The organism is Bacillus sp. 2205SS5-2, from assembly GCF_037024155.1.
In the GTDB taxonomy this organism is placed as follows: domain Bacteria; phylum Bacillota; class Bacilli; order Bacillales; family Bacillaceae_K; genus Bacillus_CI.
Genome location: NZ_JAYKTS010000001.1, coordinates 230,686 through 275,761 on the forward strand (window position 1 = coordinate 230,686; position 45,076 = coordinate 275,761).

Here is a 45,076-nt window from a genome sequence, read left to right on the forward strand (position 1 = left end):
GTTCAACACTCAACTTCGATTCTTCCATCGATAAAAAGCTTTTCGATCGTGTGATCCACGTTAATTTGTATTGATGCTCCATTCTTTCTTTTAATAATTCACGAAATGCTTCAGCCGCACTTTGGCCCGACCCAATAACTGTGATCGATTTTGCTTTTCGACACCGCTCTTGATTTTCAAGAAATTTAGACGTATGAAAAACATTTTCTTCTGGTAGACCTTGTAATGATTTCGGCAGCGCAGGAACACTTCCCGTTCCTAAGACGAGGTTTTTACTATGATAGGTAGCTTGTTCATTCGTTTCAATATTTTCAACTGTCACTAAAAAATATTCTTCACTTTGATTGTAATCTAGCTCCACGACCCTTTGCCCAAAACGGCAATTCTCTAATTCATTGGCCACCCACTGACAATAATCATTATATTCCCTTCTCGGAATATCCAATCTTTGTAAAAAATAAAATGGATACAAACGATTTTTTTCAGACAGATAATTTAAAAAACTATATCGGTTCGTTGGATCCGCTAAAGTCACTAGGTCCGCCATAAACGGGACCTGCAACCTCGTCCCAACAATCAACATCCCCTTATGCCAATCAAATTGAGGTTTCTGGTCAAAAAAGACCGCATCCACCTCTGAATTGCCCTCAAGTAAAGCGGCTAAGCTCAAATTAAAAGGACCTACCCCAACTCCAATTAAATCATATAATTTGTTAGACACTAGAATTTCCTCCTCATTATCTTTGTTCGTACTATAATCGGGAGAAGCGAAATTACAATCGCGAAATACTTTCTCCTATAGTAGATGGTATCGTAACGACAGAAACCTGTCACGTTCTGTTTTATTTTTCAAGGGTTGACACCGCTAAAAATAATGGTTTTCAGCGAAGCTAATATAACTTTGAAAAGATAAGCACCTGAGAATTTTCTCTTATTTATTGGAGCACGGTCCAGGTGAAGGGTAGGATATCATTCTAACGATAAAATGAATCCAATAAGTTAACTACAAAAATGCCTGCCCCCGATGCGTTAATTCATTAACTCATTCGGGGACAGACACCACTATGAATGCTTCTTCGTAATGACTAGACTATTTTATTCCAATTCCTCTGCATTTTTCACTTCCAAGACCACATTGTCAATGGTAATCTCATGTGCTTGGGCGAATTTTCCCAATAAAAACTTTAATGTAACGGTATCATCCCCCGTCATCACAAATTCAAAATTATAGGAATTCATTTCACTATGGAGTGAAACCAACTTCTCAAAATAGCGATGATACCCTGCATTTTCAACCGCTACTTCAATTTCTCTGTCTGCTGTAGAACTTGCATCAAAGGACAAAACATAGGTGACGCCTTTTGATAGTTTCATATTCTCTTGATATACTTGAATACTCCATGTTTCATTTCCAGCATTCTCAATGTTGGCTTGTAATTCTTCTTTTTGTTCATCGACTGACGCCAATGCATCAAAGTGAACATATGAGTCCCACGAATCTAGTCCTGATGAAAACTCTCCATTCTTTAATGGATAAAGATCTACTTGGCTATAATCTATATATTCGGATGTTTGAATCAGTTTAGCATTATCCAAATAGATGTCACCACTCTGGCCTCCTAGCCTAAAGAAAAGCTGACCATCTACATCGCTATAATCTTTCGTCATCGTAAATTCTACCGTATGAACGTCCATTTGGGTGGTTAAGACAATAGGTACAGATTCTGAATAACTTACAGTGCCATCTTCACTCAAAAATTCTACCTCAATCTCTCTTCCTTCGCTTGCACGGGCATCAAATGTTAATTCATACGAATTTCCTTTTAAAAATTGCAATCCCGTTTGTTTCAGTTGAACGGATTGAGAAGAATCTCCACCGTCTGTAATGGCTACTTTTAACTCCCTCGTACTCTCTGAAACTCTCATATCGGCAGTATACTTTGAATCTACTTCCAATTCCCAGAAATTCAATCTTGTCATATCCCCTTGGTCAAATGTTCCATTATATAGGTGGTTCCCATCTGCTAGAGGTGTTTTTGGCATATTGGCCGGATCTTCTGGGAAAAATTCTTCGACACGAACATTTCCAACCCACACAGGCGCATTACCATTACTACCGATATTAAATTCTAACCTCGCAGCTACATCGGTTTCTTGGTTTAATGTAAAGGTGTATTCATACGATTCAACGTGGTCTGTTAGGGAAATAGTTTGTTCACCTGAATAATTTGCATAGCCTCTTTCAGCACCACCGGATACCTTTGTCATGATATTCCGGTTTGAATCTGATTTTGCGTCAAAGCTTAATTTATACGTTCCGCCCTCGACAATGGCTATTTTTTGAATCAATTGAATAGCCCATAAAGCGTTGCCCGCATTGTTTACGTCCATTTTTGCAAAAGGGACCCCCTCGATTTCCTCGGTCACTATCCCTCCGTCTCCAGAAAAATCAGGTAAATAAACAAAATTCCAATATGTTGGGTCTAATAAATTATCATAATTATCGACGATTGTAAACGGGTTTTTAAAGTCATTATCATAGATTAGATTTCCATCTTCAAGTGGATGTTTTGCTTCATCTGGCAGCTCCTCTTTTTCCAAAATTGGTTCAATCGGCTCTTTGTAATCTCTTCCTGTAAGTTCATAGACGCGAACATAGTCCACTTCCATTTCACCTGGAAATTGCGTTGAATCGTCTGGATTCCCACCATACCAGCCACCAACACCGAGATTCATAATCATATAAAACTCTTGATCAAAAGGAGCTGGGAATGCATATTTACTGGCTTGATTCGTTCCTTGACTGAACCAATTATCTAATGTTTGATACAATTGACCATCGACATACCAACGAATTTCCCCTGGTTCCCATTCAATCCCGTAGGTGTGAAAGCCCGTAAAATCTTCTCCTTCAGGGAAATGATACTCTGTTCCTTTATACGTATTGTTCGGATATTGCTCCCCGTAATGAATAGTACCTCCAATTTTAGTCGTATCTTTACCAGCTGCTTCCATTATGTCAATTTCACCTGAAGTTGGCCAACCACCATAGACGTCATCTTCTGGCATCATCCAAAAGCCCGGCCAATACCCTTGTCCTTCAGGTAATTTAATATTAGCTTCAAATTTTCCGTACTTTTTGCTAAATAAACCTTTTGTCTTTAATTTTGCGGATGTATAGTCATAAGATCCAAATTTATCTTCAACAGGATTTTCTTCTTTTTGGGCTTTAATGACTAATTTCCCGGCTTCTATATAGGAGTTTTCCTGAGAATCGGTATAATATTCTAATTCATTATTCCCCCAACCTGATGCGATTCCATTTCCATTTTCGTCGACGATCCAATTTCCAATATCATATGTCCACTTCGTAGGGTCGATTTCATTTGAGATAAATTCGTCGGACCATACCAATGTCCAATCGGACTTCGTTTCTCCTGGTTCATAAATGACTACTTTATTTAGAATTGAATTCACAGACTGAACTTTATTCTGCTGGGCCTTCGTTATGTAAACCGTTCCACTTACTATCACATTTTCCAACGTGATATTCCCATCAATGGCCCCTGCAGTTACGAATAAGTCTCCTTTAATGGTCGTATTTTCTAGCGTAATATCAGACTGATTGATCAGTGCATTTCCTTTGATAGTTTGATCCGAATACGTTCCTTCTTTATTAAATAATCCATCAATTTGTTGATCAATTATTTGAATCGCTTGGATATGATTCATTGGTTTTTTTGAATTTAGTTCTTGATCATTAGCCCCAACAAAAGCATTGTCAGGGAATAAATAAGTGAGAATTTGGAGTGCATCCTCCGTTTTTATCGAGGAATTCCCCTGTTCATTTTCAGCAAAAATTTCGTCCCAATAGCCAGCTTTTTTCGCTACTTCAATCACGTCGCTTCCTTTTTTTGCATGGCCTTTCGATGAATCGCTCCATCCGTAACCAAATAGATTATTCATGAGAGCAGAAAACTCTATTTTTGACATGGAAGCGTTTGGATTCTTTTTTTCATTTTTCAACCCGGTAAATAATCCGTTTTCCTCCCATTGTTTAATCAGGGCATCATTACTGCTACTGGTTCCTTTCGCATGCACCGGGGTAATGACCGCGAGCGTCAACACCAAAACCAAAAAAATCATCATCATTCTTTTTGTCATTGCAATTCCTCCTTTAAATGTATGTGAAGAAGAGCGAACCCTTCCTATCACCCAAAATCTAAATCCTCTTTCGAAAGCGGTTTCGAAAAATAAAATACTGTTTGTTCATTCCTACAACTATGTAAAATAATCTTATTATTAGGTTGTTTTCGCAATGTTTGTTGCTTTTCGAAGCAGTCTATAAACGGTGAAATAGCTTTGTTTCGGACATCATTTACGAAAAGCGGAAGTGGCTGCCCTGAGGCGACAGGCAAATGAAGAACTCGGAGGTGATGCCTGCATCACTGGAGAGTTATTCATTTGACCCGAGCCTCAAGCCACTGCAGCTGGATCATGAAAAGCGGAAGTGGCTGCCCAGGGACGGCAGGCATCTGGCAGTACACGCAGTGAAGCCTGCTTCACGTAGTGGGCTGACAAATGCACGAGTCCCTAGCCACTGCAGCTGGATCCGTCTATTTTGATGAAAAATACGTGAAATGGGCGATTTAATCAAAATTCAGATGAAATAGCCACAATGTATATGAAAAGAGCCTACTGTTATGAGCGGTCAGTGGTATGTATGGAGATAGTATCCACTGATACCGAAACCGGTTTCGGAAATATCCCTAATTTCTATACTTTTCCACCAAAAAAAAAGAAACGTTAAAGGGTCTAATACCATGCGAATCTTCACTTAGGATAGAAAGCGCTTTCTTAAATATATAATTTTTTTTGTACCTGATCCTTAACCATAATACACCATATCAGTTTCTTTAACTTTAACATTCAACACTTTGTATTTATTTCCCTTCCCAATTCTATAAAAAAATATTCAATATTCAAGACTATTTTGCTAATGCAGACACAAAGTGGCCATAATACTAAAGAATGCCTGCACTTGTTTGTTCATACAGACACAACAAATAACAGACACTATTATTATCTTTTTTCAACAAAATACATCGAGACGGCTCCTAGACCCACATGAGTACCAACTGAAACGCCCATCTGCATAATATAAATGTCTCCAGAAAAATCGGTTTCTCTTTCAATTTTAGTTTTCAAGTTTTCAGCGATTTTACTATCGGAGGTGTACCCTATGATGATAAAATCGGTCATTTCTTTATCGATTCGTTTCATAAATTCTTGTGTGTAATATTTTAGAACGCGTTTCAGGCCTCTTTCCTTGGCTACAATCGCGCCCTTGCCATCTTTCATCGTCATAATCGGTTTAAGCATTAAAATCTTCCCAATAATCGCACTTGTATTCGTAAGTCTTCCACTCTTAATTAAATGATCCAAATCGTCAACAGATAGAAAATGCTTGACGTTTAATTTATAGGTTTCATTAAATTCAACAATTTCTTCGAATGAGGCTCCTTGTTCTCTCATCATCGCACTTTTGAGAAGTAACCATCCACTTCCATGACTCATGCATTTGGAATCAACTACATGTATTTTTACTTTCGAATCTGGGTTTTCCTCATGAAAATAACCTTTTGCTAAAACAGCTGATTGATAAGCTCCACTTGTGCCACTAGACATACAGATACATAAAATTTCCTTGTAGTTCGCTTTTACCGCCTCATTGATAATGTCTAAATAAGTTGCTGGACTTGGCATCCCTGTTGTGGGAAATTCAGACAGAGCTTCCATCATTCCGTAGAAATCATCAGGTTCAATATCAACCCTATCTTGGTACATCTTCCCCTCAATGTGGATGGTCAGTGGGGCTAAGCTTATATTGTATCGATCCAGCACTTCTTGTGATAAATCACAGGTTGAATCTGCCATAATTTTTATCATTTTGTCCTCCATTACATCGCTCTACTAAGATCATAACCAATTATTCCAAAATTCTGATAGTTTTTTCATTCCATTAGGCATCATTTTTGTGTTTTAACAGGCGTATTGTTTATGACTTGCTAATTCATTGTCACTTCACTCGCTTAATCATAAATTAGTACATAGAATATTATAGCATTCTTTTCAAGGCTATCACTTTCTAATTATTGTATTCTTTTCAATAACGCTATCGCTAACGTATCAAAAATAACTGAAATATCATTTTTCAATTCATTGATTTCATTTTTAGCACTTTGATAAGGTACAGAGAACACATAGCATATTATAGATAAAAAAACAAATTTGAAAGAAGAGGGGTGAATAAATCATCCAGAATTTTATCCCTTTCGACCATTGCACGGTGGTGGTCAAGCAAGTTGAGGACATAGGACGAGTTAGAGGCATGGTAGAAACTGGGGCTACTATCTTCAGGTTCAGGGTTAAAAATCAGAATATGCTGCTGGTGCGGTTACAGGAATAGTGGTTAGAACTTCAGTCAGCCCTGATCCTTCCCCATGTCGAGTTCCAATGTATCTGCATCCTTATCAAACACCATATTTTCCTTAGGGATAAAGGAAATATGAATATATACAAGGATGTTCGCGATGTGGAATTCCACGTCGCGAACATTAGGACCTCTTTTCAAAAGGATATTAACCAAATAAGATAGATTTATGGACATTAATCCGTATTTTTGAACAAGATTATTCGCTAAACGGATAGTCTATCACCAATTAAGGTTTTAAGCAGCAAGATATACAGAAAGAGTTTAAAGAAATGAACAGCTTCTCTGATTTTAACATCAACTACTTTCCTTCACTTTTACCAACATCGTACACAAAATAAGCTTTTCTTAAAAATTTATCAGACTTAAGCTCCACTAGAAAAAAATGTTTTTGCCTTCCAAGGTTCTGTTGATAATGCAGAAATGACAGCGACTCCATCCGCTCCTGCTCGAAGAACCTGTGATGCATTTGTTTCATTAATCCCTCCAATTCCTACAATGGGCATCACTACTCCTGCAGCACGAATCGTCTCGATGACACCTGTTCCTTTCACTTCACAGATATCAGACTTTGTTGAAGTTGGAAACATAGGTCCTATCCCTATGTAATCTGCACCAAGCTCCATCGCATGTTTCGCCTCACTTACATTATGAGTTGATACACCTAAAATTCTATTTCCTAACTTCCTTCTCACTTCAACAGCATTTCCATCTTCTTGTCCAATATGTACGCCATCTGCTTCAAGAAATAGTGCCAAATCTACGTCATCATTCACGATAAAAGGAACATCATATGCTTGACAGAGACTCTGAACTTCTTGAGCGAATTTGATCTTTTCCGTTCCCTTGAGACAAGCGTTCCCTTTTTCTCTCAACTGAAACATCGTCACTCCTCCATCCAGTGCTTGTTTGAGCACTTCGATGGGTTTCTGGTCTCCACAATTGGTACTACCCATGACGAAATAGAGGTGTAATTTTTCTCGGAGGTTCATAAAATCTCAACTCGTGAAGCTCGGTAAGCCCAATGATTAGTCGGACCATGACCGTGACCAAACCCTAATTCTTCAGATATGGCAGCATTGATAAACTCTTTTGCTATTTTAACAGCTTTATAGACAGAGCTATTTTTTGCTAGTTCAGCTGTAATGGCTGCCGCAAAAGTACAGCCTGTTCCATGCGTTTGAAAGGTTTGAATTCTCGGACTAATAAATTCATGAAAGTTCTTACCATCAAATAAAAGATCGATTGACTCCCTCATTTGGTTACTAATGTCATGCCCACCCTTGATCACAATATGTTTTGCCCCCATTTGAAAGAGGCGTTTTGCCGCTTCTCTTCGATCCTCAACCGAAAGGATGTCGATTCCTGTCAATATCTCTGCTTCTGGAATATTTGGCGTTATGACGTATGCGAGCGGAATTAATTCGGTTCGCAAGGCTTGAACAGCCTCTTTCTGTAATAATGGTGCTCCACCTTTAGCAATCATCACCGGGTCAACGACTAGCTTTCTCCAAGAATGGGCTGCGATGATTTTGGAGACCACCTTAATAATTTCAGCGCTAAATAGCATACCTGTTTTTACTGCTTGAGGAGGCAAGTCCTCACTAATCGCTGTTAGTTGCTCTTTGACCCCCTCAATCTTGACAGGATAAACGCCTAGAACACCTAATGTATTTTGTGCCGTTACGGCGGTAATAGCTGTCATCCCGTAAACACCCAGTTCTTGAAACGTTTTAAGGTCAGCTTGAATTCCAGCCCCCCCACCACTATCAGACCCTGCTATCGTTAATGCTTTATTGATCATACATCCTACTCCTTTCAAAGCCTGGGGCTCTTTTCGTATACATACATTATTGCTATTGAATCTATAATAGTGAGGAAACCTCCAGTTTTGCAGAGGTTTCCTTCAAATAATTACAAAAGGCTGTTTTCGCAAAGTTTGTTGCTTTTCGCACCGGTCTATAAACGGTAATATAGCTTTGTTTCGGGCATCATTTATGAAAAGCGGAAGTGGCTGTCCTGCGGCGTCAGGCAAATGAAGAACTCGGAGGTGATGCCTGCATCACTGGAGGGTTATTCATTTGACCCCGAGCCGCAAGCCACTGCAGCTGGATCCGTCAATTTTTGATTTACATCAACAGTGAAATAGGTGATTTAATCAAAAATCAGATGAAATAGCCACAATGTATACAATAAGATCCTTACAAAAAGATGACCGATATCAACTTAATTCAAACCTCGTATACTGGTAAACTTTTGGTAAATAACCTAGCCTAAATACCGATAATAAAGTGATCTAGCTTTTGCTATCTCTTTCGTACCATGAACAAGTACACGCCCATCCTGAAACAATACTAATCGATGAGTATTGACTGAAAAGGATAGTAAATACGGATTGATTTCTACTTGCTCCCCTTGTCCTTTAAGTGCGGCAGCTACTTGCTGTAAATCTCGCTTTTCATTTCTACTAGGACGAATTTGAACACACTCTCTTCCACATAAAACAGAAGTTTTCATTTGATGATTAAATTGAAGGGCTGGATGAGTCGCAGTTTCTCCACAAGAAAGACAATCCACTTTTTTCATGGCAGACACATCTAACTCGCTATTTTCATTCTTCCAAACATCAAAGAATACAAGCTTTTGCCTGAGAGATTTCTTGTCCTCAACGAGAATTTTGAGTGCTTCGGTAAGTTGATAAGAAACAACCATAGTCACCGCTGAACTAATTATTCCTGCGGTATCACATGTTGCCGATCCAAGTGGAATTTTTTCCAACATACAACGTAAACAAGGGGTCACTTTCGGAAGCACCGTAAAGAAAATGCCATAACTCCCCACACAAGCCCCATAAATCCAAGGAATGCTTTCCTTCTGCGAAATATCATTGATCATCATTCTCGCATCAAAATTATCTGTTGCATCGAGAATTAAATCAACTCCTTGTACAAGCTCCTTCAATTCTAGAGGGGTTACATCGACGATATGGGCTAAAATGTCTACCTCTGAATTAATCTCCTTTAAGCGTTTCTTCGCTGCGATGGCTTTAGGTATTGAATTTCTCGCATCTTCTTCAACATAAAGTTGCTGTCGTTGTAAATTACTCCACTCCACATAGTCGCGGTCAACTATGGTCAACTTTCCAACCCCTGCCCGAACGAGTCCTTCTGCCGTTCCTGTTCCTAAGGCTCCTGCTCCAATGATTAGGACATGTTTACTAGCGAGTTTTTTTTGTCCTTGTTCACCGATGGGAGAGAAAAGGCTTTGCCGGGAATATCGATCGTTCTTCAACGGCTTAATCCTTCGATTGGGCTACTCGCTGTTGCATAGCGTTTTTTCGGCATCCTTCCAGCAACATATCCTAATCTCCCAGATTGAACCGCTAGCTTCATAGCAGATGCCATTTTCACCGGATCGTTTGCAGCTGAAATTGCTGTATTGAGTAATACAGCGTCTGCACCTAACTCCATGGCCAAGGCTGCATCGGAAGGGGAACCTATTCCAGCGTCAACAATAACTGGTACCTCAGTTTGTTCAATAATAAACCCTAAATTGATAGGGTTGATGATTCCCTGTCCAGATCCAATCGGAGACGCACCCGGCATGATTGCGTGAGCCCCGATTTCAGCTAACCTTCTTGCCAACACCACGTCATCTGATGTATAGGGAAGAACTGTGAACCCTTCTTTAATGAGCTCTTCAGTGGCATTTAATGTTTCAATAGGATCAGGAAGAAGTGTTTTATTACAACCAATCACTTCTACTTTGATCATGTCACAAAGGCCTGATGAACGAGCCAATTGAGCATGTCTTACAGCTTCTTTTGCCGTTTTAGCTCCAGCGGTATTCGGAAGCAAGGTATAGGCATCTAAATCAAGTTGTTCTAGAAAATTAGGCTGTTGAGGTTCGAAGATATTAAGTCTACGAACGGTAAATGTTAGTATTTCAGCTCCCGATTCTGCAACAGCTTTCTTTTGTATCTCCAAACTTGGATACTTCCCAGTGCCTAATAATAATCTTGAATGAAACTCATGATTTCCAATGGTTAACATCTCATCCGCCTCCTACAAATTGAACTAATTCAATGGTATCCCCGTTTCTAATCTCCGCTTCAACATACTGCTCTTTTGCTAATATTTTGTCATTTAGCTCAATAATGATCATACTAGCTTGAAGTTCAAAATGACCAATCAAGTCAACAACCGTCTTCAGTTCATCTGGTACGGCTACCTTACTACCATTCAGACGTAATTCCACCTTTAATCACTCCTTAATTTTGATTCAGAAATCCTTTTTGCGGCTTGAAGATAATTAGGGACTGTCCCTCCTCACTTAGTTGAGTGATTAATTGTCTGGAATGAAAAAATCGAATCTGTCTCAATTCCCTCAAGCAGGTCTGCCACCATTACCCCTGTAATTGGTGCTAATAAAACCCCATTCCGGTAATGACCGGTTGCAATGATAAGCCCTTCCCAATCCTTGCATCGCCCAACTTGAGGAATACCCCTAGCCGTTTGTGGACGAATTCCAGCCCAAGCTTTTTCCCATATGGTGTCTGATAATCCCGGCAATAGTTTAGTAGCTCGTGAGATTAGACTAGAAATCCCATCTAGTGAGACCGTTTCATCGAAACTATGAGCGTGTTCCGTTGCGCCTATTAACAAACGATTACCGGTCTTCGGTACAATATAGCAATCTTCTGTAAAAATAGTATGAGCAATTAACTGTCTTTTTGTTTTCACAGAAAAGCACTCCCCTTTAACAGGGAAACTCTGTAGATCTATTCCTACTGAATCCAGTAATGTTTGACTCCAAGCCCCACCAGCGATTATTACTTCTTCACTAAAATAAGAGCCTCCGGTAGTAGACACACCGTTTACTTTGTTTTGACCGAGAATGAGGTGATTCACCTCTGTATATTCTTTAATTTCTGTGCCCAACAGTTGAGCAGAATGTGCAAATGCTTTAGTCAGCTGTAAAGAAGAAACATTCCCATCTTGCTCAATGGACATTCCGCCTTTTAGAACATTTGATAGCGCTGATTCTGTTCTAGATAAAACACTTGCAGTCATCCATTCCGCTTGTTCACCCATCTCCTGATGATGACGAACTAGTTCTTTTAAATGCAGAGCCTCGTCTTCTGTTCTAGCTACCTTAATCATTCCATTCCGAAAAAATTCAATATCGATTCCACTCACTTCTTTTAATTCATGAGCTAATGAGGGAAACTGAACTCGACTTTGTTTGGCCAATTGAAAGAATGGGCCATCCCGTTTAATCTCAGTCTGAGCACCTAGCATTCCAGCTGCGGCTTTTGAAGCTCTGCTTGCGATTTGATTTCTTTCTAGTAACAAGACCTTTCTGCCTCGTTTAGATAGGTTGTAGGCAATAGATGTTCCGATTACTCCCCCGCCAACAATAATCGCATCATAATGCTGGTTCATCTCTGTTCAACTCCTTTTCTTATCGCTTCTTGGAATAACTTAGCGGCGATACTAGGGGATTTAGCTTGATAGATTCCTGAGAGGACGGCTACCCCTTTAGCACCCGTACGCAGTACATCTTGGACGTGATCAGGCTGAATTCCCCCGATTGCCAAGACAGGGATGGGGACTGACTGAACGATACTTTTTAAGCTAATCAAGCCGACTCCTGGTTTACCAGGCTTTGACGCAGTCTTAAAAATATTTCCATACAGAAGGTAATCCGCTCCTTTTTGATACGAGTGTTTGGCGTCCTGAATTGAATGAACCGAACACCCTACCTCCATTTGTGGGAACCATTTTTTCACAAGCGAAACATCGACACTGTGGTGAGCAAGTTGAACACCCCCCAGTTTTTTCATATAACAAAGATCTACTCGGTCATTGAGTATAATCTTGTTAGCAGGGATTCCTTCTTCAAGTAGTAGGTCAATGACCGATAGCATTTCTTTGGCTGTCCAAGTTTTTTCACGAATGTGAATAGCCTCTACTTCATCATGTATCTCACTAGCGATAGCAATTAAGCTTTCTTTTGACTGCTGACCCGAAGAAATGACATGTAGCCCTGTCTTCACATTAATCCCTCCTCTATGACGTATACCTTACATCCTCAATTGGAAAAAAAGGTAGAGTTATTGACAAATAGTAGCTAGAGAGAATAATCAATGTGATTACTATCAAGAAGTAGCTATCATGTTTAGAGAATCCTATCTTATAAAAATAGGTACGTTCTTTTACTCCTACAAACCGTTTCGTTTCCATCGCCACTGCAATTCGATGAGCTCTTCGAATACTTTGTGCTAACAGCGGAATGGTATAGGATTTCACTTTATACCACACCCCTTTTAACCCTTTTTGCTCGACTACCCCTCTTACTTTCATGGCGTTTCTAATCGTAAAAAATTCCTCAATCATAATCGGTATTAGCCTTATTCCCGCCATAAAGCTGTAAGCATATTGTGGTCTAAGGTGCAATTGCTGCATCAAAGAGTAGAACAAGTTAACGGGTCTTGTAGTTAGGGCAAAAAGCAGACCTAAAATCGCAAACACGAAGGCTCTAACCCCTAAATGAACCCCTCTAAAAAAACTTTCTTCAGTAATATGAACGAGACCCCATTGAAACCATGTAGTATCCCCTTTTCCAAAGAACATCATTGATGTCGAAGTGGAAAAAAACACGAAAAGAAAGGGAAGAAATAATAAGAGCAATAATTTTTTGGAGAAGCCCGAAAAAATCCAAACTAATAAAAAGAACCCCAAAGTAATGAAAATAATCCAATTTAAATCATGTACGAATAAAAGAAAAATAAAGAGACTCATAATCGATACTAGTTTCAAGCTCGGATTAATGTGATAAAGCCACGTTTCACGAGTTTGAATTTCCTGTAAATTCATAACATTACCCTCTTTGGAGATTGAAGCTGATTCAAATCGTTATAGTTATCGCTAACTAACAAACCATCCTCAATTGTCCACACTCTAGTTGCAAAGAAATCCACAATATGCTGATCATGAGTCACCATGATGATGGTGACCCCTTCTCGTTGATAGTCTTGCAACATCTCTAAAAGTGCAAATGTGTTTTGAGCATCTTGTCCAAAGGTAGGTTCATCTAACAAAATGATTGATTTTTTATTCACAATAGATGCCGCAACACTTAATCTCCGTTTCTGCCCCATAGAAAGTTGGTAAGGATGCTGATTCCTTTGCTCACGTAATTTAAATCGCTGCAAAAGATCCTCTACCACTTCACCCACTTCTCTCTCTTCCGCCATTTTAAGTCGGAGACCATAAGCAATCTCATCCCAAACAGAATTTGTAACAAATTGAAATTCAGGATTTTGAAAAACAAAAGTTACACCTTCTGGTACCTTTTTTGCTGAAACAAGATCCCCGAAAAGAAAATATTCCCCATTTGTTTTAATGAGATGCATCAGACTATGTAGGAGCGTAGATTTTCCTGCTCCGTTATTTCCTACTACCGTAATCCACTCACCACGTCGGATTGTTGCTTCAGGAACTGATATTTTGGCTTTTTTTTGAAGATAACCTTTGAAGTCTTTTAATTCTATAACAACCTCATTTGAAGAGGAGATTTTCCCTGGTGGAGATTGATTGAGATAATCTCTCCAAATCTCTGGATACCAAACACCTTGTCGACGTAACGTATCTCGATATTGGCGGAGAATCATTTCCTTTGCACCATCTGCCAATATTTCTCCTTTTTCATTGAAAAGGACAATTCGGTTGACTAATTCAAGTACGTGATTGAGCTTGTGTTCCACAATCACTACGGTTTTGTCATGGCTGATTTGCTTTACGGTTTCCCAGACTGCCTTTGTTCCTTCATCATCCAAAAGTGCTGTTGGTTCATCAAGAAAGAGCGTATCTGGCTTAAGAGCAAGAACAGAGGCAATCGCAAGCCTCTGTTTCATCCCACCCGATAAAGTCGCAATATTTGTATGAACATCCTCAAAAGAAAGTCCCACATCTGCTAAAACCGCTTTAATTCTTGCCCCCATCTCTTTTTGTGGAACTTGTATATTCTCAAGAACGAAGGCGATTTCTTCGTCCACAAAAGGCATACAAAATTGTGTATCCGGGTCCTGAAAAACATACCCCCATGAAGGAGGATGTTCTATTTCAGCAGCCTTCATGGGTACGTCAACCGAGGTAGGGATCACTCCCGACAAGACTTGTAAAAGAGTCGACTTTCCACAACCTGATGGACCTAGTAATAATACTTTTTCATTCTTCTTAATGTTCAGGCTCAAATCCTTAAACAAAAGCTCTTCCTTGTCAGGAAACTTGAGGCGAAGGTCTTTAATCTTCATCCTTACCCCTCCTTATTATTGATCTAATGCATCAAAATCTTGTTGACTGGGAGGACGAACAATATTAGTAACCCCTGTGCGCTCTAAAGCTTTCACTAAAAAGTAAGACCCCATGCCCGCGATTAGGATAGATCCTACGATTCTTGCGGAAAGGAATAGTAGTAAATTCCATAATTCAAGATCTCCCATATAGCCTTTATAGTAGTCCATCACAATCGATCCTAGGGCAGACCCTACAGCCGCTAAGCAAACAATTATTAATCCAGACCGCTTATAACGCACCATCATAAAGACAAGTTCAGCACCTAATCCTTGAATCAATCCAAACAAGAGAACTTCAAGTCCCCATTCAGATCCCATTAACAATTCACCTGAAGAGGCTGCGATTTCCGCTAAAAGTGCAACTCCTGGTTTCTTAATTATTAAAAATGCAACGATAGCAGCCATAAACCACATTCCGTATATCAATTGCTCTGCATGAAACCCAAACGGCTTAAATACGTTATAAACTGGACCCCATAGTTTATATATAATTCCGAATCCAATGGATATCACAACAGTCACTAAAATATCAGTTAACTTTAATTTACCCACGTAAATCACCGACTTCACTCAACTTCTGTTGATTCAATTTCTCCTGAAATGGCCATTTTTCTAATGTGTATGCCATCTCCCAAAACTGCAACTCATATAAACTACTTAAAATAAAATGGTTTTTCATCCGGTCACGCTCTGCTTCTGTAACCGTTTCTGCTAATTCATCCAATCTTTGAATCTGCTCATCTACTAGCTCTTTAAACCAATCCCCTCCGTACGTGGCAATCCACTCTTGATAAATAGGCTCACCTGGCGTACAAGCTTGTAATCTTTCACCTATTTCGTAATAAAGCCAGTAACATGGCAGAATCACTGCAATAATTTCCGCCAATCCACCAAACTGAGCTACACGATACATATGAGAGGCATAGGCATAGGCTGTAGGTGCTGGTTGAAAGGCAAGGAGTTCATCCTCTGTAATACCCAGTTGCTTCGAAAATTTTTCATGAAGGGACATCTCTGCTTCATTTGTTCCCTGAGCATGAGCAGCCATTCTTGCTGTTGTTCGTAAATCCATTGCCTTTGCAGCCCCTAATGCTTGCACTCTGGAAAAATGAGTTAAATAATAGGCATCTTGTTGAACGTAAAAACGAAATTTATCTAGAGATAAAGTCCCGTCTCCAATCCCTTTTACAAAGGGATGATCAAAACTCGCTTCCCAAATTGGCGCTACAGCTTCTCTTAATTCCTGTGAAAATGTCATTCTTTTCCCTCTTTTCCGACGATCCACAGCAATTGGTTTTTTTCTAAGGCTCTTTTCGTATACATTGTGGCTATTTCATCTGATTTTTGATTTAATCATACATTTTGTTGATTTCCATTAAAAACAGACGAAATGATACTCGAATCAAAGCTTTATCCAGATAATAGACTGATATGAAAAGCCACAATCTTTGAGAAAACAGCCCTGTCTAAACAAAAAAGCCACTTCCTATCATGCATAGCGCATAAAGGAAGTGGCTTAAGTTTTGTACATAAAAGAAGAATCTATGTAACACTCAACCATCACTTCCCTACGCCGGTCTCAACCAGATCAGGTTCAAAGGGTCTTAAAGTCATACTTTAATCTCAGCCTTTAGAGAAGGCACCCCTAGTGGATCGTCATATTAAATTAGTTTTCGAAGTTATCGTATCATGCTATTTGGATTTGTCAATATTATTTTATTTTACTATGGCTCTTTTCATATACATTGTGGCTATTTCATCTGATTTTTGACTAAATCCTCCATTTCATTGTTGATTTCTATCAAAAACAGACGAAATGATGCCCGAAACAAAGCTATATCACAGATAATTAACTGATACAAAAAAACACAATCTTTGCGAAAACAGCCTTTACTATTGAAGAAATTTGATATATTTTGAATTGCCCTATTTCCATAAATAATTGTGAGATAAGGCGGACGAATAAGTATAATTAATCCTCTATATAAGCTTTTAATAAAATCGAATGAATCTACAGATGTAATTATATTAAAATAGTAAAATCTGAGAATCTTAACGAATTAGGATGATGAATATAAATAGACTAAATTTCTCTACTATATTTGGTATTTTTTTAATGGCTCTTTTCGTATACATTGTGGCTATTTCATCATATTTTTGATTAAATCTTTCATTTCACTGTTGAATTCTATCAAAAAATAGACGAATCTAAGCTAAATCATAGATAATAGACTGATACGAAAAGCAAAAAACTTTGCGAAAACAGCCTTTATAATAGAGAAATCCAGCTAGAACTCTTCTAATGAGAGCCTTCCTTTATGGTATGAAGGAGAATTCTCTTTTCCAAAGTCAAAAAATAAAACCGTTCTTATATACTTTCAATGTATCTCCCCATTCAAAAAGTTAATCTATCTATTAGAAATAGATCAATTCGTTTCTTCCAGACTAAAAAACGACTATATGCTACTAATATCTCACTTTTTAGTATTTATTTTGAGTTATGTTTTCCTTTTATCCTACCTTCTATGCTCACCCTCCATGAAGCTACAACCGATTTCATTAACATAGAAACCTTAAAATAAAAAGACAACATTAACTATCTTGATATAATTAATTACAGAATTCATCTTCTGTAATTATCTTTCTTATACTTCGTCTTCTTACTGAAAGGTTTTTTTCCAAACTAAATATACTCCAGAAAAAAGGTCATTTCCAAGACATCTTATCGCCAACAATTAAACAAAATCAGTAGTACAATGAAGAATTCTGTCGCTCAATAAAATCAATGGAAACAATGGATACGAAAAGAACCTATCAATTAATAGACTTAAATTCGAAAAATTGTAATAAGTATGAGTAGAAGATACAGTGAGAGGAGCAGTAAGATGCTTAAAAAATTTGTAGATCCACTGCCAGTCATGGATACCATCCACCCGCTCTTATTTATTCACGGGGAGCCATACTATGAGGTGACTATGAAACCATGCCAACAAAAGCTTCATCGCGATTTACCCTCTACAACTCTATGGGGCTATAACGGACTTTTCCCGGGGCCGACATTTAAAGTTTGGCGTAACCAGAAAATTCGCGTTTTATGGAAGAACGAACTACCACAAAAGCATTTTCTACCTATTGATACCACTGTACACGGAGCTGAGAAAAATCATCCGGAGGTTAGAACCGTCGTTCATCTTCATGGAAGTGTAACCCCTGACACAAGTGATGGCTATCCGGAAGCTTGGTTTACACGTGGATTTAAAGAAGTTGGACCTTTCTTTTCTACGAAAACTTATCATTATCCAAATCAACAACCGGCTACGACTCTTTGGTATCACGATCATGCCATGGGGATTACCCGCTTAAATATTTATGCAGGATTAGCTGGCCTTTATATCATCCAAGACAAGGAAGAACAATCACTACGCTTACCCAATGGTCCTTTTGAGATACCTTTGCTCCTCCAAGATCGCACTCTAAATTCAGATGGTTCCCTCTTTTATCCTGCTGAGCCAGATCCACCAGTCATTGGAGTAAATCCTTCTGTAATCCCTGATTTTTTCGGTGAAATGATTTTAGTTAACGGGAAAATTTGGCCTTATCTAGAAGTAGAGCCTAGACAGTATAGATTCCGATTATTAAATGGATCAAACGCAAGGTTTTATCGACTTTCCCTTGAAAATAGATTACCTTTTTTTCAAATTGGGACCGATCAAGGATTTCTTGCTCGTCCTGTTGAAATCTTTGAATTATTACTCGCTCCTGCTGAACGAGCTGATGTGATTATTGATTTTTCATCTTCAGTTGGAGAAACTTTTATCTTGAAAAATGATGCCGCTTCCCCTTTTCCACAAGGTGACTTACCTGACCCTGAATCAGATGGGGTCGTGATGAAAATTTCCGTTACTAAAACGATTTCTAGTCCAGTCGATAGCAAATTGCCTTGTACATTAGTTCCCTTCCCAAAGTTTGAAGAAAAATCATATTACAAGAGAAGACCCTTGCTGCTTAATATGAGACCCGATCAATACAATCGTTCCATTCATTTATTAAATAGTCGTTTATGGATGGATCCGATAACCGAAACCCCTCGCCTTTGGAGTATTGAGATATGGAGCTTTATTAATGTGTCAAAAGCAACTCATCCAATTCATCTACATCTTGTTCGCTTCCAAATTCTTGACCGACAGCCTTTTGATCAAGATATTTATCAAGAAGAGGAAAAAATCGTCCCATGCGGACAACGCATTTCTCCCGATCTCAACGAACAAGGATGGAAAGATACCGTTCGTGCAAACCCTGGAGAAATAACCCGGATTATTGTTCCGTTTGGTCCTTACACGGGGTTATTCGTTTGGCATTGTCATATTTTAGAACATGAAGATTATGAAATGATGCGCCCGTATGTAGTAATTCAATGATGCTTCGAATAATTCACTTAGTTAACTTTTATTTTGTCCCTTATCGTATACTTTGTTGCTATTTCATCTAAATTTAGATTTAATCCATCATTTTGTTTTTTTTTTGCAATAAAAATGATGAAATGATGCTCCGATGCAAAGCTATATCACAGTTTATAGACTGATACGAAAAGCCACAAACTTTGCGAAACCAGCCTACTTGAAAAAAGCAGGAACCAAGTTTGGCTCCTGCTCATTCCTTATGCTTTAACAGCATTCTTTAGGCTCTTGATACAGCCGATATGCTCACTTTCATGAAATAAAGCAAAAAGGAGAACCTCTCCAATCGTTTCAAGCTTCAAAGGACCTGCTTCAAACGTTTGTGAAAGTTTTTCGTCCATTCGATTACTAAATGTTTCTTTTACACGGCTTTGCTGTTCTTTTAATAGCGTAAACAACTCTTCAATTGCGGGAGGTTCTGAACTCCAAGAGGATGGTTTAGTTCCACGAGAAAACAATTCGCTATAATCTGCGGGAAGATTCATTTTCTCATTTGCAAAATAAAACAAGATTTCTTCAACTGTTACATAAACATGACCTAATTGCCAGCGAAGGGAATTTGGAAAGCCCTTAGGAATAATGTCAGCAATTTCCTCTGTCACTTCATTTCCAACGTTTAGGATAATCATACGAGCAAACTCAAATTGATTCATTAGCAAATTTTCATTCATCCTCAACATTCCTTCTATTTTTAATTTGTCTATTTGGTAAAATAGGAGTTCAAGTCACCTTCTAATGAGCTTGTCCATCCAAAATTATGATTGTTGGCAGCTTCTTCACTTGGTAGCTTTGTATGAGCTAACAACAGTTCTGTTGATTGCCCTTGTTCAAGAAAGTCGATGGTTACAAGTGTCGTTGGGAATTCCTGTCCATCATTCTCCCACTTCCAAGTAAAAACAAGTTTTTGATTTGGAACAATTTCTTTATACTCCCCTGTTAAAATATGAGTTTCCCCATCAGGTGAATGCATTTTATACTTATATGACCCACCAACGACAACATTCATTTCATCAATTGTAGTCGTAAATCCCTCTGGTCCCCACCATTTAGATAGCTCTTCTGGCATTGTCCAAGCCTGAAAAACTCTTTCTTGTTTTACTGGGTAAATTTTATTTAGTTGAAGCGTAAATTCTGTTGGATTATTCATCGTGATCATTCTTTATTCCTCCCTTTTCTTCTTCAGACTGTAATAAGTGCTTTTCTAGGCTTGTTAATTGACTTTCCCAGAAAGTACGTAAAAATGAAAGCCATTCCGAAGCGTCATCGATTGATTCAGGTTTTAGGCAGTAATATTTATATCTTCCCATTTTTCGATAGGACACCAATTCTGCTTTCTCTAATACACGCAAATGCTTTGAAATACCCGGTAATGAGATATCAAAGGGCTCTGCTAGCGCCTTAACCGTTTTCTCTCCTTTCGCTAATTCTTGAATAATGGATCTTCTAATAGGATCCGATAACACCGAAAAGACTTGGTCGAGATTTTCATTATTATAATTAACCATGTGGTTAATTATAGTTCACTAGACTCAAAAATGCAAACCCATTTCGTTACTCATGTTTGCACAGAGACGGATGCAAAAATAGATTACGTTTAGATCCCGTATGACTAAAGCATTTATATACTTCCCTCTATATCACGAGTTTTAGCAAAGCAAATCATTCTATTTTTTTGAATTTAACTGTTTTGTAAGATAGGATTGGCGAGTTTTTTTCCGCTGGGATATAGCCCTATCCCACGCATTAAGATGGAATCTTCTGCCAGAAAATAAAAAAAACTATGTTTGCGTGTATTTAATCCTTACAAAAACCCAAGTATCCTTCTTCAAGATACTTGGGTTTAATCGTCCTATTTACCAAATCATAATACTTAGATAAAGTTGATGTCGATTTAGTTATATTTTTCATTTAATCCTTTCAGCTCTGATGACAGTCTAACAAGCTCATTGACTAACTGATTCATTTCTTCAGTAGAACTACTCATCTGCTGTGTCGCGGCTGAAACCTGTTCAATTCCTACTGCACTTTCTTCAGATATCGATGCCATATCACCGATTGATTTTTCTATTATCGATTGTCTATTCGCGACCTTCTCCAAATGATTGCTCATAGATTCAACTATTTTATTCATTTCGGATACGGTATCCGAGATATCTTTAAACGCAACCCCTGTTTCATTTAAGTTTTCTCTGCCAGTCTCTACAACATTTAAGCCCTCATTTAGAATATGCACCATTTCATTTGAATTATTTTTTACATTATTGACGATAGAATGAATACTTTTTACAGAACTAGATACACTTTCTGCTAATTTCCTGACTTCATCAGCTACCACGGCAAATCCTTTTCCCTGTTCTCCAGCTCTTGCAGCCTCTATTGCTGCATTTAACGCCAATAAATTAGTCTGATCTGCGATTTGACTAATTAAAGTAATGAGAGAGGTTACTTCATTTGTTTGAGATTCTAACGTTTGCACTTTTTGTACGGATTGATTCACAATCTGATAAATGCTCTCCATTTTATTAATTGAATCATTCATTAAGCCTGTTCCAACCATTACATTTCTCTCAACATTAGATGAAGATTGATAAATCAGTTTTCCCTGTTCTTTTGACTGATTGATTAAAGTAGTGAATTCTTGGATGTTCTCAGCTAAGTTCGTAGATAAGGATGCTTGGGATTCTGAGCCAGTAGCCATTTCATCCATAGTAATAGCTATTTGTGAGGACCCCAGATACAATTCATTTGAAGCTCTTCCTAATACTTCACTTTGCTTTTCCACATTACCAGAAACACTACGAATACCTTGTATCATCTCGTCAAGAGACTCCGTCATTTTATTCATCGATTGATATAAGCCATAGATTTCATCTTTGTTTTTATTATTCACATCTTTTAATAAATGTTTAGCCTGATGAATTTTCCCCTCCGTGATAGAAGTTGCGACGTTATTTAATTGTGAAAGAGGCTTAAGTCGATTTCCTAAATAATAATAAATGAGTATTAACATTAACAATAATACTAATACAAAAATACCTAAATAAATCGGAATAGAAGAAAAAATGACATTTCTACTTAATGTTCCCACTTTTTCTGCGTCCATATCGACACCTACTATCCCAATAACTCGACCATTATCTTCAATCGGAACAAAGGTGGATATATAATCACCATACTCTGGATCATGTACAATATCCGTACTATTTACTCCTCCAGTGAGGACATCTGCAACATCTTTAAACGTTGTAGCGGTCGTCGGTTCTCCTACTGGAACGGCTTCATCATTTGAAGGCATCCCATCTATCATAATTACAACTTCTTGATCCTGGGTCTGAAGTGTATAAACATACATCGCCCCAATCTTTTCACGATAATCATTCAATTGCTCACGTAGTTCAGTATAGGATTCATTTTTCGTAGGATCATCTAAGAAACGACTATATGTATTTAAATCTATTGCTCCTGCAATCCTCTCTGCACTTTGAATATTACTCTCACTTATCGTTTTATAAATTGAATTATTAGTGGTAAAATACATTAGAATACCACTGATAGTAAATAAAAATCCAATTAAAACGATTAGTAATGTAGTTAAGGATTTCCTTAATGATTTTCTACCTTGAATCTTAGTTTTCACTATACTCTCTCCCCAAATTTAGTAAAAAAACATTTTAAACTAAGGATCTTTTCTAATAGTTTTTCCTCTTGAAACAAAAAATGATGGCGACAACTCTTTTCGCTAACGATTACATCTGAAATGATACGAAAAACAATATTCCTTGTGAAAACAACCCTATCAAACCATTTTAAAATGTTAAGAATCGTCCTAAATCATAAAGGATAATTTAGGATCCTAACCACAAAAACAATCGGAATTTATTATATCACTATATTTCTTCCGTTTTGTGAACTTTAAATAGAATCATACGATAAGAAAAACGTCTTTTTTTAGATGATTCAACCACCATGATTAAAGATCCAAAGTTTATATCGGCTAAAACTCCTAAATGTTAAATGTTCTGACCACCTCACCTCCTACTAATTACATCTAATCAACTGTTAGAATTGTTATTTCTTTCACTTTCTTGGAAAAACCTCTCTATCCATACCTATATGAATAGTAATTTTTGGTTCTTTAGTGATTTTTCCACCTCACATATGGTACAAGATTCTACTTTGCTATTGCTCAATTCATATTCACTGGTCTATTTAATTTACTATTCACTAGAATCTTCTGTTTTGGCAGTTATTCGCACGAAAAAACTAGAGAAGAAGCTCTTAAACCTATCATTCGAACGATATATACGCTGAAAAAACCCCTATCCTTTACGTGAAAATCAAGTCTATAAACGATAATATAGTTTTGTTTTGGGGCAATTCCACATTTGTTTTTGATGTGAATCACCAGCAAAATGAAGGTTCCTTCTAAAATTTGACTACATAACAATAATGTATACGAAAAGTCCATTAAATATAAAACGTCCTCATCTACAATAGGCAGTGAGGACAAAAATTTCAATTATTGTTTTATTTTTTCTTTCAAGGACTCTTCTTCAACGAGATCCATAAAATCGATCACAACTTTTTTATTATTTTTCTCGCCGCCAAGTTTTAACAACACTTTCCCTAAAAAATTCAAACCTTCGTTTTGACCTTTGTAAATAAATTTTGTATTCTCATCATCAATTTTTAATAAGGTAAAATCTGCTTCGATTTCAAACGCCTTTGCTAGAGTAAAACCGATTTTATTATACTTTTTCTCTGGAGTATTTTCGTAAGCTAAATCTTCAACAATATACGTTTCAATTCTCTTTCCTTCTTTATATTTTTGCTGGTATTTGGTGCCGACTACCCCTTCTTTTTTCTCTATCACCTTATTTTCAATTACATTAGGCATGATGCGTTGAATGTTTTCAATTTCAAACAAATGCCAGATAACTTCGATGTTTACCGGTATTATTCGCTCTTCGTGCCATTTAATCATTATTTTTCTCTCCTATTCCCATCTCAAAGAAATCATCCATTTCTTCGATAATCGTTTGTATTCGAATAATTTCAGACTCCAAACTCTTTTTCTTTTCCTGAATCAGCTGTTCCAGATTATTAAAGGATTCGTCACTAACAACCGTTAACATTTCTTGAATTGAAAAATTAAACCTTCGCAAGTATATCAATAATCTAGCTACTAAATAAGAGCCGTTATCGTAATATCGATATTTATTTTGCGGGTCAGTATAGACTGGCTCTAGCAACTTAATGTCAGCATAATACCTCAACGTTTCTTTACTTAGTCCGGTCATATTCGAAAATTCACTTACCTTATACATGACTGCCACCTCTTATTAAAATCATAAACCATGTTGTGCACCACAAGGTCAATAACTTTCACTAGATTCTTTCAAAAATCGATTTTCTATGAATAACTTTTACTTATTTTCTCTGCTCAATGACCTTTAGCTTGTGTCAGAGGTCATCTAATCATCTCTACTATAATCCAAGTTCAAATTACTATCAAAAGTTTTTCATTCCAGTATGGCTTTACTTGTCAGTAAACATATTCCATTGAATAATAAAAAAACAAGTATTTTTACTATACTTGTTTTTCTATTTTTATATGGGTTTTCATCCATTAATTGATTCGTTTAGGAACATTATTCATATTGAGAAGAGTCGATTAAAAAGACATAACCGAGATAAACAATCATCGGAATCGCCATTGTTAAAAATCCCCACCCTAATATGATTTGATCAATCACTAAATAGTTGTTACATAACTGTACGGGAGACTTAATATAAAGAAAGCCCATTCCAATAAAAAACAGTGTAAAACTTGCTATCGTCACATTTCTTTGGAGTGAACTTAGTTTCATCCAACTATCACGCAACGGTACACCCGCTAAAAAGGGTAAGCTGATGAACTTAAAGAATTCAACACTTTGAACGACCAACGCTTCATCCATTGTTCTTGGTATCATCCAATAAAGCATGATAATACAAAATAGTAATAGTCCCGGAATACCATTTTCATTCCACTTTTCAAAGAAGCGGGGAAATTTCTTTTGAAAAAAACAACCCATCAGAAACCCTGAGATAATGAGCATTGGCATCTGCATATGCATGTGGATAATCATTATCGATTCCATTAAAAAAGTGACTGGAGGAAGGATTAATCCAATGAATAGTAACAACCCAAATAATGACTGATTCATGGCAATTCTCCCTCTTCTTTATCAAGAATGTTCACAATTGTATTCGCCGCTTCCTCCACCTTCAGATAATCCAGCACATTGATTAAATGACCTTCTCTATTCACTAGATAAAAGGCTGAATTATGTGCGAAATTTCCATTATCATCAGGGATAACAATCACTCCGAATCTTTCTAATAACTGATCTAATTGTCCTTGATCTGGAATTCTCGCCATTCTCCAAGTTTCTCCGTCACTTTTAAAATAATCTTTGTATTTATTCAGAGTCGCTGGATCATCATTCGTTGGATCAAAACTAATACTTAGAAAAATGATATCCTCGCCAATATATTTACTAGGAAGTAAATCATATACTTGAGACATATTGTATTCTAGTTGTGGACATACCGATGTACAGGCTGTATATAGAAAAGTAATAAAAACGTACTTCCCTTCAAACTCCGAGATTGAATATTTTCGTTGATTGCTATCTTCTAATTGGACATCAGGAAATGTAGGTTGAACATCTATTAGACGATTCACTCTAGCTGATTCTGCCGTATAGGCTTGAAATCCATCTGTTCCGATATAAAACAGCGCAATTCCAAATAATAATACTAGACAACAGGCAAATATGTTGTAATGATTTTTGATCATCGTACTCACGTCCCAAATCAAATATTATCTCTTTCCATCGATTCCATTTCGCTAACCAAAAGAGACAACTATACCGCCAGTTATCACTTTTATGTCCATTCAATCACCACGTTTTAAAAGGTGGTGAACCCGGAGGAGCATTTATAATCATGTCTACTACAGGTAAAACGTAGGCCATGGAAACGAGGAGTAACATCACCACAATCCACACTCCCCAGCGCTCTGTCCAATAAGGAGTTTTACTTGCATTCTCTTCTTCTTCTGCAATTGGAAATTCCGTCTGTCCTTTTGGTGCAAAAAACATAAGGTGAAAGACCGCATAAACCTGAATGAGTACGCCAATCATTAACAGTGTTCCTCCGACCGCTAATAGGAGTAAATATGGATTCCAGCTTAATGCTACTGCATGGTCCCCGTAGGTGGTAAATGACGTTCTTCTCGGTGAGCCTAGTAAGCCTATATAGTGCATAGCTCCAGACATAAAGATCATCCCAACTGCCCAAATAAGAGCTTGAATTACCCCCAATTTATTGATTGCTGGGGTTAAGACTCTTCCTGAAATATAGGGTACTAACCAATAACAAATACCAAAGAAGGTTAAAATTGCCGTGGTTCCTAAAGTTAAATGAAAATGACCTACAATCCACATCGTGTTATGAACCACTTGATTTAATTGGTTTGTGCTTTGAACGATACCACCTGCTCCTCCAGGTATGAAGGAAACCATCGCTATAAATGGAGCGAGGAAGCGAACATCTCCCCATGGCATTTTTTTAAACCAGCCGATAACCCCTTTTCCTCCTTGCTTTCTTGCAGTACGTTCAAATACACGGAACATTGCATAAGCCGTCATTAATGAAGGAAATCCAATGGCTAAACTCATAAACACATGCATGAATTTCACCGTTAGCGAAATACCAGGGTCAATGATCTGATGGTGAAACCCACCAGTAATATTCATGACGACTAATCCGATAATGACGACACGCGTTAAGGTATCACTAAAACGTCTGCCACCAATAATTTTCGGAACGATGACATACCAAGCTGAAACAGCTGTTAAATACCAAATATTCACCAACGTATGCCCGAATGCCCAAAATAAGGTTCGTGAAACCATTACATTAATCGTCTCTACCCATCCAAATGCCCAAGGAATGATAGTCAAAACCTCAACCGTTACAGGAAGACTACCAAAAAATAATAGTACAAAGACTCCTGTGGCAAAAAAAGCAAGAATCGGTAAATGCTCACCTTTGTGGTTCTTTCTCCAATGTGCCACATTGATAAATGCTCCGAATGCAGTCATCCAAATTCCTAGGACGATAAAAACTAATCCGATATAGAAATAGGGAGAGGCTGCCATTGGTGGATAAAATGTATACATCACTGAAGCTTTATTTAGTAAAATCGGAATGACAGCAATGACAAACCCTAAAATTTTCAGCCAAAATCCGATCCACGCCATCTTTCTTACTTTAGGTAGAAGACCTCCTAAAGTATGTGAAAGTCCGGCATAGAAATAGCCGATTGTAAAGAAGGCAGATAAGACTACCACTAACAGTACTCCATGAGCTGTTAAGATTTGATAATAATTCAGCCAAGTTGGTAAAGTTAATAGACCTGCCCGGTTTAATCCCTGTAATAGTCCTAAAAGTCCACCTAATAATAAGGCTATAAAAGCAACTGACACATATGATTTTGTTAAGATTGCATCTCCTGTATTTATCCCTAAAACTCTATTTGTTTTCTGATCTACTTCTGTCGTTCGTACTGTTTCCATTTTGTCTTCCCCCCTTTATTTTACCGATATGGTGGTACTCATCGCTTGATGTCCAACACCACAATACTCATTACATAACACTAAATAGTCACCAGGCTCATCAAATGTTTGGGTAATCGTTTGAATATGCCCTGGCATAATCATCGCATTAATGTTCGTACCTGCTACTTGAAATCCATGGACAACATCTTTAGAGGTTAAGGTGAAATGTACCGTTGCCCCTGCGGGTACTTCAATATCCATCGGTGTAAAACTAAATATTTGCATAGTCATCACCACTTCATATTCATTTTCGCCAATTTTCTTCACTCCTGGTTGATCGAATGGGGCTGTTTCATCTACTTTTTGCGGATCAATAGTTTCCTTATGACTAGGTGGTCCCATTTCTAACGCTACTGCTTGATACCCGGTTATAACCATAAAAATCATAATCATGCCGAAACTAATAGTTAGCCAAATTTTTTCATCCATATGCATATTCATTCTTTCCCCTCCTAAATTCGGTCCATAAATATTCCGAAAAGCACAAAATAAGTAACAAGAATAACGATACCTACTATTCCTAAAGACAACCAGGTGCCTATTTTTGACTGGGTCTTCTCGGCAACCTTCCCTTGACTGCTAATCTTTTTTTGTTCCATTGAAACTCCTCCTCGTGTGAGTTGTTATCCTAATCATAATTGCGAATGATTATCATTGTAGTGAGCTACATCACGGAAACATAGTATTTTTTCGTTAAAAGAAAAAAAGTCTGCCCCCCAGTATATTCTGGGGGCAGACTTTTACACAATTTTATTTCTTTTTGCCTTCAGCGTTCTTCACACCGACACTTTTATAAGGCTTGTTACTCTTCTTTTTATTTGCTCCGGCTTGCCAGCGATTCCAGCCTTTCTTTCCTGTTCCGCTTCCGATGCCACTTTTCTTTTTAGGTTTACTCATTCGTTCACTCCGTTAATAGAAATAAAATACGCACTGAAATAGCGTCCTCTAATCATACCATTTTTTCAAACATGAAAATAGGGGAGGATTTCGAACTATTCCAAAGCTCTCTTATAAAAAGGCTGTTCTCGCAAAGTTTGTTGCTTTTCGAATTAGCTCTCAATTCGTGATGAAGATTGACTTTGGGCATCTTTTCGCATCATTTTTAATACGGAATGAGGAATGAAATTAGTGTTTTCATCCTTTTTTGTATGCTACAGCAACAAAGTATGCAAAAAGAACCATATAAAAAAACCTTTTGCAAAGAATCTTGCAATCGCTATAGAATAGACCATTTATACTATATAATAGGTTTCGGGGTTTCTTTTCGTATTTTCAAATGTAATCTCCGAAAAATGAAGAATTCCATCGAATAGTAAATTAACTAGCAATAAAGGTTACACTAAAGCTATTAATAATGGAGAATGAAGGAGAATTTTATGACACAATCATCAATTTGCTTTATCGGAGCAGGTTTTCACGCTACCACAAATATTTACCCTTCCGTTGTTGAGGCAGGAGCAAATATTCTGGCCATTGCTACTCGAAATCTTGATCGATCTAAGGAAGCATTGTTACGCTATGGGAGTAAAGGTACACCTTATGATAATTACATAAAAATGTTAGAAAATGAACCATGTGATGGGGTCATTGTTGTTGCCCAACCATCTGATCATCCTTCACTTGTTATGGATTGCATTAAAGCAGGAAAAAATGTTTATGTCGAAAAACCTCTCGGCATGACAGAAGAAGAAGCTCTTCAATTAGCAAGAGCTGCTGAAGAAGCAGATGTAGTGTTAATGGTCGGATTTATGAAACGTTATTCACCAATATACACAAAGTTAAAAACCATTATCGAAAGCTGTGAATTAGGGGAACCACGTTCATTTGAAGTAAGGTTCGCTGTAGATAGCACTCCGTTTTGTACAGATGATGAACAGTTTTTGAAATTTGCCGCCATTCATATGGTCGATCTTGTTCGTTATTTGTTTGGAGATGTTGCCAAGGTCACAGGCTTTAAAAATAATTCTGGCTCCCATATTTCTCAGAGTATTTCATTAAAGTTCCATAACGGTGTAGTGGGAAGTCTGTACTTTACAGGAATGACAGCATGGTCAAGAGAGAGTGAAAATCTGTTAGTAACCTTCGACAATGGATTCGCCTTTGCTGATGAAGTGAACTCCCTAAAAGTCCATCGTTCTCAATCTTTTGAGGAACTGCCTTGGAAAGCACTTAACGAAATGGACACGATTTATACCCCATCTGCTTCACCCATGTCTGGCACCATGAGAGACCTTTATTTACGGGGATTTGTCGGGGAAATCGAACATTTTCTTCATTGTTGTAGAGAGGGCGATACCCCACTTTCAAACGGTCATGACAATGTGAAAACGATGGCATTATGTGATGAAATTCTCTTGGCTTTGGAATAGTATAAAATGTTGATAGAAAAAAGGGAACTCCAATATTAATGGAGTCCCCTTTCTCTTTCTGACCAATCCTATTGTTCATTTACGAGGAGGTAAGAGCATATACAGAATCTCATGTAAAACCGCTATGACAGTTTCTAAATTTGTTTGATCAAACTAATCTAACTATCTTATATTCCGAATTTCTTTTTAATCTTAAACTGGTGAGGACTTATTCAAGTATCGGCCGGTCCATATTTTATTTAATGAGTATGCCGTTAGCTCAGAAAGACTCACTGTTTCAGTTGATATAAGATTCTCTTACTGACTTGCAATATCGTTGAACTTTCAATTTCAAACTAGGTTATAGATTTCCGCTCCAGGCACTCGCTTTCCGCGGGGCGGGCGGTGAGCCTCCATGGAAGGTTCCGTTCCAGTGGGTACGGCACCTGGGTCTCACCTGTCCCGCTAATCCCGCAGGACATTGAAAGAGCATCTAGAATTCACATCGCACGAAGGAAATGACACGTCATTTTCGAGGAGTCGAGTGCCTTCCGCTCCAATTTTTTAAGTATACAAATTAGTAAAGGCTTATATAAGGTCCTATTTCTCGTAGATTTTCATTCGCATTAAGCCCATAGGTTGAAAGAAATAGACTATCCATCGGTCTCTTAAAGGGGGGGGATGTACAATCAAAGTTTTACTTCTTTCAATTCATATTCAGAAGGATCATACTTTCCTTTCTCACAAGTAACTCAAACCTATCTTACTTGAGTCTTGGTAACATTGTCAGCAGTATCTATCAAAATAACGAATCGCTTCCTGAAGTAAATCATAGAAATAATTGAATTTGTCTTCTTTTTTGAACAAAGTTAATCCAATTGGAATCATGTACCATTTCTGTGAATGATGGTGCAGCTATCGGATTTCCATTTCGATTCCAAGTGTGACTTGATAAGTGTTTTTTAGCTGTGCTAACGGATTCACTACAAGTTCAATAAAATGAGAAACTTTTATTAAAGCGATTAAATAAACTTGTTCATAGTAAACTTCTTCAAGTACTAGACTAGCATTGCTTTCGTCAACAATCTGGACATCCTTACAAAATTCTGAGCAAAAGGGATACTCATTTTTTATTTTAATACTGCCAGGCGAGTCTCTATATGAAATACATCTCTAATTGCAGGGATAAATTACTTTTCCTCTGCTGAAACTAGACGGTTTCTACTAATTCAGCCACCCTGAATTTCCGCTCTATTCCTTCAACGTCCACTGTCCACCCTTTACTTCAGCCAACACCATACTATCGGCTTTTAGTCCATTATGATCGTCCGAGCTAAACGTAAAAATACCTGTAGCTCCAACAAAATCTTTTACCTGATTTTCTAAATAGTCACGAATGGACTCGTGATCCTCTGCACCTGATTTCAATGCTTCTACAATCAACTGGACGTTATCATATCCATACGAGCCAAAGTTAGTCGGTTCGTTGTCATGCTCGTCCATGTAGCTTTGGTAGAAACTCGAGATCACCTCATACTGGGGATCACTTTCTTGTATTTGGGATGGGAACAATAGTTTACCCGTTGGGATGACCACCCCTTGAGCCGCGTCACCTGCTAAGTCGATAAAAGATTGATTTGCAATACCATGACTTCCGATAAACGGAATGTCCATGCCCAATTCCTTCATATTTTTGGCGATGATTGCAGGTCCAGGGTTTGTTCCCCAAACGATTAATGCTCTCGCTCCAGAGCTATTAATTTTTGTTAATTGAGTTTTCATGTCTGTATCATCTGTGTTGTAGGATTCATTGGCCACTATGTTTATGTCGTATTCAGACTTTAGGGATTCTAATTGATCGACACCACTTGCCCCAAAAGCATTAGAATCGGCTAAAATGGCCACATCTTTTATACCCGATATATTCAAATACATATACACCCGCTCTGCAGCATGGGCATCGGAATGTGGTGTTTTAAACACCCAATTAGATTCTTCTACGGGTGCAATAATACCCACTGCTGCCCCTGCAGAAATCATAGGTACCTCAAGATCCATCGCAAGCCCTTTCATTGCTAGACTTGCACCACTTGTGGTGGAGCCAAGCACTGCTAAAACGTTTTCGTCATTGACAAGCCGGTTCATTTCTTCCATTGCTTTCTCTGGGGTGGACTCGTCGTCTGCCATAATAATTTCTACTGGTATACCGTTCACGCCACCATTATCATTAATTTGCTGTTCAAGTAATTTCGTAGCATTCCATTCTGGTTCACCGAGTGGACTCGCTGGACCGGTTTTGGAGTAAATTGCTCCGATTTTATACACTTCTTTTTCCCCATCTCCACTTGACTCCGAACTACAGGCGACCATCCACATTGAAAGAAAAGCAACTATTAATACGACTAAGCTCTTTTTCAAAAAAAATCCCCCCCCTTGATTTTAATGTAATATAGTTTTTTCCTGAACACACTATTTCAATTAACCTACCGAATGTCCTAAGAAGGCTTCTTTAATTTCTGAATCGTTAAGTAATTCGGATGATTGTCCCTCTTTGATAATTCTGCCATGTGACATCACATAGCCTCGGTCAGCAACCTTCAAAGAAGCATTCACATTTTGTTCAATGAGCAGTACCGTCACTCCAAATTCATCTCTTAATTGTTTTACATATTGAAGGACTTCTTTCACGATAAGTGGTGCTAATCCAAGTGAAGGCTCGTCAAGGAGTAATAAATCAGGTTTAGCCATAATAGCTCGGGCAATGGCAAGCATTTGCTGTTGCCCCCCTGAAAGAGTCCCCCCTAGTTGGTCTTTTCGTTCTTTTAATATAGGAAACAATGCAAAGACTTTTTCAATATCTTGATTCATTCCTCTTTTTCCAGTTTTTTTATAATGGTGAAATGCTCCTAAAGACAAATTGTCAACAACGCTTAATGTGCTGAAAATTTGTCGATGTTCAGGTACCAATATTAATCGTTTCTCAACCACCCTTTCTGCCTCTAAACTCGTAATATCTTCACCTTTAAAATTTATCTTTCCGCTAGCAGGTGTCAGAAGACCTGAGATATTGTTAAGAATCGTGGTTTTCCCTGCCCCATTTGCACCTAGTAATGCGACGATCTCCCCTTTCTCTACATAGAGGTCGATATCGGTTAATGCTTGAATCGGTCCGTAGTGATAAGAAACCCCAACCACATCCAAGATTTTTTCCCTCATGTGACGAATTCCTCCTCTTCGCTAGCACCAAGATAAGCTTCAATGACTTTTGGGCTAGTTTGGACTTCTCTTGGTGTTCCTTCTGCAATTTTCTCCCCTTGATCTAAAACGATAATTTTATCACAGATTTTCATGACTAAATCCATGTCGTGCTCGACGACAAAAATGGAAATATGACGATCTCTTATTTTTTGAATCAGCCCACTCATTTCAAGTGTTTCTTGGTGATTGAGTCCCGCGGCAATTTCATCTAATAATAATAGCTTTGGATCGGTGGCTAGAGCCCTCGCTAATTCAAGTAATCTCAATTTTCCTAGTGATAGATTTCCAGCCTCCACTGCGCAAATTTCCTCTATCCCAATGAACTTTAAGACTTCCATTGCTGTCTCCTCTATAAAATTTTCTTCATTTCTAGCCTTTGGAAGTCGAAACGCAGCTGAAAACATTCCGGCTGTTGTTCTCGTATGAATTCCTACCATTACATTTTCAAGAACAGTCATATTTTTAAAAACTTGTAGGTTTTGAAAGGTTCTAGAAATACCTAGAGCTGCAATTTTAAATGAAGGAGAGGAATCAATTCTTTGGTTACAAAACCAAATTTCACCGTCAGTTGGTGGAAATACTGCTGACACGATGTTAAACATGGTGCTTTTTCCGGCTCCATTAGGACCAATCAATCCAGTAATTTTTCCTTCTTCGATCGTGAATGAGACGTTCTTATTAGCAAAAACCCCACCAAATCTTTTAGTTACGTTTTTCACTTCCAGCAAGTTAGACAATTTGCTCCCCCTTTTTCTTCGAAAGGTTTTGATCCTTTTTCCCACTTCGAGGATGCTCTAACATCCGCTTTACTTTTGAAGTGAAAGTTGGAACCAATCCTTTTGGTAGAAATATAATGACTAGCATCATAATGAAGCCATAAAGAACTTGCTCAAAATCACTAGTTATAAACGCAATTTGTTCCCCCAAAGAATGAACAACCATACTCATTACTGTTATGAGTAGCGCACCCCAGACGCCACCCCAGACACTTGTTGCACCACCTAGTACAACCATTGTTAGAACCAGTATTGAGCCATTTAGCCCAAATGATCCAGGTGAAATGCTGTAAGACATATGAGCGAAGAGCCAACCTGCAAGCCCCGCAAACATACTACTAATAATAAACACCTGCATCTTGTATCGACCAGTATTAACACCTAATGAACTTGCAGCGATCTCACTATCGTGGATAGAACGAAGAGCTCGTCCGATTCTCGAGTGAATAAGGTTGAGCGAAATAAAGATCACGACTAATGCAAAAAACCAGACTAAATAGTAATAGGATAATCCTTGCCTGAAAGTAAAACCGAATAGTTCGATTTTCGGTATTCCAAAGAATCCAGAAGCTCCTTTTGTGACCGTTTTCCATTCAACTAATAGAACGTGTATAATGATGCCAAACGCGAGAGTCGCCATAGCTAAATAATAACCATGAAGCCTAGCCATTGTATGACCAAGGATATACGCAATAAGCGCGGGAGCACTTAGTGAAATGAATAAGGTCAACCAAGGACTCATCCCATACGTTGTTGAAAGTACTGCCGTAGAATAAGCCCCTATTCCATAAAAAGCAGCCTGACCGAGTGAAATTTGTCCGGCAAATCCCATTAATAAACCTAATCCAACAGCGATAATTGTGTAAATCCCAGCAAATGTTGCTTTCGTCAGATAAAAGGATGAGGAAAGTAGAAATGGGAGGACGATAATAAACACGGAAAACATGATCATCGCCTTCCAGCTGAAGCGTCGAACACCTAGCTGCCTCAATTAGAGCCCCCCTTTCCGAATATTTCTTTCTCCAAGTAATCCGTAAGGGCGAATGAGCAGAATCATCAACACTACACCAAAAGCGATAGCATCTTTCATTCCTGAACTTATATATCCTGCACCTAGTGATTCAATCAGTCCTAGTAAAAGTCCACCTACTACTGCTCCTGGTGCGCTGCCAAGTCCACCTAAAATACTTGCTGAGAATCCTTTAATTCCTAGCATCATCCCCATATCATAAGAAGGAAACATTATGGGAGCAATCACAAGACCTGCTAGTGCGCCGAGACCGGCACTCAGTGCAAAAGAAAAGGAAGACATTTTCTTCGGACTAATGGCCATTAGCCTGGCAGCAACTACATTCGTTGAACAGGCGCGAAAGGCTTTACCTAACATTGTTCTTTCTATTAAGAAATATAGTCCGGCAACTATCAACAGCATAAACACCATCACCCATATGCTTTGTGGTGTGATTGAAGCGCCCATAACATTAATGGGCTTATCTGAGGTAAATGACTCTACTTTCACCGAATTCTTCCCCCACACAATTCCCGCAATTCCTCGAATAAAAATGGCAGTTCCAATGGTTAGTATGATTAAACTTAAGGGATCTGCTCCTTTGGCTTTCCGAATGATGAGTAACTCCAGTAACCAACCGATCACCACAACAATGAGAATAGTTAGGAGGAATGAAAATAAATAGGGAATCCCAGCATTAAGTAAAGAAAACATCGTCATCCCACCTAACATGACGAATTCACCTTGTGCTAAATTAATGACCTTTGTCACGCTATATATCGTGACAAAGCCAAGTGCCACAATTGCGTAAATACTCCCGATCGTTAAACCAGAAATGAGAAATTGAATAGAATCATTCATCCTACCACCCTTATCAAGAAGAAATATTTTGGTTCCAAACCGAGCACTTTAACCTATACTTCCATTTTGTCTCCCATATGGCTCACGATCCTAACAGCCTTTCCTTCCGATCTAGGAATGGTTTTAGGCTGAAAGATATTAACTGAAACAGCAATTAAGCACTGACTTTTGATGACATGTTGAATTTGTTTTTTCAGTTGTTGGATTCGTTGGTCATTCATATCACCATGGACTTTTGTGAGAAATTCTTCTGTCACTTCTACCTGTAACTCCACTTGCTGCAAGCTTCCTTTTTTAAATAAATGGAGTTGATAATGAGGTTCGATATCTTTAATGGTTAATAGATATTGCTCTATTTCAGTAGGGAATACATTTACGCCACGAATAATCAGCATGTCGTCAATTCGTCCTTTTACACGGGACATTCGTATAGTCGTTCGCCCACATGGACATTTCTCTCTATGAAGGGAAGCAATATCCCCTGTACGATAGCGAATAATCGGAAACGCTTCTTTCGTCAAACTCGTGAAGACAAGTTCGCCATCTTCTCCATCTGGTACTGGCTCTAAAGTATTTGGGTCAATCACTTCCACAAGAAAGTGGTCCTCTGCGATATGTAAACCTTCTTGGGCTTCATGACATTCCATTGAAACTCCAGGTCCCATTACCTCACTTAATCCATAAATATCACAAGCTTTTATAGCAAACTTATTCTCAATCGCTCGTCGCATTTCCTCAGACCAAGGTTCAGCACCTAAGATTCCATATTTCAATGAAGTTTCTTTAGGGTTCTTCCCTAGTTCTTCCATCCTCTCGGCGATGTTTAACAGGTATGAAGGCGTACAACAAATGACAGTCGGTTTAAAATCCTCAATAATCATAATTTGCCGATCGGTGTTACCACCGGAAACAGGTACTGTTACCATTCCAAGCTTTTCTCCGCCATAATGAAGACCTAATCCACCTGTAAAAAGACCATATCCATAAGCATTATGAAGCACTTCACCTGGATTTCCTCCTGCTAGCGAAATCGCTCGTGCAACAATTTCAGACCAATGCTGAATATCATTTTGAGTGTACCCAACAACCGTCGGTTTTCCACTCGTTCCTGATGAAGCATGAATTCGAACTACCTCCTGTTGATTCACCGCAAATAAGTTAAATGGATAATGATCTCTTAGATCACTTTTTACAGTAAAAGGAAGTTTCACAATATCTCGAATAGAGATAATATCTTCAGGTTGGAGGGACAAATGATCAAATTTCTTCTGATAAAAGGGAACTTTCTCGTAAACTTTTTTCACTGTCTTTTGCAACCTACCTAATTGAAGAGCCTCTAACTCTTCCTTGGAAGCGTTTTCAATATTGTGCAATATCATTTCTCATCCCCCTTGTTTCTATAGATATATAATATAACGTTTTTTTCTCGACATATAATAAAACGCATTGTAAATTAACCATAATTTTACTTACTTATTCTATAATGTCAACAAGTTTTTATAATTTTTTGTATTTTCAGAATAAAATAATGATCCTTCAACAAAATACAACACTTATTGCGAAACTGACTATTTTAAAAGCGGTCCTTTTCAAATCGCTCTTTTCGAAAAGTCGGTACCGACAGCGAATTTGTTTTAAAATTGATTGGATGCCCTAAACCCATTTTTTGAACGGAATATATATAGTTGTGAAAAGCAATATTCTTTGCAAGAATGCAAAAAAAAAGCCCTTCTTTTCGAAGCGCTCTTTCAAACCCAATATTTAATTAACTACCCATTTTACGACGAGTATTACTTGGTTTTTTGGTTTGCTGACTTTGCATATGTTGATTAGAAGCTAAGCTATTATTAGCTTGTTTTCCATTTGTTTGTGCTTTTTTCTTTTTCGCAAGTTGTTGTTTCATCGCTTCTTGCAAACTAACCTTCTTTTTTTCTATCGGTTGTTCTGTTTGGTCACTATTGGACATGGTGATATCTCCTTTGAATACAGCTAAATTTTTATCATTCTACATTATTATAATACAAGTGTTGCCAGAAAACACATTTAGTTTACAGAGTTCCATCCTAATGGGTGCTATCGAAACCTAAAAAGGAAATAAATTTAGCTTGAAAATAGATTTTCTCAGGCTGGTTTCGCAAAGAGTTTTGCTTTTCGTAGTACTATATCCCGGAAACAGATTGGATTTCTGGCATCTTCCGTTTATTTTCGAACGAAATCCATGCGAAAATGGAAGAGGCCATCGTCATTATTTATACGGCCAAACACGGAGTCTCAACTAGATTTATTTACAGAAAAATCAGATATATCAAATTAATATTTAGTTGTTCTATACGAAAATAATCAACTTCTCAAAAACATTTTCGTTTTGTAAGTGTAAATTTTCACCTACCTACCAAAACCCAAAGACATATGTGCTTACCTCCTCAACTATTATTAAACGGAGGTTTTTAAGCTTATCTTCAGAGCTACAGGTGTAGTTAACTGAAATCTTCAACTTTAGTGGAGGTGAAATAAAACAACAAAGCAAACTAGATGCCTATCTAAAGGAGAGCACACACATTCTTTCAGCAAAATATTATTCTTGTTTTCTGAGACAATAAAGCAGTTTTTGATCGAAAATACTTTTCAAAAATCCGCTTCAACCTCCAAAATAAAAAGTCTCATAAAATTGTATAATTCGAAGCCACTTATCTAAAAAAATAACTTGAATATAGGAAGCTCCACAAGACTCTTTTTAGTACAACATTACTAAATGAAAAAACCTTCGTCCTATAAATTTTGGACGAAGGTTTTTTCATCTAATAGTTGATTATGATACTAAACGAACGAGCATATGAGAAAGCATATGTTTCTCATCGTCTGTACCGACTTTCCATAATTCTTGCAGAAGCTTTTCTTCACGATTTTGAGGATCTTCATACTTTGCTAAATAGTCGCCCACTTTTTGAGCTGCACGTGCTAATTGTTCCTCGTTTAGACCTAGTTTTTCAGCCGTGGAAACTTTCTTTCCTAAGTAACTTTTGAACCCATCAAAACTAGTTAAAATTTCTTCTTTTTTATCTGAACTCATGTCTTGTAAACGGTCTTCCACTTTTTTTTCAACTTTATGTTCCATGTTTTCTCACCCCATAAATTATTTGTATACTTATAGATTCCCAATACAAATAAAGATAAACATGCTATGGAGATTCTTATCAATGAGAAGCTGCAAGCATCACTTGGCGGACTTCTTCTAACAATAATTTACCATCGGTTTTAATAACATGTTCTTTCGAAAAGGCAGGTAATACCTCAATGGTTACTGTTGCTGGCTTAAGACCTTTAGCTCCATTTTCATATATTTCTGCAGTTCCTTTTATCACGATAGGCACGATTGGTACTTCACCGTCTTTTGCTAATCTCGTGCCACCTGCTTTAAATTCACCAATTGGACCACCCTTACTGCGAGTGCCTTCTGGAAAAATGAGGATTGAATGACCATTTTTCAATAATTGACCGCCTTCCCGCAAAGCTTTTACTGATTGGCGTCGATCATTGCGATCAATAAAAACACAATCCAACACATCCATCCAGTCACTGACAAGCGGTGCTTTTTTCATCTCTGTTTTGGAAATAAAGCCAAATGATTTAGGAATATACCCCATTAATGTTGGGATATCAAAATTCCCTACATGATTACTTACAAAAAGAACAGGTCCTTCAGGTAAATGTTCTATACCACTCACAGTTACCGTTGAACCTGTTGTGTCAAAGAAACCTTTTGCCCACTTTTTTGCGTAAAAATGAGCGAATTCGCTTTTTTCAGTGTCCGACATATTTGTTGAGTTCTTTGCTTTTTTTAATGCAGGTAAGCTTTTCAGTAAAGTGATACATAAATAGATTGATTGATAAATAATACGAATAAGTGCCATATCCAGTTCCTCCTAAGATGGTATCCTTCCATATTATATAGGAAGAAACGAGAACATTAAACAAAAACTATGTTTTCCTTCTACTTAATTACTCTATTACAATAATAATTAAACACAGGAACCGCAAATGGAAACTGCCCCTAGGATATATCATCATTAAGAGCTTCGAAAAGGCGTAAGCAACCGTTTCATGTGCCTTATAGAGTTTGTGCAGACTCTATATTTCAGAAAAAACAAGACTTAAAATGAAATTAATGAGCCTAATCAGCCAGTCTTTATAGTCCATTGAATAGGATAAAAGAACAGGCTAGCTTTTGCTAGCCTGTTCTTTTATCTATTATTTTGCTTGCTTTTTATCATAAATTGAAAACGTATGGGGATGTTTATTTTTCTCATTAACAAGGCCATCTGTAGAAGAACATAATCTCCAGTCCGACCAGTTCCATTCAGGAAAATAGGTGTCTCCTATAAAGGATTCATGGATATGAGTCACGTAGAGCTTCTCTACATGATCTCTAAATAAGGTATATAATTCCGCTCCACCCATGATAAACACTTCCTTATCGATTGAACGGATGTAGTCAAGGATGGCTTCTACAGAATGAAAAACGGTCACATCTTCGTGCTGAAAGGCCTCGTTTCTTGTCAATACAATATTTTCTCTACCTGGCAAGGGTCTCCCTATGGAGTCAAATGTTTTCCTTCCCATAACAATAGGATGATCCAAGGTTATTTTCTTAAAGTTGACAAGATCATTTGGTAAATGCCAAGGCATTGCATTTTGATAACCAATGACTTTTTGATCATCCATTGCCCAAATATACGAAATCATACACTCACCTTCCCTTTGATAAGAGGATGGGGATTGTATTCTGATAGTGTAAAATCGTCAAATGAAAATGAAAAAATGTCTTTAACATTTGGATTAATATGCATTTTTGGCAGCGGGAGAACATCTCGAGAAAGCTGTAGCTTGACTTGATCGAGGTGGTTTTGATAAATATGAACATCTCCAAACGTATGAACAAACTCACCCGGTTCTAAATCACACACTTGTGCGATCATCATGGTCAATAAAGCATAGGATGCAATATTAAATGGCACTCCAAGAAAAACATCAGCAGAGCGTTGATATAACTGACAAGAGAGCTTACCATCATTCACATAAAACTGAAATAAACAATGACAAGGTGGTAAAGCCATTTCCTTGATGTCTCCTACGTTCCACGCTGAAACCATTAGTCGTCTGGAATGTGGATTTTGTTTAATTTCCGTAATCAGGTTCATAATCTGATCAATCGTTTCACCAGATTCCGTGGTCCATGAGCGCCATTGATGACCATACACAGGACCTAGATTTCCATCCTCGTCTGCCCATTCATTCCAAATCCGAACACCATGATCTTGAAGATATTTCACATTCGTATCTCCTTTTAGAAACCACAGCAATTCATGAATAATTGATTTCACATGCAGTTTTTTCGTCGTTACTAAAGGAAATCCTTCCTGCAAATCAAAGCGCATTTGATATCCAAAAGTACTGATGGTTCCTGTATTGGTTCGATCATCTTTCCCTTTTCCCGTTGCTAACACATGTTCACATAGTTCTAAATATTGTTTCACCTTAGTCACTCCTTAATACATTTTTTCTAACTGAAGAAAAAAAGCATATGTTTGCGGTGCTCGTTTATAAAGCGTTTTACGTGTAGATTCATTCAAGTAGTACATTGCAAAAGCCTCCGCAAAAAATTCTTCTTTATAGGATATAAAATATGACTTACCTGGAAAAAGAAGCTCGCTTTCGGTTTCCCAAAGATCGAGTAACGTGATTTCCAAATAAAAGTCATTTAGTAAATAGCGCTGAATGGTATGAGCCAATTCGTGAAGTTCTAAATTAGAAGAACCGTGTCCTTGACCTGGATCACTATGTCCAATTTTAACTAAAACAAGTTTCGAGCCACCAATTCCAGGAACCTCATCCCAAGTAATATCGTCGCTTTCATATCCTCTGGGAATCACATCTTTAAGATGAGCAGTTGATGGGAAATCAGTTAATTTGTCTTGAAACAGACGAATTTGAATCTCTTCATTCTTTAGCCTTTGTAGGAGATTCATAGGCAGAGTATTTAATCGTCCAACAATTTTCAACACTTCATCTTCTTCGAATGGCTCTATAGGTAAGAGTACGATTTCCTCTAGTGGTGTAGATTGTGCTGACACTTGAGCAGCAAGAGGGGTTCTTCCTAAAGGTACACCAATCGGATGCTTTGGAAAGATAGTGGACCAACTTAGAGTCATAGCGACAGATAGGAAGACTATGAGGTACAGAAGTTTTTTCAAGATGTCACCTACTTCTCATAGAGTCTAATTCACCCTTTGATTTTATCCCTAGTTGATGCCATTATATCATAAGAAAAGTACAAGATTCCTAGAGATAGACACAAAAACTAATTTCCTATTTTTTTCTTTCTAAATGGTTGTTTTTCGTAGACGAAATATATTTCGATTTTAAGATTGATTTTCAGCATTTTGCTTGGTTTTTAACTAAATCAATACGAAAATAATACTTCGTTCATTAATAAAATAGCTACAATGTGGATGAATAGAGCAAAAAAAAGAACCGGCAACGGCTCTTTTCTAAATCTATGATAGGGTGGACCAATTTGGAGGTGTATTTTTCTCCCAATAAATATCACCTAACTCGTGGTGAGCTTGAAAACTATCATGATACGTATGATAGTGAAAATTAAAGTAGAAACCCTCGAGTGGCGGGTGATCTTTTCGGACATGGAAACGAATAATATCTTCACTTGTCTGGCTATGGTAAATATGAAATAGTTTTTCGCTTTTCGCTTTCACTGGCACTTCAGACACCATTAGCTGAGATAAATCCTCACCCGGATATTGATTTAAAACGTCTGAAATCGACTGCTGAATTTTCGGTAAAATCACTTGTTGAAATTCCCGGTCGATTTTGGGACCGATTTTGCTGCCAAACTTGTCATACGCTGTTTTTTCGCCTTCTTTTGTGAGAGAAGAAAGAATTTCTTCTCTTGTAACAATTTCATTCTCCACTTCTGCTGACGAGTCATAGGCAGACTTAAGTTTGTCATCACTATTGTCATATTTATGGCTTTCATTAATATATGTATGAGAAGGTGTAATTACACCAAAGGTTAAGATTGAAATCAGTACGAAGAAAAACTTTTTAATCCAATTAGACATTATTCTAGCTCCTTTCACATCTACTTTTCTATTATACTATGTTTGACGAATCGTAGGCAAAAAAGGTTTCAAAAACTAAAATTTAGGGTAAAGTAATTTTAGGGAGACTATTTTTTAAGGAGGGGTCTTGGTGGATTTTGATGTGTTTATCGGAATAGGATATTTACTCTTACTCGCTTATTTAACTTCATTAAATTTAACGGATTAATAAGAATTTCTCAAGGTGAATGGAAATAGATGCAAATAACATTTTTCAGCATTCTATTTTAATTCAAACAGCGCTTCAATTCTGAAGCGCTGTTTGAATTATTTATCATTTATTACCATCGAACATCATAGCTCGATATAACCATAATGAAACTTTGCGTTTTTACGTTGGATCACGTGAAAATCAAACTCTGCAAAGCTTTCTGAACGAAAATAATTTTTCATAACCACTCTTTTTTGGGCCACTCTTTTCGCTTCTGTTATTGCTTGTTGTGTGACTTTTTCATGTAGAGCAAATTGACGTAAAGATTGTATTCCATCGGATGTTAATATTCCTTCATCAAACATCGGATCGAAATAGACAATATCGACACTTTTATCAGGATAATTTTGCAGATGATCAAGATAATTCCCTACTTTAACGGATATATTCCTCATAGCTCTGTTCATTTCTTCAAGAGGACTGTCCCACTTCTTTAGTCCTTCTTCCACGATAAAGGCAATAGTAGGATTGCCTTCAATCCCGGTCACATGACCATTCTCTCCAGTAGCAAAACTAAAGACTATGCTGTCAGAAGCTAGCCCTAGTGTACAATCAAGAATAACATCCCCTGCTTGAATGTTGGCTGCTTGAAGTAAGGGATCTTCTTCCTTTCTTTGTAATCTTTTTACTCGAAAAGAAGCCGAATTTGGATGGAAGAAAAAAGGCTGTTTCTCTTCGATCATGTGCAATTCCAAGCGATTTTTGTTCACAACAAGGCTTGGTGATTGATAACCTGTCTGAATTTGGACCAACGATTTATTTTTACGTAATACAAACTCCACACCAAATTTTTGGGCAATGCTCTTCGCATAATGAATCGTATTCTCATCTGCTCGAGCAGATGTTGTGATAATCATATTTTTCACCTTTTCTTTGTTCTTAGCTGTTTTCACACCAGTATTCCTACCCATCAATAAGATTAGTTTGAGCACCACATGATTTATTTTGAAAGGAATCAGTACATTTGGGATGATTCCATCATTATTTGAGTTGAATTGCAACAAGGTGTACGAAATCAACCTAAAAAAAGACGCCCGAAGACGCCTCTTTTACCAAGGCTCAGATCGTAAACTATGTTTCTTCTTGCACAAAGAAAAAACAGGAAATTTGTTTTTTTTTGAGTAATTTCTTACCTTATATTTTTAATTCAATATTTTTTCGTTAGGAAAGGCTGTTTTAGCAAAGTTTGTTGCTTTTCGCACTAGCCTACACATGATGATATAGCTTTGTTTCGGGCATCATTTCGTCTATTTTTAATGGAAACCAACAGTGAAATGGGCGATTTAATCAAAAATCAGATGAAATAGCCACAATGCATACGAAACCCCATGTCCTGTCAGACACCGCAATGAATGAAAATGGGGTCTAGCGGTTTAATGATGCATTAAACCGTTCATCCTGTTAATGCAGGTCTGAGGTCGCCTCTTTTTTGGTGGATAAAACCCCGTTTACGAAACCGA

General features: G+C 37.7%; 42 protein-coding genes and 1 riboswitch (1 of these 43 cut by a window edge). Of the genes, 2 read left to right on the forward strand and 40 right to left on the reverse strand.

The window, feature by feature from the left end:
• The 14 genes from U8D43_RS01040 to tenA form a co-directional block, all read right to left on the reverse strand.
• Window positions 1–721 carry the 5' portion of a lysine N(6)-hydroxylase/L-ornithine N(5)-oxygenase family protein gene (locus U8D43_RS01040; RefSeq protein WP_335869088.1) on the reverse strand. The gene continues 584 nt to the left of window position 1, outside the view, so only the first 721 of its 1,305 coding nucleotides appear in the window; its start codon is at window positions 719–721; its stop codon lies beyond the left edge, outside the window.
• A 374-nt stretch (window positions 722–1,095) separates the two neighbouring features.
• Window positions 1,096–4,164 carry a carbohydrate binding domain-containing protein gene (locus U8D43_RS01045; protein ID WP_335869089.1) on the reverse strand — a complete coding sequence of 1,023 codons (3,069 nt, stop codon included), beginning with the start codon at window positions 4,162–4,164 and terminating at the stop codon, window positions 1,096–1,098.
• A 918-nt stretch (window positions 4,165–5,082) separates the two neighbouring features.
• On the reverse strand, window positions 5,083–5,949 hold the full coding sequence (locus tag U8D43_RS01050) for a DegV family protein (RefSeq protein WP_335869090.1): 867 nt from the start codon (window positions 5,947–5,949) through the stop codon (window positions 5,083–5,085).
• 909 nt (window positions 5,950–6,858) lie between these two features.
• The gene (gene thiE, locus U8D43_RS01055) at window positions 6,859–7,485 is read right to left on the reverse strand and encodes a thiamine phosphate synthase (RefSeq protein ID WP_335869091.1); all 627 of its coding nucleotides are present in this window, start codon (window positions 7,483–7,485) and stop codon (window positions 6,859–6,861) included.
• Window positions 7,482–8,297, reverse strand: a complete 816-nt coding sequence (gene thiD, locus U8D43_RS01060) for a bifunctional hydroxymethylpyrimidine kinase/phosphomethylpyrimidine kinase (RefSeq protein WP_335869092.1) — start codon at window positions 8,295–8,297, stop codon at window positions 7,482–7,484. Before thiD ends, thiE begins: the two co-directional genes overlap by 4 nt.
• Window positions 8,298–8,761: 464 nt before the next feature.
• Entirely contained in the window at window positions 8,762–9,784 is a 1,023-nt protein-coding gene (locus tag U8D43_RS01065) for a thiazole biosynthesis adenylyltransferase ThiF (protein ID WP_335869093.1), read from the reverse strand.
• The gene (locus U8D43_RS01070; protein ID WP_335869094.1) at window positions 9,781–10,545 is read right to left on the reverse strand and encodes a thiazole synthase; all 765 of its coding nucleotides are present in this window, start codon (window positions 10,543–10,545) and stop codon (window positions 9,781–9,783) included. The genes U8D43_RS01065 and U8D43_RS01070 overlap by 4 nt, the downstream gene beginning before the upstream one ends.
• Window position 10,546: 1 nt before the next feature.
• Entirely contained in the window at window positions 10,547–10,750 is a 204-nt protein-coding gene (thiS, locus tag U8D43_RS01075) for a sulfur carrier protein ThiS (protein WP_335869095.1), read from the reverse strand.
• Between the two features lie 71 nt (window positions 10,751–10,821).
• Window positions 10,822–11,937 carry a glycine oxidase ThiO gene (thiO, locus tag U8D43_RS01080; RefSeq protein WP_335869096.1) on the reverse strand — a complete coding sequence of 372 codons (1,116 nt, stop codon included), beginning with the start codon at window positions 11,935–11,937 and terminating at the stop codon, window positions 10,822–10,824.
• Window positions 11,934–12,551: a thiamine phosphate synthase gene (locus U8D43_RS01085; protein WP_335869097.1), complete on the reverse strand. Its 618-nt coding sequence runs from the start codon at window positions 12,549–12,551 to the stop codon at window positions 11,934–11,936. Before U8D43_RS01085 ends, thiO begins: the two co-directional genes overlap by 4 nt.
• A 13-nt stretch (window positions 12,552–12,564) precedes the next feature.
• The gene (locus U8D43_RS01090) at window positions 12,565–13,371 is read right to left on the reverse strand and encodes an energy-coupling factor transporter transmembrane component T family protein (protein ID WP_335869098.1); all 807 of its coding nucleotides are present in this window, start codon (window positions 13,369–13,371) and stop codon (window positions 12,565–12,567) included.
• Window positions 13,368–14,810, reverse strand: a complete 1,443-nt coding sequence (locus tag U8D43_RS01095; RefSeq protein WP_335869099.1) for an ABC transporter ATP-binding protein — start codon at window positions 14,808–14,810, stop codon at window positions 13,368–13,370. Before U8D43_RS01095 ends, U8D43_RS01090 begins: the two co-directional genes overlap by 4 nt.
• A gap of 15 nt (window positions 14,811–14,825) precedes the next feature.
• Window positions 14,826–15,404 (reverse strand): ECF transporter S component, encoded by a 579-nt coding sequence (locus tag U8D43_RS01100; RefSeq protein WP_335869100.1) that lies wholly within the window; start codon window positions 15,402–15,404, stop codon window positions 14,826–14,828.
• A complete protein-coding gene (gene tenA, locus U8D43_RS01105) occupies window positions 15,397–16,110 on the reverse strand; it encodes a thiaminase II (protein WP_335869101.1) in 714 nt (237 codons plus the stop codon). Before tenA ends, U8D43_RS01100 begins: the two co-directional genes overlap by 8 nt.
• A gap of 290 nt (window positions 16,111–16,400) precedes the next feature.
• A riboswitch (TPP riboswitch) is annotated at window positions 16,401–16,509 on the reverse strand.
• A gap of 1,228 nt (window positions 16,510–17,737) precedes the next feature.
• Between tenA and U8D43_RS01110 the strand changes: the two genes are divergently transcribed.
• Complete coding sequence (locus tag U8D43_RS01110) at window positions 17,738–19,270, forward strand: multicopper oxidase family protein (RefSeq protein WP_335869102.1); 1,533 nt, start codon at window positions 17,738–17,740, stop codon at window positions 19,268–19,270.
• Window positions 19,271–19,509: 239 nt separating this feature from the next.
• On the opposite strand, the gene U8D43_RS01115 is transcribed toward U8D43_RS01110, so the two are convergent.
• The 12 genes from U8D43_RS01115 to U8D43_RS01170 form a co-directional block, all read right to left on the reverse strand.
• Window positions 19,510–19,980 (reverse strand): DinB family protein, encoded by a 471-nt coding sequence (locus tag U8D43_RS01115; protein ID WP_335869103.1) that lies wholly within the window; start codon window positions 19,978–19,980, stop codon window positions 19,510–19,512.
• A gap of 29 nt (window positions 19,981–20,009) precedes the next feature.
• Window positions 20,010–20,465 carry an SRPBCC family protein gene (locus tag U8D43_RS01120; protein WP_335869104.1) on the reverse strand — a complete coding sequence of 152 codons (456 nt, stop codon included), beginning with the start codon at window positions 20,463–20,465 and terminating at the stop codon, window positions 20,010–20,012.
• Complete coding sequence (locus U8D43_RS01125) at window positions 20,449–20,814, reverse strand: ArsR/SmtB family transcription factor (RefSeq protein ID WP_335869105.1); 366 nt, start codon at window positions 20,812–20,814, stop codon at window positions 20,449–20,451. The genes U8D43_RS01120 and U8D43_RS01125 overlap by 17 nt, the downstream gene beginning before the upstream one ends.
• A 386-nt stretch (window positions 20,815–21,200) precedes the next feature.
• On the reverse strand, window positions 21,201–22,847 hold the full coding sequence (locus U8D43_RS01130; RefSeq protein ID WP_442893537.1) for a methyl-accepting chemotaxis protein: 1,647 nt from the start codon (window positions 22,845–22,847) through the stop codon (window positions 21,201–21,203).
• A gap of 981 nt (window positions 22,848–23,828) precedes the next feature.
• Window positions 23,829–24,293, reverse strand: coding sequence for an SRPBCC family protein (locus tag U8D43_RS01135; RefSeq protein WP_335869107.1), 465 nt, complete (start codon window positions 24,291–24,293; stop codon window positions 23,829–23,831).
• Entirely contained in the window at window positions 24,286–24,636 is a 351-nt protein-coding gene (locus U8D43_RS01140; protein ID WP_335869108.1) for a MerR family transcriptional regulator, read from the reverse strand. Before U8D43_RS01140 ends, U8D43_RS01135 begins: the two co-directional genes overlap by 8 nt.
• 324 nt (window positions 24,637–24,960) lie before the next feature.
• A complete protein-coding gene (locus tag U8D43_RS01145) occupies window positions 24,961–25,518 on the reverse strand; it encodes a hypothetical protein (RefSeq protein ID WP_335869109.1) in 558 nt (185 codons plus the stop codon).
• The gene (locus U8D43_RS01150; protein WP_335869110.1) at window positions 25,515–26,153 is read right to left on the reverse strand and encodes an SCO family protein; all 639 of its coding nucleotides are present in this window, start codon (window positions 26,151–26,153) and stop codon (window positions 25,515–25,517) included. The genes U8D43_RS01145 and U8D43_RS01150 overlap by 4 nt, the downstream gene beginning before the upstream one ends.
• 103 nt (window positions 26,154–26,256) lie before the next feature.
• On the reverse strand, window positions 26,257–27,936 hold the full coding sequence (locus tag U8D43_RS01155) for a cbb3-type cytochrome c oxidase subunit I (protein WP_335869111.1): 1,680 nt from the start codon (window positions 27,934–27,936) through the stop codon (window positions 26,257–26,259).
• Between the two features lie 15 nt (window positions 27,937–27,951).
• Window positions 27,952–28,419 (reverse strand): cytochrome c oxidase subunit II, encoded by a 468-nt coding sequence (locus tag U8D43_RS01160; protein WP_335869112.1) that lies wholly within the window; start codon window positions 28,417–28,419, stop codon window positions 27,952–27,954.
• Window positions 28,420–28,430: 11 nt separating this feature from the next.
• Window positions 28,431–28,577 carry a hypothetical protein gene (locus tag U8D43_RS01165; RefSeq protein ID WP_335869113.1) on the reverse strand — a complete coding sequence of 49 codons (147 nt, stop codon included), beginning with the start codon at window positions 28,575–28,577 and terminating at the stop codon, window positions 28,431–28,433.
• Window positions 28,578–28,728: 151 nt separating this feature from the next.
• Window positions 28,729–28,875 (reverse strand): DUF3934 domain-containing protein, encoded by a 147-nt coding sequence (locus tag U8D43_RS01170; RefSeq protein WP_335869114.1) that lies wholly within the window; start codon window positions 28,873–28,875, stop codon window positions 28,729–28,731.
• Between the two features lie 479 nt (window positions 28,876–29,354).
• Here U8D43_RS01170 and U8D43_RS01175 point away from each other — a divergent pair, with 479 nt between their 5' ends.
• Window positions 29,355–30,347, forward strand: coding sequence for a Gfo/Idh/MocA family protein (locus U8D43_RS01175; RefSeq protein ID WP_335869115.1), 993 nt, complete (start codon window positions 29,355–29,357; stop codon window positions 30,345–30,347).
• A gap of 1,230 nt (window positions 30,348–31,577) precedes the next feature.
• On the opposite strand, the gene U8D43_RS01180 is transcribed toward U8D43_RS01175, so the two are convergent.
• The 14 genes from U8D43_RS01180 to U8D43_RS01245 all read right to left on the reverse strand — a co-directional run bounded on the left by U8D43_RS01180 (window position 31,578) and on the right by U8D43_RS01245 (window position 44,509).
• The gene (locus tag U8D43_RS01180) at window positions 31,578–32,744 is read right to left on the reverse strand and encodes an ABC transporter substrate-binding protein (protein ID WP_335869116.1); all 1,167 of its coding nucleotides are present in this window, start codon (window positions 32,742–32,744) and stop codon (window positions 31,578–31,580) included.
• 60 nt (window positions 32,745–32,804) lie between these two features.
• A complete protein-coding gene (locus tag U8D43_RS01185; RefSeq protein WP_335869117.1) occupies window positions 32,805–33,542 on the reverse strand; it encodes an ABC transporter ATP-binding protein in 738 nt (245 codons plus the stop codon).
• Window positions 33,539–34,321: an ABC transporter ATP-binding protein gene (locus U8D43_RS01190; protein ID WP_335869118.1), complete on the reverse strand. Its 783-nt coding sequence runs from the start codon at window positions 34,319–34,321 to the stop codon at window positions 33,539–33,541. Before U8D43_RS01190 ends, U8D43_RS01185 begins: the two co-directional genes overlap by 4 nt.
• Window positions 34,314–35,351: a branched-chain amino acid ABC transporter permease gene (locus U8D43_RS01195; protein ID WP_335869119.1), complete on the reverse strand. Its 1,038-nt coding sequence runs from the start codon at window positions 35,349–35,351 to the stop codon at window positions 34,314–34,316. Before U8D43_RS01195 ends, U8D43_RS01190 begins: the two co-directional genes overlap by 8 nt.
• A complete protein-coding gene (locus U8D43_RS01200) occupies window positions 35,352–36,230 on the reverse strand; it encodes a branched-chain amino acid ABC transporter permease (protein WP_335869121.1) in 879 nt (292 codons plus the stop codon).
• Between the two features lie 53 nt (window positions 36,231–36,283).
• On the reverse strand, window positions 36,284–37,609 hold the full coding sequence (gene paaK / locus U8D43_RS01205; protein WP_335869122.1) for a phenylacetate--CoA ligase PaaK: 1,326 nt from the start codon (window positions 37,607–37,609) through the stop codon (window positions 36,284–36,286).
• A 386-nt stretch (window positions 37,610–37,995) separates the two neighbouring features.
• Window positions 37,996–38,196: a hypothetical protein gene (locus tag U8D43_RS01210; RefSeq protein WP_335869123.1), complete on the reverse strand. Its 201-nt coding sequence runs from the start codon at window positions 38,194–38,196 to the stop codon at window positions 37,996–37,998.
• Window positions 38,197–39,039: 843 nt separating this feature from the next.
• Window positions 39,040–39,345: a DUF3243 domain-containing protein gene (locus tag U8D43_RS01215; RefSeq protein ID WP_335869124.1), complete on the reverse strand. Its 306-nt coding sequence runs from the start codon at window positions 39,343–39,345 to the stop codon at window positions 39,040–39,042.
• Window positions 39,346–39,424: 79 nt separating this feature from the next.
• A complete protein-coding gene (locus U8D43_RS01220; RefSeq protein WP_335869125.1) occupies window positions 39,425–40,141 on the reverse strand; it encodes a lysophospholipid acyltransferase family protein in 717 nt (238 codons plus the stop codon).
• A 337-nt stretch (window positions 40,142–40,478) separates the two neighbouring features.
• On the reverse strand, window positions 40,479–40,973 hold the full coding sequence (locus U8D43_RS01225) for a dihydrofolate reductase (protein ID WP_335869126.1): 495 nt from the start codon (window positions 40,971–40,973) through the stop codon (window positions 40,479–40,481).
• Window positions 40,970–41,764 carry a thymidylate synthase gene (locus U8D43_RS01230; RefSeq protein ID WP_335869127.1) on the reverse strand — a complete coding sequence of 265 codons (795 nt, stop codon included), beginning with the start codon at window positions 41,762–41,764 and terminating at the stop codon, window positions 40,970–40,972. The genes U8D43_RS01225 and U8D43_RS01230 overlap by 4 nt, the downstream gene beginning before the upstream one ends.
• A 12-nt stretch (window positions 41,765–41,776) precedes the next feature.
• Entirely contained in the window at window positions 41,777–42,481 is a 705-nt protein-coding gene (locus U8D43_RS01235) for an anthrax toxin lethal factor-related metalloendopeptidase (RefSeq protein WP_335869128.1), read from the reverse strand.
• A 303-nt stretch (window positions 42,482–42,784) separates the two neighbouring features.
• Window positions 42,785–43,366: a YpjP family protein gene (locus U8D43_RS01240; RefSeq protein ID WP_335869129.1), complete on the reverse strand. Its 582-nt coding sequence runs from the start codon at window positions 43,364–43,366 to the stop codon at window positions 42,785–42,787.
• Window positions 43,367–43,699: 333 nt separating this feature from the next.
• Entirely contained in the window at window positions 43,700–44,509 is an 810-nt protein-coding gene (locus tag U8D43_RS01245; RefSeq protein WP_335869130.1) for a class I SAM-dependent methyltransferase, read from the reverse strand.
• Window positions 44,510–45,076: the final 567 nt, after the last annotated feature.

Coding starts and splice junctions, on each gene's coding strand:
- U8D43_RS01095 (WP_335869099.1), bottom strand. CDS start 14,810: ATGAAGATTAAAGACCTTCGCCTCAAGTTTCCTGACAAGGAAGAGCTT.
- thiE (WP_335869091.1), bottom strand. CDS start 7,485: ATGAACCTCCGAGAAAAATTACACCTCTATTTCGTCATGGGTAGTACC.
- U8D43_RS01130 (WP_442893537.1), bottom strand. CDS start 22,847: ATGTATTTTACCACTAATAATTCAATTTATAAAACGATAAGTGAGAGT.
- U8D43_RS01170 (WP_335869114.1), bottom strand. CDS start 28,875: ATGAGTAAACCTAAAAAGAAAAGTGGCATCGGAAGCGGAACAGGAAAG.
- U8D43_RS01120 (WP_335869104.1), bottom strand. CDS start 20,465: ATGATCACGATGAATAATCCAACAGAATTTACGCTTCAACTAAATAAA.
- thiD (WP_335869092.1), bottom strand. CDS start 8,297: ATGATCAATAAAGCATTAACGATAGCAGGGTCTGATAGTGGTGGGGGG.
- U8D43_RS01135 (WP_335869107.1), bottom strand. CDS start 24,293: ATGATTAAATGGCACGAAGAGCGAATAATACCGGTAAACATCGAAGTT.
- paaK (WP_335869122.1), bottom strand. CDS start 37,609: ATGATATTGCACAATATTGAAAACGCTTCCAAGGAAGAGTTAGAGGCT.
- U8D43_RS01045 (WP_335869089.1), bottom strand. CDS start 4,164: ATGACAAAAAGAATGATGATGATTTTTTTGGTTTTGGTGTTGACGCTC.
- U8D43_RS01240 (WP_335869129.1), bottom strand. CDS start 43,366: ATGTCTAATTGGATTAAAAAGTTTTTCTTCGTACTGATTTCAATCTTA.
- U8D43_RS01115 (WP_335869103.1), bottom strand. CDS start 19,980: ATGAATGAAAATTTGCTAATGAATCAATTTGAGTTTGCTCGTATGATT.
- U8D43_RS01155 (WP_335869111.1), bottom strand. CDS start 27,936: ATGGAAACAGTACGAACGACAGAAGTAGATCAGAAAACAAATAGAGTT.
- U8D43_RS01175 (WP_335869115.1), top strand. CDS start 29,355: ATGACACAATCATCAATTTGCTTTATCGGAGCAGGTTTTCACGCTACC.
- U8D43_RS01145 (WP_335869109.1), bottom strand. CDS start 25,518: ATGAATCAGTCATTATTTGGGTTGTTACTATTCATTGGATTAATCCTT.
- U8D43_RS01185 (WP_335869117.1), bottom strand. CDS start 33,542: ATGAGGGAAAAAATCTTGGATGTGGTTGGGGTTTCTTATCACTACGGA.
- U8D43_RS01225 (WP_335869126.1), bottom strand. CDS start 40,973: ATGATTTCGTATATTTGGGCAATGGATGATCAAAAAGTCATTGGTTAT.
- U8D43_RS01125 (WP_335869105.1), bottom strand. CDS start 20,814: ATGGTTAATTATAATAATGAAAATCTCGACCAAGTCTTTTCGGTGTTA.
- U8D43_RS01165 (WP_335869113.1), bottom strand. CDS start 28,577: ATGGAACAAAAAAAGATTAGCAGTCAAGGGAAGGTTGCCGAGAAGACC.
- U8D43_RS01140 (WP_335869108.1), bottom strand. CDS start 24,636: ATGTATAAGGTAAGTGAATTTTCGAATATGACCGGACTAAGTAAAGAA.
- U8D43_RS01090 (WP_335869098.1), bottom strand. CDS start 13,371: ATGAATTTACAGGAAATTCAAACTCGTGAAACGTGGCTTTATCACATT.
- thiO (WP_335869096.1), bottom strand. CDS start 11,937: ATGAACCAGCATTATGATGCGATTATTGTTGGCGGGGGAGTAATCGGA.
- U8D43_RS01070 (WP_335869094.1), bottom strand. CDS start 10,545: ATGTTAACCATTGGAAATCATGAGTTTCATTCAAGATTATTATTAGGC.
- U8D43_RS01215 (WP_335869124.1), bottom strand. CDS start 39,345: ATGGAACATAAAGTTGAAAAAAAAGTGGAAGACCGTTTACAAGACATG.
- U8D43_RS01220 (WP_335869125.1), bottom strand. CDS start 40,141: ATGGCACTTATTCGTATTATTTATCAATCAATCTATTTATGTATCACT.
- U8D43_RS01210 (WP_335869123.1), bottom strand. CDS start 38,196: ATGTCCAATAGTGACCAAACAGAACAACCGATAGAAAAAAAGAAGGTT.
- U8D43_RS01110 (WP_335869102.1), top strand. CDS start 17,738: ATGCTTAAAAAATTTGTAGATCCACTGCCAGTCATGGATACCATCCAC.
- tenA (WP_335869101.1), bottom strand. CDS start 16,110: ATGACATTTTCACAGGAATTAAGAGAAGCTGTAGCGCCAATTTGGGAA.
- U8D43_RS01150 (WP_335869110.1), bottom strand. CDS start 26,153: ATGATCAAAAATCATTACAACATATTTGCCTGTTGTCTAGTATTATTA.
- U8D43_RS01200 (WP_335869121.1), bottom strand. CDS start 36,230: ATGAATGATTCTATTCAATTTCTCATTTCTGGTTTAACGATCGGGAGT.
- U8D43_RS01160 (WP_335869112.1), bottom strand. CDS start 28,419: ATGAATATGCATATGGATGAAAAAATTTGGCTAACTATTAGTTTCGGC.
- U8D43_RS01050 (WP_335869090.1), bottom strand. CDS start 5,949: ATGATAAAAATTATGGCAGATTCAACCTGTGATTTATCACAAGAAGTG.